The sequence below is a fragment of the Brevundimonas sp. M1A4_2e genome, from assembly GCF_053345555.1.
This window is the reverse complement of sequence record NZ_JBKFAI010000005.1, coordinates 1-55,327: the sequence shown is the minus strand read 5'-3', so window position 1 is coordinate 55,327 and position 55,327 is coordinate 1. Positions and strand designations below refer to the sequence as shown.

52 protein-coding genes and 2 riboswitches (1 of these 54 cut by a window edge) are annotated in these 55,327 nt (G+C 67.4%); of the genes, 24 read left to right on the top strand and 28 right to left on the bottom strand.

Annotated elements, in window-relative coordinates:
* A protein-coding gene (locus tag ACLBV5_RS11760; RefSeq protein ID WP_447605793.1) for an SDR family NAD(P)-dependent oxidoreductase crosses the window boundary here: on the bottom strand, positions 1 to 645 show its 5' portion. 126 nt of this gene lie to the left of the window's left edge; 645 of the gene's 771 nt are visible here — the first part of the coding sequence; its start codon is at positions 643 to 645; its stop codon lies beyond the left edge, outside the window.
* 109 nt (positions 646 to 754) lie between these two features.
* Between ACLBV5_RS11760 and tipF the strand changes: the two genes are divergently transcribed.
* Positions 755 to 2,023, top strand: a complete 1,269-nt coding sequence (tipF, locus tag ACLBV5_RS11755) for a flagella assembly cyclic-di-GMP phosphodiesterase TipF (protein WP_253119580.1) — start codon at positions 755 to 757, stop codon at positions 2,021 to 2,023.
* A 216-nt stretch (positions 2,024 to 2,239) separates the two neighbouring features.
* On the opposite strand, the gene ileS is transcribed toward tipF, so the two are convergent.
* Entirely contained in the window at positions 2,240 to 5,161 is a 2,922-nt protein-coding gene (gene ileS / locus ACLBV5_RS11750) for an isoleucine--tRNA ligase (RefSeq protein ID WP_447605792.1), read from the bottom strand.
* Positions 5,162 to 5,448: 287 nt separating this feature from the next.
* Between ileS and ACLBV5_RS11745 the strand changes: the two genes are divergently transcribed.
* Entirely contained in the window at positions 5,449 to 6,015 is a 567-nt protein-coding gene (locus ACLBV5_RS11745; protein WP_303705863.1) for a DUF3828 domain-containing protein, read from the top strand.
* 4 nt (positions 6,016 to 6,019) lie between these two features.
* On the opposite strand, the gene ACLBV5_RS11740 is transcribed toward ACLBV5_RS11745, so the two are convergent.
* The 4 genes from ACLBV5_RS11740 to ACLBV5_RS11725 form a co-directional block, all read right to left on the bottom strand.
* Entirely contained in the window at positions 6,020 to 6,514 is a 495-nt protein-coding gene (locus tag ACLBV5_RS11740) for a hypothetical protein (protein WP_447605791.1), read from the bottom strand.
* Between the two features lie 74 nt (positions 6,515 to 6,588).
* Positions 6,589 to 7,518, bottom strand: coding sequence for a bifunctional riboflavin kinase/FAD synthetase (locus ACLBV5_RS11735; RefSeq protein WP_303682764.1), 930 nt, complete (start codon positions 7,516 to 7,518; stop codon positions 6,589 to 6,591).
* 12 nt (positions 7,519 to 7,530) lie between these two features.
* A complete protein-coding gene (locus ACLBV5_RS11730) occupies positions 7,531 to 7,992 on the bottom strand; it encodes a MaoC family dehydratase (RefSeq protein WP_447605790.1) in 462 nt (153 codons plus the stop codon).
* A gap of 38 nt (positions 7,993 to 8,030) precedes the next feature.
* Positions 8,031 to 8,900, bottom strand: a complete 870-nt coding sequence (locus ACLBV5_RS11725) for a TIGR01459 family HAD-type hydrolase (protein WP_303682763.1) — start codon at positions 8,898 to 8,900, stop codon at positions 8,031 to 8,033.
* Between the two features lie 108 nt (positions 8,901 to 9,008).
* On the opposite strand from ACLBV5_RS11725, the gene lspA reads away from it, so the two are divergent.
* Positions 9,009 to 9,551, top strand: coding sequence for a signal peptidase II (gene lspA, locus ACLBV5_RS11720; protein ID WP_447605789.1), 543 nt, complete (start codon positions 9,009 to 9,011; stop codon positions 9,549 to 9,551).
* Positions 9,552 to 9,620: 69 nt separating this feature from the next.
* The gene (locus ACLBV5_RS11715) at positions 9,621 to 10,187 is read left to right on the top strand and encodes a DUF3035 domain-containing protein (RefSeq protein WP_025978369.1); all 567 of its coding nucleotides are present in this window, start codon (positions 9,621 to 9,623) and stop codon (positions 10,185 to 10,187) included.
* A gap of 68 nt (positions 10,188 to 10,255) precedes the next feature.
* Here the strand turns inward: ACLBV5_RS11715 and ispH are convergent, their stop codons facing one another.
* Positions 10,256 to 11,227, bottom strand: coding sequence for a 4-hydroxy-3-methylbut-2-enyl diphosphate reductase (gene ispH / locus ACLBV5_RS11710; protein WP_447605788.1), 972 nt, complete (start codon positions 11,225 to 11,227; stop codon positions 10,256 to 10,258).
* Positions 11,228 to 11,376: 149 nt separating this feature from the next.
* On the opposite strand from ispH, the gene ACLBV5_RS11705 reads away from it, so the two are divergent.
* The 3 genes from ACLBV5_RS11705 (at position 11,377) to ACLBV5_RS11695 (ending at position 15,020) form a co-directional block, all read left to right on the top strand.
* Positions 11,377 to 12,024 (top strand): hypothetical protein, encoded by a 648-nt coding sequence (locus ACLBV5_RS11705; RefSeq protein ID WP_025978371.1) that lies wholly within the window; start codon positions 11,377 to 11,379, stop codon positions 12,022 to 12,024.
* Between the two features lie 3 nt (positions 12,025 to 12,027).
* Positions 12,028 to 13,827, top strand: a complete 1,800-nt coding sequence (gene argS, locus ACLBV5_RS11700; RefSeq protein ID WP_447605787.1) for an arginine--tRNA ligase — start codon at positions 12,028 to 12,030, stop codon at positions 13,825 to 13,827.
* A gap of 179 nt (positions 13,828 to 14,006) precedes the next feature.
* Positions 14,007 to 15,020, top strand: a complete 1,014-nt coding sequence (locus ACLBV5_RS11695) for an adenosine deaminase (RefSeq protein ID WP_447605786.1) — start codon at positions 14,007 to 14,009, stop codon at positions 15,018 to 15,020.
* A 386-nt stretch (positions 15,021 to 15,406) separates the two neighbouring features.
* Here the strand turns inward: ACLBV5_RS11695 and pncA are convergent, their stop codons facing one another.
* Positions 15,407 to 16,039 carry a bifunctional nicotinamidase/pyrazinamidase gene (pncA, locus tag ACLBV5_RS11690; protein ID WP_447605785.1) on the bottom strand — a complete coding sequence of 211 codons (633 nt, stop codon included), beginning with the start codon at positions 16,037 to 16,039 and terminating at the stop codon, positions 15,407 to 15,409.
* A gap of 4 nt (positions 16,040 to 16,043) precedes the next feature.
* Entirely contained in the window at positions 16,044 to 17,012 is a 969-nt protein-coding gene (locus ACLBV5_RS11685; protein WP_447605784.1) for a class 1 fructose-bisphosphatase, read from the bottom strand.
* Positions 17,013 to 17,126: 114 nt separating this feature from the next.
* Positions 17,127 to 17,223: riboswitch (glycine riboswitch) on the top strand.
* A gap of 160 nt (positions 17,224 to 17,383) precedes the next feature.
* Here ACLBV5_RS11685 and gcvT point away from each other — a divergent pair.
* The 6 genes from gcvT (at position 17,384) to ACLBV5_RS11655 (ending at position 23,217) form a co-directional block, all read left to right on the top strand.
* Positions 17,384 to 18,493 (top strand): glycine cleavage system aminomethyltransferase GcvT, encoded by a 1,110-nt coding sequence (gene gcvT, locus ACLBV5_RS11680; protein WP_447605783.1) that lies wholly within the window; start codon positions 17,384 to 17,386, stop codon positions 18,491 to 18,493.
* Between the two features lie 137 nt (positions 18,494 to 18,630).
* Positions 18,631 to 18,996, top strand: a complete 366-nt coding sequence (gene gcvH, locus ACLBV5_RS11675) for a glycine cleavage system protein GcvH (RefSeq protein ID WP_024353391.1) — start codon at positions 18,631 to 18,633, stop codon at positions 18,994 to 18,996.
* Positions 18,997 to 19,115: 119 nt separating this feature from the next.
* Positions 19,116 to 20,462, top strand: coding sequence for an aminomethyl-transferring glycine dehydrogenase subunit GcvPA (gene gcvPA / locus ACLBV5_RS11670; RefSeq protein ID WP_134580012.1), 1,347 nt, complete (start codon positions 19,116 to 19,118; stop codon positions 20,460 to 20,462).
* 14 nt (positions 20,463 to 20,476) lie between these two features.
* The gene (gene gcvPB / locus ACLBV5_RS11665) at positions 20,477 to 22,054 is read left to right on the top strand and encodes an aminomethyl-transferring glycine dehydrogenase subunit GcvPB (protein WP_447605782.1); all 1,578 of its coding nucleotides are present in this window, start codon (positions 20,477 to 20,479) and stop codon (positions 22,052 to 22,054) included.
* Positions 22,055 to 22,225: 171 nt separating this feature from the next.
* Positions 22,226 to 22,627 carry a PGPGW domain-containing protein gene (locus ACLBV5_RS11660; RefSeq protein WP_447605781.1) on the top strand — a complete coding sequence of 134 codons (402 nt, stop codon included), beginning with the start codon at positions 22,226 to 22,228 and terminating at the stop codon, positions 22,625 to 22,627.
* 119 nt (positions 22,628 to 22,746) lie between these two features.
* Positions 22,747 to 23,217, top strand: coding sequence for a DUF6789 family protein (locus ACLBV5_RS11655; RefSeq protein ID WP_253119623.1), 471 nt, complete (start codon positions 22,747 to 22,749; stop codon positions 23,215 to 23,217).
* A 112-nt stretch (positions 23,218 to 23,329) separates the two neighbouring features.
* Here ACLBV5_RS11655 and ACLBV5_RS11650 read toward each other — a convergent pair whose 3' ends face one another.
* From ACLBV5_RS11650 to ACLBV5_RS11605, 10 genes are all read right to left on the bottom strand, one after another.
* A complete protein-coding gene (locus ACLBV5_RS11650) occupies positions 23,330 to 23,845 on the bottom strand; it encodes a F0F1 ATP synthase subunit B (protein WP_447605780.1) in 516 nt (171 codons plus the stop codon).
* Position 23,846: 1 nt separating this feature from the next.
* Positions 23,847 to 24,419, bottom strand: a complete 573-nt coding sequence (locus tag ACLBV5_RS11645; RefSeq protein ID WP_025978383.1) for a F0F1 ATP synthase subunit B family protein — start codon at positions 24,417 to 24,419, stop codon at positions 23,847 to 23,849.
* 80 nt (positions 24,420 to 24,499) lie between these two features.
* The gene (locus ACLBV5_RS11640) at positions 24,500 to 24,724 is read right to left on the bottom strand and encodes a F0F1 ATP synthase subunit C (RefSeq protein ID WP_003168985.1); all 225 of its coding nucleotides are present in this window, start codon (positions 24,722 to 24,724) and stop codon (positions 24,500 to 24,502) included.
* A gap of 58 nt (positions 24,725 to 24,782) precedes the next feature.
* Positions 24,783 to 25,571 (bottom strand): F0F1 ATP synthase subunit A, encoded by a 789-nt coding sequence (locus tag ACLBV5_RS11635; protein WP_025978384.1) that lies wholly within the window; start codon positions 25,569 to 25,571, stop codon positions 24,783 to 24,785.
* Between the two features lie 5 nt (positions 25,572 to 25,576).
* On the bottom strand, positions 25,577 to 25,948 hold the full coding sequence (locus ACLBV5_RS11630; protein WP_447605779.1) for an AtpZ/AtpI family protein: 372 nt from the start codon (positions 25,946 to 25,948) through the stop codon (positions 25,577 to 25,579).
* Between the two features lie 153 nt (positions 25,949 to 26,101).
* Positions 26,102 to 26,782: an SMC-Scp complex subunit ScpB gene (scpB, locus tag ACLBV5_RS11625; protein WP_313631969.1), complete on the bottom strand. Its 681-nt coding sequence runs from the start codon at positions 26,780 to 26,782 to the stop codon at positions 26,102 to 26,104.
* Positions 26,779 to 27,603, bottom strand: a complete 825-nt coding sequence (locus ACLBV5_RS11620) for a segregation and condensation protein A (protein WP_003163745.1) — start codon at positions 27,601 to 27,603, stop codon at positions 26,779 to 26,781. The genes scpB and ACLBV5_RS11620 overlap by 4 nt, the downstream gene beginning before the upstream one ends.
* A gap of 16 nt (positions 27,604 to 27,619) precedes the next feature.
* Complete coding sequence (gene nagZ, locus ACLBV5_RS11615; RefSeq protein ID WP_134580004.1) at positions 27,620 to 28,669, bottom strand: beta-N-acetylhexosaminidase; 1,050 nt, start codon at positions 28,667 to 28,669, stop codon at positions 27,620 to 27,622.
* 14 nt (positions 28,670 to 28,683) lie between these two features.
* Positions 28,684 to 29,487, bottom strand: a complete 804-nt coding sequence (locus ACLBV5_RS11610; protein WP_447605778.1) for an SPOR domain-containing protein — start codon at positions 29,485 to 29,487, stop codon at positions 28,684 to 28,686.
* 86 nt (positions 29,488 to 29,573) lie between these two features.
* On the bottom strand, positions 29,574 to 30,788 hold the full coding sequence (locus ACLBV5_RS11605; protein WP_447605863.1) for a deoxyguanosinetriphosphate triphosphohydrolase: 1,215 nt from the start codon (positions 30,786 to 30,788) through the stop codon (positions 29,574 to 29,576).
* An 87-nt stretch (positions 30,789 to 30,875) separates the two neighbouring features.
* On the opposite strand from ACLBV5_RS11605, the gene erpA reads away from it, so the two are divergent.
* A complete protein-coding gene (gene erpA / locus ACLBV5_RS11600) occupies positions 30,876 to 31,217 on the top strand; it encodes an iron-sulfur cluster insertion protein ErpA (protein ID WP_376787736.1) in 342 nt (113 codons plus the stop codon).
* 4 nt (positions 31,218 to 31,221) lie between these two features.
* Here erpA and ACLBV5_RS11595 read toward each other — a convergent pair whose 3' ends face one another.
* Positions 31,222 to 31,830, bottom strand: coding sequence for a type 1 glutamine amidotransferase domain-containing protein (locus tag ACLBV5_RS11595; RefSeq protein WP_312448621.1), 609 nt, complete (start codon positions 31,828 to 31,830; stop codon positions 31,222 to 31,224).
* Positions 31,831 to 31,946: 116 nt separating this feature from the next.
* Here ACLBV5_RS11595 and ACLBV5_RS11590 point away from each other — a divergent pair, with 116 nt between their 5' ends.
* Positions 31,947 to 32,342: a hypothetical protein gene (locus ACLBV5_RS11590; protein ID WP_025978392.1), complete on the top strand. Its 396-nt coding sequence runs from the start codon at positions 31,947 to 31,949 to the stop codon at positions 32,340 to 32,342.
* A 94-nt stretch (positions 32,343 to 32,436) separates the two neighbouring features.
* Complete coding sequence (ypfJ, locus tag ACLBV5_RS11585; protein ID WP_025978393.1) at positions 32,437 to 33,285, top strand: KPN_02809 family neutral zinc metallopeptidase; 849 nt, start codon at positions 32,437 to 32,439, stop codon at positions 33,283 to 33,285.
* A 10-nt stretch (positions 33,286 to 33,295) separates the two neighbouring features.
* Here the strand turns inward: ypfJ and ACLBV5_RS11580 are convergent, their stop codons facing one another.
* Positions 33,296 to 34,597 carry a DUF418 domain-containing protein gene (locus ACLBV5_RS11580; protein ID WP_447605777.1) on the bottom strand — a complete coding sequence of 434 codons (1,302 nt, stop codon included), beginning with the start codon at positions 34,595 to 34,597 and terminating at the stop codon, positions 33,296 to 33,298.
* Between the two features lie 65 nt (positions 34,598 to 34,662).
* Positions 34,663 to 35,607 carry an aspartyl protease family protein gene (locus ACLBV5_RS11575; RefSeq protein ID WP_447605776.1) on the bottom strand — a complete coding sequence of 315 codons (945 nt, stop codon included), beginning with the start codon at positions 35,605 to 35,607 and terminating at the stop codon, positions 34,663 to 34,665.
* A gap of 187 nt (positions 35,608 to 35,794) precedes the next feature.
* On the opposite strand from ACLBV5_RS11575, the gene thrC reads away from it, so the two are divergent.
* Together thrC and ACLBV5_RS11565 are read left to right on the top strand one after the other, a co-directional pair.
* Positions 35,795 to 37,183 (top strand): threonine synthase, encoded by a 1,389-nt coding sequence (gene thrC / locus ACLBV5_RS11570; protein WP_447605775.1) that lies wholly within the window; start codon positions 35,795 to 35,797, stop codon positions 37,181 to 37,183.
* Positions 37,184 to 37,448: 265 nt separating this feature from the next.
* Complete coding sequence (locus tag ACLBV5_RS11565; protein ID WP_447605774.1) at positions 37,449 to 38,522, top strand: IPTL-CTERM sorting domain-containing protein; 1,074 nt, start codon at positions 37,449 to 37,451, stop codon at positions 38,520 to 38,522.
* 134 nt (positions 38,523 to 38,656) lie between these two features.
* On the opposite strand, the gene ACLBV5_RS11560 is transcribed toward ACLBV5_RS11565, so the two are convergent.
* Together ACLBV5_RS11560 and ACLBV5_RS11555 are read right to left on the bottom strand one after the other, a co-directional pair.
* The gene (locus tag ACLBV5_RS11560; protein ID WP_447605773.1) at positions 38,657 to 39,619 is read right to left on the bottom strand and encodes a homoserine kinase; all 963 of its coding nucleotides are present in this window, start codon (positions 39,617 to 39,619) and stop codon (positions 38,657 to 38,659) included.
* 2 nt (positions 39,620 to 39,621) lie between these two features.
* Positions 39,622 to 41,370 carry an amino acid kinase family protein gene (locus ACLBV5_RS11555; protein ID WP_447605772.1) on the bottom strand — a complete coding sequence of 583 codons (1,749 nt, stop codon included), beginning with the start codon at positions 41,368 to 41,370 and terminating at the stop codon, positions 39,622 to 39,624.
* A 454-nt stretch (positions 41,371 to 41,824) separates the two neighbouring features.
* Positions 41,825 to 41,951: riboswitch (SAM riboswitch) on the top strand.
* An 82-nt stretch (positions 41,952 to 42,033) separates the two neighbouring features.
* On the opposite strand from ACLBV5_RS11555, the gene metX reads away from it, so the two are divergent.
* Entirely contained in the window at positions 42,034 to 43,101 is a 1,068-nt protein-coding gene (gene metX, locus ACLBV5_RS11550; RefSeq protein WP_253119649.1) for a homoserine O-succinyltransferase MetX, read from the top strand.
* The gene (gene metB, locus ACLBV5_RS11545) at positions 43,098 to 44,276 is read left to right on the top strand and encodes a cystathionine gamma-synthase (RefSeq protein WP_447605771.1); all 1,179 of its coding nucleotides are present in this window, start codon (positions 43,098 to 43,100) and stop codon (positions 44,274 to 44,276) included. Before metX ends, metB begins: the two co-directional genes overlap by 4 nt.
* A gap of 319 nt (positions 44,277 to 44,595) precedes the next feature.
* On the opposite strand, the gene ACLBV5_RS11540 is transcribed toward metB, so the two are convergent.
* The 3 genes from ACLBV5_RS11540 to dusA form a co-directional block, all read right to left on the bottom strand.
* Positions 44,596 to 46,419, bottom strand: a complete 1,824-nt coding sequence (locus tag ACLBV5_RS11540; protein WP_447605770.1) for a methyl-accepting chemotaxis protein — start codon at positions 46,417 to 46,419, stop codon at positions 44,596 to 44,598.
* Positions 46,420 to 46,518: 99 nt separating this feature from the next.
* Complete coding sequence (locus tag ACLBV5_RS11535) at positions 46,519 to 47,343, bottom strand: sulfite exporter TauE/SafE family protein (protein ID WP_278070558.1); 825 nt, start codon at positions 47,341 to 47,343, stop codon at positions 46,519 to 46,521.
* Between the two features lie 130 nt (positions 47,344 to 47,473).
* Positions 47,474 to 48,508 (bottom strand): tRNA dihydrouridine(20/20a) synthase DusA, encoded by a 1,035-nt coding sequence (dusA, locus tag ACLBV5_RS11530; RefSeq protein ID WP_447605769.1) that lies wholly within the window; start codon positions 48,506 to 48,508, stop codon positions 47,474 to 47,476.
* 325 nt (positions 48,509 to 48,833) lie between these two features.
* Here dusA and ACLBV5_RS11525 point away from each other — a divergent pair, with 325 nt between their 5' ends.
* The 4 genes from ACLBV5_RS11525 (at position 48,834) to ACLBV5_RS11510 (ending at position 54,452) form a co-directional block, all read left to right on the top strand.
* A complete protein-coding gene (locus tag ACLBV5_RS11525) occupies positions 48,834 to 49,682 on the top strand; it encodes a site-specific integrase (RefSeq protein WP_234288783.1) in 849 nt (282 codons plus the stop codon).
* A 138-nt stretch (positions 49,683 to 49,820) separates the two neighbouring features.
* Positions 49,821 to 50,906: an AAA family ATPase gene (locus ACLBV5_RS11520; RefSeq protein ID WP_200168047.1), complete on the top strand. Its 1,086-nt coding sequence runs from the start codon at positions 49,821 to 49,823 to the stop codon at positions 50,904 to 50,906.
* Positions 50,806 to 53,268, top strand: a complete 2,463-nt coding sequence (locus ACLBV5_RS11515) for a S8 family peptidase (RefSeq protein WP_200168046.1) — start codon at positions 50,806 to 50,808, stop codon at positions 53,266 to 53,268. The genes ACLBV5_RS11520 and ACLBV5_RS11515 overlap by 101 nt, the downstream gene beginning before the upstream one ends.
* Positions 53,269 to 53,408: 140 nt before the next feature.
* Entirely contained in the window at positions 53,409 to 54,452 is a 1,044-nt protein-coding gene (locus ACLBV5_RS11510; protein ID WP_200168045.1) for a hypothetical protein, read from the top strand.
* A 113-nt stretch (positions 54,453 to 54,565) separates the two neighbouring features.
* Here the strand turns inward: ACLBV5_RS11510 and ACLBV5_RS11505 are convergent, their stop codons facing one another.
* Positions 54,566 to 54,985, bottom strand: coding sequence for a hypothetical protein (locus ACLBV5_RS11505; RefSeq protein WP_447605768.1), 420 nt, complete (start codon positions 54,983 to 54,985; stop codon positions 54,566 to 54,568).
* Between the last annotated feature and the right edge of the window lie 342 nt (positions 54,986 to 55,327).

The window sequence follows — 55,327 nt, the reverse complement described above, 5'->3', positions numbered from 1 at the left end:
CGCGGGGTCGGTGACGGTTTTCAGCAGCTCGGGGTTCTCCCACAGGTAGCGGGCGAAATCGGTCTGGACCAGGCCCGGCGCGATGCAGTTCACCCGCACGTTCGACGGCCCGTATTCCACCGCCAGGTTGCGCGCCAACTGCATGTCCGCGGCCTTGGAGATGTTGTAGGCGCCGATCAGGCCGTTGCCGCGCAGGCCGCCGATCGAGGAGATGATCAGGATCGCCCCGTCCTTCCGCTCCAGCATCTCCGGCGCGACCATCTGGAACAGCCAGTGGTTGGAGATGACGTTGTTCTGAAGGATCTTTTCGAACTGCTCGTCGGCGATGCCGGCCATCGGCCCGGCGTAGGGATTGGTCGCGGCGTTGCAGACCAGGATGTCGATCCGTCCGAAGGCGGCGCGCGTGTCATCCACCAGCCTTTGCAGATCTTCCTTGGAGGCGATGTTGGCGGGAATGGCGATGGCGCGGCCCTCGCCATGCTTCTCATTGATGGCGACGGCGACCTCTTCGCACGGCCCGGCCTTGCGCGAGGAGATGACGACGCGCGCGCCGTGTTCGGCCAGACGCTCGGCGATAGCCTTGCCGATGCCCTTGGAAGAGCCGGTGATGATGGCGACCTTGCCGCTCAGATCGAACAATTCCATGCGTTAACCTCCTTTTACCGCCCGTTTATCCGCGCGGACCCTAGCCGTTAGGCTTCGTTAACGTGATACTTGATCGATTCTATATGGAAAGGCGGTTCTGACCGGCCCCATGCGAAAGATCACCGGCGGCTTCCTGTTCTTCGGCTACCTGTTCCTCGCCCTGACCATCGGGGCGATGATCTGGCGCGCCGGTCTGGGAGCGGGCGCCGGCGCGGCCGGGGTGCTGGGCGCGCTGGGGATACTGGCCGGCGCCCACGCCATCGTCACCGGCATCGCCGACCGCCGCGCCCTGCGCCTGGAGATCGGCAAGGTGCGCGAGGCCCACCGCCTGCTGGCCGATGCGATGGAGTCGACCCAGGGTGCCCTGACCGAGCTGGCGCAGGCCATCGAGACCGGCGCCCTATCGCGCACCGACGCCCTGACCGGCGAGGTGCGGATGCTGGAAGGCCTGGTCCAGCAGATGAGCGCCTCGATCGAGGAGCGGCTGGCCGCCTCCTCCCTGACCGCCGACACCTTCGAGGGCCGTCGTCAGGTCCAGTCGAACACCCTGCTGAAGACCGTCCACGACGCCCTCAGCGAGAACCGCGTCGACCTGTACTTGCAGCCCGTCGTGACCCTGCCCCAGCGGCGGACGGTCTTCTACGAAAGCTTCACCCGCCTGCGCGACCCGTCGAACCGGGTGATGATGCCGGCCGAATACCTGTCGGTGGCCGAGGGCGAAGGCCTGCTGCCAGCCATCGACAACCTGCTGCTGTTCCGCTGCGCCCAGATCGTGCGCCGCCTGGCCGCCCAGGACCGCAAGGTCGGCGTCTTCTGCAACATCTCGCTCGCCTCCCTGGGCGACGAGACCTTCTTCCCGCAGTTCCTCGACTTCCTGAACCAGAACCGCGACCTGAAGGACGCCCTGATCTTCGAGCTGGGTCAGGCCACCTTCGACGCGCGCGGCGCCATCGAGGCCCGCAACATGGCCAAGCTGGCCGACCTGGGCTTCCGCTTCTCCATCGACAAGGTGCAGACGCTGGACCTGGACTTCGCCGACCTGCAACGCTCGGACGTGCGCTTCATCAAGGTGGCGGCCGACCTGTTGATCGAACAGCTGCTGGATCTAGACGGCGCCGCCCCCCTGCCCAGCCAGCCCGATATCCGCGCCGGGGACTTCGCCCCTTTGACGCGCCGCCATGGGCTCGAACTGATCGCCGAAAAGGTCGAGAGCGAGAAGCAGGTCGTCGATATCCTCGAACTGGACGTCGCCATGGGCCAGGGTCACCTGTTCGGCGAGCCGCGCGCCATCAAGGAAGCCGTCCTGGCTGAAACCGACCCGCCCGCCGACTTCGTCCTCTCGACGCTGAAATCGGCCGAGCAGAGGGTGCGATTGTAAGCTGCTCCCTTCTCCCCCTGTGGGAGAAGGTGGGCGCCGGAGGCGCTCGGATGAGGGGTGTCGGCGGGCCTCCTGACTTTTTGAAATCCAACGCCGCAACAGCCCGTCAGACCGAACCGCTCACACCCCTCATCCGTCAGGCTCCGCCTGCCACCTTCTCCCACAAGGGGAGAAGGAAGAAAAAGGCCCCTCCGTCGAAACGAAGGGGCCTGTCCTTTAAGCCTTCTGCGCGTCCAGCCAGCGCACCGCGTCGGCGTCGCGGGCCGACAGGTCGGGGTAGTCCGGGTCCGAGCCGACGTCCGGCGCCCGGCGCCAGGAGCGAGCGCACTTGGGATAGTCCGCCGTCTTAACCTCGACGGTGACGGCGTCGCCGCCGACCACCAGTTCGGCGCCCGAGGTGCGGAACACCTCGGCGGGGTCCAGCCCTTCGAACGGGGCCAGCAGTTCGGCCGGAGCCGTGACCACCGGCCAAGCGTCCAGCGCCCCGCCGATGACCTTGTCGCGGCGCGCGGCTTCCAGGGCTTCGTTGACGACCTCCAGCACCGTCTCGACCTTGGTCCAGCGTTCGGCCTCGGCCGCGTTGCGCCACTGGCCTGGCGTCTCGGGGATCACCCGCGCGCAGTTGGTGCCCGCCTCGGGGAAGCGCGTGGTCCACGCCTCGTCCATCGTGAAGGGCGTCAGCGGGGCCAGCCAGGCGGTCAGGCGGCTAAACACCTCGTCCATCACCGTGCGGACCGCACGACGCTTGATGCTGTCGGGACGGTCGCAATAGAGGCTATCCTTGCGCACGTCGAAATACAGCGCCGACAGGTCGCCCGAACAGAACTCCAGCACCGGCCGCACCACGTCCTGGAAGCGATATTCCTCGTAGGCCTGGCGGACCTGGCCATCCAGTTCCCACAGGCGGTGCAGAATGAACTTCTCCAGCGGCGGGAACTGGTCGTAGTCGCTCAGGCGCTCGGCCTCGTCGAAGCCGTTCAGCGCGCCCAGCAGATAGCGGACGGTGTTGCGCAGCTTGCGATAGGCGTCGACCGTGGTCTGCAGGATCTGCTTGCCGATGCGCTGGTCGTCCGAATAGTCGACCAGGGCCACCCACAGGCGCAGGATGTCGGCGCCCGACTCCTTGATGATGGTCAGGGGGTCGGTGGTGTTGCCCCGCGACTTCGACATCTTCTCCCCGTTCTCGTCCAGGGTGAAGCCGTGGGTCAGGACGGCGTTGAACGGCGCCCGGCCGCGCGTGCCGCAGCCTTCCAGCAGCGACGACTGGAACCAGCCGCGGTGCTGGTCCGAGCCTTCCAGATAGAGGTCGGCGGGCCAGTGCGACGGGCGGTCGCCCGTGTAGCCGCTGTCGGCCGTGCGCGGGTCCAGGGTGAAGGCGTGGGTCGAGCCGCTGTCGAACCAGACGTCGAGGATGTCGGTGACCTTCTCGAAGCGCTCAGGATCATGCGCGCCCAGGAAGTCGGCGTCGGGCGCCGAGAACCAGACGTCAGCGCCGCCCTCGGCCACGGCCTTGACGATGCGGGCGTCGACCTCGGGGTCGTGCAGGGGCTGGCCGGTCTGCTTGTCGACGAACATGGCCAGCGGCGTGCCCCAGGCGCGCTGACGGCTGATCAGCCAGTCGGGGCGGCCCTCGACCATGGAGCGGATGCGGTTCTTGCCCGCCGCCGGGTGGAAGGCGGTGGCGTCGATGGCGTTCAGGGCGCGGTCGCGCAGGGTCGCGCCGTCCTCCAGCTCTTCATCCATGCGGATGAACCACTGCGGCGTGTTGCGGAAGATGATCGGCGCCTTGGAGCGCCAGCTGTGCGGATAGGAGTGCTCCATCCGGCCGCGCGCCAGCAGGTTGCCGGCCTCGATCAGCTTCTCCATCACCGCGCCGTTCGCGGGGCCGAACTTGCCGGTCTTCTTGCCCTCGGTCTCCAGCACCTTCAGGCCTGCGAACAGCGGCACGTGCTCATAATAGGCGCCGTCGGGATCGACCGTGTCCGGCACCTCGCGATGGCCGTGGGCCAGCCAGACGGCGAAGTCGTCCGCGCCGTGGCCCGGCGCCGTGTGGACGAAGCCGGTTCCTGCGTCGTCGGTGACGTGGTCGCCCGCCAGCAGCGGCACGGAGAAGCCGTAGCCGCTGTCCAGCGCGGCCAGCGGGTGGGCGCATTCCAGACCCGACGGGTCGATGTCGTAGACGCGCGTCCAGGCGGCGATCTTGGCGGCCTTGAACACCTCTTCGGCCAGTTTGTCGGCGAGGATGAAGCGGTCGCCCGGCTTGGCCCAGGGCTCATAGTCCAGCCCTTCCTCAAGGGCCGTGACCTCATACAGGCCGTAGTTGATGTCCGGTCCGTAAGAGATCGCCCGGTTGGCGGGGATGGTCCACGGCGTGGTGGTCCAGATCACCACGGACGGAGTCTGGTTGCGGAAGGCCAGCAGGTCGTCCGGGTGGCTGTCGGTCGCGCCGACCACAGGGAACTTGACCCAGATCGTGGGCGAGACGTGGTCGTGGTACTCGACCTCGGCGTCCGCCAGGGCCGTGCGCTCGACCGGCGACCACATCACCGGCTTGGAGCCGCGATACAGCTGGCCCGAGTTCTTGAACTTGTGGAACTCGGCGACGATGGCCGCCTCGGACGTGAAGTCCATGGTGGCGTAGCGGTTGGCGAAATCGCCGGTGATGCCCAGACGCAGGAACTGGTCGCGCTGAAGGTCGATGTATTTGCCGGCGTATTCGCGGCAGGCGGTGCGGAACTCTTCCTTGGACACCTCATCCTTGCGGCGGCCCTTGGCGCGGAACTGCTCCTCGATCTTCCACTCGATCGGCAGGCCGTGGCAGTCCCAGCCGGGGACGTAGTCGACATCATAGCCCAGCAGGAAGCGCGAGCGGACCACGAAGTCCTTCAGCGTCTTGTTCAGGGCGTGGCCGATGTGGATGTCGCCGTTGGCGTAAGGCGGGCCGTCGTGCAGCACATAAAGCGGCGCCTTCTGCGACTGACGCAGGGCGCGCAAGGTTCCGTACAGGTCGCCCCACTGGGCCAGGATTTCCGGCTCCTTCTTGGGCAGGCCGCCGCGCATCGGGAAGGGCGTCTCGGGCAGGAAGACGGTGTCGCGATAGTCGCGGCCGGAAGGGGTCTGGGTGTCGGCGTCGGCCATGAGATGTCTTTTCGTCTTTGCGCGCGCGGCCGCTCGAAAAGCGGCGTCAGGCGTCAGTCTAGCGTGAAGGCGCCGGACGGCCCATGCCCTGATGCTTCAAGGCGGCGTCGTCTCGGCGAAATGTTTCGAGAAAATCCCGACGTGCGCGGGGCTGTCAGCCCTGCAGCGCTACGCCGGGCGGCTAATCGAAATCGGACGGATCACGCGAACGGTCATGATGGGAAAGCTCTAGCAGACCCCGCGCCCCCTGCGCCATAGTCCAGAAGAACAGACGGGAGAGGGATCGGATGCGTATTCAAGCCTTGGCGACGGCGGCGGTGCTGGCCCTGACGGCGGCCGCCTGTTCGGAACAGAAGAGCGCCCCTGCGGCTGCGGAGACGCCCGCGCCCGTCCTGACCGGCCGCGCCGCCGTCTATGCGGCGGGCGAAAAGGACGCCGAGGCTTTCGTGCGCGCCCTCTACGCCCGCGTCAGCGAGCCGAAGGACACGCCCGACCCGGCCGAGGCGACCATCACCCCCGGGCGCGATCCGCTCTATTCTCGCACCATGAACGCCCTGATCGGCGTCGACGACCGCGAAGCCAAACGCAAGAAGACCGCGCCTCGCCTCGACTACGACCCCATCTGCGCCTGCCAGGATGCCGACGCCTTCGCCCTGAAGTCCGTGACGATGACGCCCGAAAGCCCTCAGGCCGCGACCGCCGAAGTCGTCTTCGCCAACGCCGGTCAGGACCACCGCCAGACGCTCAAACTGCTGAAGGAAGGCCCGATGTGGCGCATCGCCGACGTCATCGACGACAAGGGCAAGTCGCTGCACGACGACCTGATGGCCATCGCCGAAAAAGCGCCCGGTTAAGGCGTCAGGCGAAGGCCCAGACGCCCGCCGGTCCGTCGGCGTCGTTGGAGGGAGGCGGCGTACTCGGTCGGATGCGGCGCATCCGGATTCTGGGTTTCAATCGGCGCAGGGGCTGAAGGACCGCCGCAAGACGCCGCGCCATCACCGCCTTGATCGGCGCCAGTCGCGTCTGGGCGCCCATCAGACTGACGGCCGTCAGGACTTCAAGATAGGCCAGCACATCACCGGCGGCGAAAAGGGCCAATTCCAGGCCGACCGTCTGCCACAGCATCATCACGCCGATCATCACCAGAACCAATCGCAGCGAGGAGCCCGAAAAAGCCCACGACAGCTTGTCCCTCACCCAGCGTCGAACGCCTTGGCTCATGTTGCAGAGCAAGGCTCCGGCTCCGATCAAGGCGGGCATGGCGACGCCGGCGCCGCTGAAGACGGCCCAGATCGTCCAAATCACGCAAAAACAGGCGACAGCCAGCCAAGCCTGCGAGTTATCGTCCTTCATCCACCCCTCCCGCTCACATCATTCCATTAGCTGGGAACCGGGGGATGCGCGCGCAACCCGCGCAGACGGTGCGCTCAGCCCAGTACGGCCCTCGCGGCGGCGGCGTCGGCGTCGATCTGGACCTTGAGGGCTTCGAGGCCCTCGAACTTCATCTCGCCGCGCAGGAAGGCGACCAGCTCGGTCTCCAGCACCTGGCCGTAGAGGCTCTCATTGAAGTCCAACAGCCAGACTTCCAGCAGAGGCTGTTCGATTTCGAACATCGGACGGACGCCCAGATTGGCGACGCCGTTGATGATCCTGCCGTCCGGCAGGCGGGTGCGGGTCGCATAGACCCCATAGGCCGGACGCATATAGTCGCCCATGGCCATGTTGGCGGTTGGCACGCCGATGGTGCGCCCGCGCTTGTCGCCGTGGATCACCTCGCCCTGAATGGCGAAGGGGCGGCCCAGAATGGCGGCGGCGCGGTCCATGTCGCCGGCCTTCAGCGCCTCGCGCACGGCGCTGGACGACAGCTTGAGCCCGGAGGCGTCGTCGATGCGGTCGGTGACGGAGACGGTGAAGCCCAGCGTCTCGCCATAGGTTCGCAGCAAGGCGGGCGAGCCGGAGCGGCCCTTGCCGAAGGTGAAGTCGAAGCCGATGGCGGCGTGGACGATCCCGAGGCCTTCGGACAGGACGCGGCGGGCGAATTCCTCGTCCGACATGCCCGCCATTTCAGCATCGAACGGCAGCAGATACAGGCGGTCGACGCCCAGCGGCGCCAGGGCGCGCGCCATCTGGTCCGGCGTCATCAGGCGAAAGGGCGCGGCCTCGGGTTGGAACAGGCGGCGCGGATGGGGATCGAAGCTGACCACGGCCAGGGGAACGCCCAGCCGGTCCGCCGCCTCGCGCGCTGAGGCGATGACCGCCTGATGGCCGCGATGCACGCCGTCGAAGGCGCCGACAGCGACGGCCGCCCCCTTCTGCGCTGCGGTCAGACCGCGCCAGTCGCGAATGACTTCGACCACGTCAGGCGGCCTTCAGCGCGCCGAAGGCTTGCGGCGACGCGGCACGCGCACGACGGCCACGCCGTCCATGATCAGCTTGTCCTCGACAAAGCCCTCGCACTTCAGCTGGGCGCGGGCGCCTTCATGGTCCAGTTCGATGACGGTGATCTGAATGCGCACATCGTCGCCGATCCGCACCGGAAAATGGAACGACAGCGTCTGGGAGATGTAGATCGAGCCCGCGCCCGGCAGGATGGTGCCCACCACCGCAGAGCCGAAGGCCGCCGACAGCAGGCCGTGGGCGATACGGCCGCGATAGGCCGTCTTGGCGGCGAAGGCCTCATCCAGATGCACCGGATTGAAGTCGTCGGACGCCTCGGCGAACAGACGGATCCGCTCTTCAGTGACGTGAACCGTCTTCTCGGCGGCCATGCCGACATGAAGTTCGTCGAGGATGTAGCCGCCCGACGGGTGCGCTTGGACCAGATCAACCATATGCGGCCTTTAAGGCAGGTGCGACGAAATGGCGAGACTTACCAGGTCAGTTCCAGCGCGGCGTAGCGGGCGAAGGTCGTCTCGGCCCGGAGCAATTCCGCCGCGCGGGCCGGATCCAGGGTCCCGTCGGCCGCCTTGGCCGCGTCGCCGTGGATGCCCTGGGCGATGAACAGGCAGTCCAGCGCCTGCTCGGCGGCGCCGAGCACATCGGTCACCACCCCGTCGCCGATGCACAGCACCCGCGAGCGATCGACGGCGCGGCCCAGCAGGCCTTCCGCCTCTTTCAGCGCCAGGGCGTAGATCGGGGCAAACGGCTTGCCCGCCATGATCACCCGCCCGCCCATCGACTCGTACAGATCAGCAATGGCGCCGCCGCAATAGATGATCGCATCGCCGCGCTGGACCACGCGGTCGGGGTTGGCGCAGATCAGCTCCAGTCCGCGCTCAGCCGCCGGCGCCAGACGTTCGCGATAGTCCTCGGGCGTCTCGGTGGTGTCGTCATAAGGCCCGGTGACCGAGATGAAGGCGGCGTCTTCGGCGCCGTGGGCGCTGGTCAGGTCCAGGCCTTCATACAGGGCGAAGTCCCGTTCCGGGCCGATGATCCAGGCCGGGCCGGGCGCGCGGCGCGCCAGCTCCATCCGGGTGGCGTCGCCCGAGGTGACAAAGGCTTTCCAGGCGCTGCGCGGCACGCCCAGGCCGTCCAGCTGCGCCACCACGTCTGAAGACGGGCGCGGCGAGTTGGAGATCAGGACGACATGGCCGCCCTTCTCGTTGAACTTGGTCAGGGCGTCGCAGGCTGCGGCCCAGCTCTCGCGCCCGTTGTGGATCACGCCCCAGACGTCGCAGAGCAGGATATCGTAGTCATCGGCGACGGCGGACAGGCGGGGCAACGGATGAGGCTGGGTCATGCCCCGCTTATAGCGAGTGAAAGCGGGGGGGAAAGGCCAGGGCTGACGATCGATCCGTCTGCGCTTTCCCTCTTCGCCGCCGCACGTCTTCCTGCTAACCGGCTGGACATGAAGATTTCCCGTCTCGCGATTTCCCGTCTCGCGCTCGGCGCCTACGGCATCGCCCTGGCCGTCATCATTCTGGACCAGTTGACCAAGGCCTGGGTGCTGGGGGCCATCGACGCCGCCCATATCTCCCACATTCCCGACGGCTACCGGATCGCCGAGGTCGCGCCTCCGGTCTTCAACCTGACCTATGTGCTGAACACCGGCGTCAGCTTCGGCCTGTTCGGCGGCGGCGCCGGGCGCTGGATCCTGAGCGTCTTCTCGGTCGTGGTGGCGGGCCTGCTGGCCTGGTGGGCGACGCGGGCGAATCGCCGCCTGCTGGTCGCGGCCATCGGCCTGGTCATGGGCGGCGCCGTCGGCAACGTGATCGACCGCATCCGCTTCGGCGGCGTGGTGGATTTCCTCGATTTTTCGGGCACCGGCCTGTTCCCGTGGATCTTCAACGTGGCCGACAGCGGCATCACCGTCGGGGTCGTGCTGCTGATCCTGGACAGCTTCCTGTCCGAGCGTCGCACGACTGTTGGCGCGGCCCACGAAAAGTCGTAATCACACCCTCTTAACTTATCGACCCGAGCCAGCGCCCCGACGGGCGCGCCTCCCGGAGCCGAACGACCCATGCGTATCCGTCCCGTCCTGATCGCGACCCTGGCCGCCGGCGCGGCCCTCAGCCTGAGCGCCTGCGGATCGATGAAGCAGAGCATCGGCCTGTCCAAGGTCGTGCCGGACGAATTCGTCACCGTGGCCAGCGCCCCCCTGGTGGTGCCGCCCGAGTACGGCCTGACCCCGCCGACGCCGGGCGCCCCGCGTCCGCAGGAACTGGCCCCTGAAAGCGCCGCGCGTCAGATCCTTCTGGGCCAGCGTCAGGCCGTGACCCGCACCCCGGGCGAACAGGTCCTGGCCGCCGAGGCGGGCGCCGACCGCGCCGACCCGTTGGCCCGCTATGTCGTCGATGACGAGTTCGGCAACCTGGCGCACAAGGAAGAAAGCTGGGCCAATCGCCTGATGTTCTGGCGCAAGAACGATCCCGCCAGCCAGGCGGCGACCGTGACCCAGACGCCGGAGGGCGCCAAGACCATCGACGCCTCCAGCGAACACGCCCGTCTGGAAGCCCTGACCGGCGGCCGCGAGGGCATCACCATCGCCCCGCGTCGCGACACCCGTTTCAAGCTGCCGGGCCTGTAATCGGCCCCAGCCGTGCGAAAGTTTAGAGGCGCGTTCGTTTCGACGGACGCGCCTTTTTGCTGTTCCGATCAGGCCGTCAGGGCGCGCGGCAGTTTAAAGGTCACGGTCTCGCGGGCGCCGTCGTCCTCGGTCACGGTCACGTCGAAGCGGGTCCGCAGGGCGTCGATCACCCCCTGCACCAGCGGCTCGGGCGCCGAGGCCCCGGCGGTCAGGCCCACCGTCTCGACCCCGTCGAACCAGCTCCAGTCCAGATCGCCCGCATCATCGACCAGGCGCGCGTCCCCGGCCCCGGCCTTCAGCGCCACATCCACCAGTCGCGCCGAGTTGGAGGAGTTCTTGGAGCCCACCACCAGCACCAGGCCGCAGCCGTCGCCCAGACGTTTGACCGCCTCCTGACGGTTGGTGGTGGCGTAGCAGATGTCTTCCTTGTGCGGGTCGGGCAGTTCGGGGAAGCGACGCTTCAGCGCCGCCAGAATTTCGGCCGTATCGTCCACCGACAGCGTCGTCTGGGTGGCGTAGGCCAGCGGCTGTTCGCCGGGCCGCTGAAAGCCCTCCGCATCCTCAACCGTCTCGACCAGGCTGATGGCCCCGGCGGGCAGTTGGCCCATGGTGCCGACCACCTCGGGGTGGCCCGCGTGGCCGATCAGGATGACGTGGCGGCCCGCCGCAAAATTGCGCTCGGCCTCGACGTGGACCTTGGACACCAGCGGGCAGGTGGCGTCCAGAAACAGCATCTCGCGCGAACGGGCGGTGGCCGGCACCGACTTGGGCACGCCATGAGCCGAGAAGACCACCGGCCGGTCGTCCGGACACTCGTCCAGTTCCTTGACGAAGACGGCGCCCAGCCCTTTCAGCCGGTCGACGACGTGACGGTTGTGGACGATCTCGTGGCGCACATAGACAGGCGCGCCGTATTTCTCGATGGCGCGCTCGACGATCTGGATGGCCCGGTCCACCCCGGCGCAGAAGCCGCGCGGCGTCGCCATGCGGACGGACAGGGGGCGGCGTTGAAACTGCGAAGGGGGGACAGGCGCGTTCATGGGCGCGAACTTAGGACTTTGCGCGCCGGATCGCCACCGGAAGTCCGCGCGCCGTTTGCCGCGCCTCGCTTTAGCCGCTATCACCACCCAGCGTGGCCCGTTCGGGCGTCTGATCGGCCCGCCTTCATTCGACTGCCGGAAAGCTCCTGATGCGTCGCGTCCTGACCGCCCTCGCCGCCCTTTCTCTTACGGCCGCGCTGATCCCCCACGCCGCCGAGGCCCAGAGCGGGCGCCCACAAGGCGGCCAACAGGGCGGACAGAAGGCTGAAAAGGCGCCGTCGCGCCCGATGCGTTTCGCTCCGCTCAGCCGCCGCGCCAACGCCGGCCCCTGCCCCTATGTGAAGATTCTCTACGACGCGGCCCGCTACGTCGAGCTGGCGGACTATGAGCGCCCGTCGGCGAGCGGCGTCGGCTTCACCGGCGAGATCGAAGGCGTGACCTCGGACTGCGCCTATCGCGAAGACGATCCGATCCGCCTGGACATGAACCTGCTGTTCAGCCTGGGCAAGGGTCCGCAGGCGCAGGGCGACGCCCACACCTATCGCTACTGGATCGCCGTGACCGAGCGGAACTCCGCCGTCCTGGCCAAGGAATATTTCGACCTGCCCGTCACCTTCGGCGGCGCCGACCGCACCCAGGCCGAGGCCAGCCAGACCATCGTCATCCCGCGCGCCGAGGCCACCACCAGCGGCGGCCATTTCGAGGTCCTGATCGGCTTTGAGATCACGCCCGAAAACGCCGAGTTCAACCGATCCGGCAGCCGGTTCCGTCCGACTGCGGGCCAACAGAACGACTAAGACATGACCGACCTCAAGACCTCCCTCAGCGAAGCGGTCGGGGCCGCCTTCGCCGCCGAAGGCGTGGACAAGGCCCTGGCCCGCGTCACCGCCTCCGACCGTCCCGACCTGGCCGACTTCCAGTCGAACGGGGCCCTGGCCGCCGCCAAGGCGCTGAAGGCCAATCCGCGCGAACTGGCCGCCAAGGTGGCCGAACGCCTGAGCAACGATCCGCGCCTGTCGTCGGTCGAGGTGGCCGGTCCCGGCTTCATCAACATGAAGCTGTCGAACGCGGCCCTGGCCCAGCGCGCGGCCGAGGTCGCGGCGGACGTTGAACTGGCCGGCGCCTCGCGCGTCGAGCCGCGCAAGGTGGTCATCGACTACGGCGGCCCGAACGTGGCCAAGCCCATGCACGTCGGCCACCTGCGCAGCGCCATCATCGGCGAGAGCCTGAAGCGGCTGTTCCGCCTGCGCGGCGACGACGTGGTCGGCGACGCCCACTTCGGCGACTGGGGTTTCCAGATGGGCCTGCTGATCACCGCCTGCGGCGACGAGGGTCTGGCCGACGCCTTCATGGCCGAGGGCGACGGCCCCTTCCCGGCCGAAACCCCGGTCACCCTGGCCGACCTGGACCGCCTCTATCCGCTGGCGGCGGGCAAGGCCAAGGAAGACCCCGCCTTCCGCGACCGCGCCCGCAAGGCGACCGCCGAACTGCAGGGCGGCCGCCCCGGCTATCGCGCCCTGTGGCGCCACTTCGTCGCCGTCAGCCGCGAGGCGCTGAAGCGCGAGTATGACGACCTGTCGGTCGACTTCGACCTGTGGAACGGCGAGAGCGACGCCGATCCCCTGATGGACGAGATGATCGCCGACCTGAAGACCAAGGGTCTGTTGGTCGAGGACGACGGCGCCCAGGTGGTCCACGTCGCCCGCGATGGCGAGACGCGCAAGAAGAAGCTGGCCGACGGCTCGGTCATCGAGGCCCCGTCGCCCCCGCCCCTGCTGGTCATCAGTTCGGAAGGCTCGGCCATGTACGGCACGACCGACCTGGCCACCATTCTAGACCGCAAGAAGTCGATCGGCCCGGACCTGATCCTCTACGTCGTGGACGAGCGTCAGGCCGAGCATTTCGAACAGGTCTTCCGCGCCGCCTACCTGGCCGGATACGCGCCTGAGAAGTCGCTGGAACACCTCGGCTTCGGCACCATGAACGGCGCCGACGGCAAGCCGTTCAAGACCCGCGCCGGCGGCGTGCTGAAGCTGCGCGACCTGATCGATCAGGCGACGGAAAAGGCGCGCGAGCGTCTGCACGAGGCCAAGCTGGGCGACGACCTGCCCGCCGAGGAGTTCGAGGACATCGCCCATAAGGTGGCGGTCGCCGCGCTGAAATTCTCGGACCTGTCGAACAACCGCACCACCAGCTACGTCTTCGACCTCGATCGCTTCATGAGCTTCGAGGGCAAGACCGGCCCCTATCTGCTGTATCAGGCCGTGCGGGTGAAATCCCTGCTGCGCAAGGCGGCGGAACAGGGCGTGGCCCTGGCCCCCATCGTCATCGAGGAAGCCGCCGAGCGCGACCTGGCCCTGACGCTGGACGCTTTCGACGCGGCCACGGCGGACGCCTATGACAAGCGTTCGCCCAACCTGATCGCCGAACACGCCTATCGGCTGGCCCAGAGCTTCTCGAAATTCTACGCCGCCTGCCCGATCCTGGTGGCGCCGGACGCCACGACCAAGGGCTCGCGCCTGGCCCTGGCCGCCGCGACCCTGCACCAGTTGGAGACGGCGCTGCGCCTGCTGGGCATCGAGACGCCCGAGCGGATGTAGCATCGACTTTCTCCTCCCTATCGCAGAGCGATGGGGAGGTGGATCGACAGCGAAGCCGACGAGACGGAGGGGCCGCTTTGTTCCGCCCGGCTCAGCCCCTCCACCACTTCGTGGTCCCCCTCCCCATTGCATGGGGAGGAAAAATGCTAGGCTGGCCCCACGCTACGGAGTCTCCCCTCATGTCCGCCCTCGACGCCTTCATCGCCGGCCTGCCCAAGGCCGAACTGCACCTGCACATCGAAGGCTCGCTCGAGCCCGAACTGATGTTCGAACTGGCGCAGCGCAACGGCGTCGCCATCCCCTACGACAGCGTCGAGGCCGTGCGCGCGGCCTATGACTTTTCGAACCTGCAGGACTTCCTCGACATCTATTACGCGGGCGCCGCCGTGCTGCTGACGCGTCAGGACTTCGAGGACCTGGCCTTCGCCTATTTCCAACGCGCCGCCGCCGACAACGTCCGCCACGCCGAGATCTTCTTCGACCCCCAGACCCACACCGACCGGGGCGTGCCCTTCGCCGTCGTGGTCGAGGGCCTGATCGCGGGCATGGACCGGGCCAAGGCCGAGTTGGGCGTCACCAGCGGTCTGATCCTCAGCTTCCTGCGCCACCTGTCGGAGGACGAAGCCTTCGCCACGCTGGAAGCCGCCAAGCCCTACCTGCACCACTTCATCGGCGTCGGACTGGATTCGTCCGAGGTCGGCCACCCGCCGTCCAAGTTCCAGCGCGTCTTCGCCGCCGCCCGCGAACTGGGCCTGAAACTGTGCGCCCATGCCGGTGAGGAAGGCCCGCCCGAATACGTGCGCGAGGCGCTGGACCTGCTGCACATCGACCGCATGGACCACGGCAACCGCTCGATGGAGGACGAGGCCCTGATCGCCCGTCTGGCCGCCGAGCAGATGACGCTGACGGTCTGTCCCCTGTCGAACCTGAAGCTGTGCGTGGTCAAGGACCTGAAGGACCACCCCGTACCCGAGATGTTGCGCCGCGGCCTGCACGTCACCCTGAACTCAGACGACCCCTCCTATTTCGGCGGCTATGTGAACGCGAACTACAGCCAGTTGGCTGAAGCCGTCGGCCTGACCCGCGAACAGGTGGTGCAATTGGCGAAGAACAGCTTCGAAGGCAGCTTCCTGAACGACGCCGACAAGGCCGCGCGGATCGCCGAGGTCGAGGCCTACGCGGCGGCGAACTGAGCATGCTCACCAAAATAATCGGCCTGACCGCCTTCGTCCTATTGGCTGCAGCAAAGCTCTGCTGGTTCAACGTCACGGTGCGTTCAGCCCGCCTTCGTCATCGCGGCATAGGTCGTGGGCAGCGCGTGTGGGGCAAGGGATGGAGCCCTATGAACATCCCTGCTTTCGCTTTCGTCTATTCCGACGACCATCGCGCTTTCAACAGCCCCAGCATTACTGCGACTGTCTGGATGCTACGCCTTCTCATACCAGCAATCGCGATATGCTCTTCAGCTTTCGTGTGGCTTGTTTTCACCCATTCAAGCTGAACGGGCAACGATAAAGGGTGCACCTTACTCCCATAGCCCACCGGTCGCATGCCCGCAGAATATAGGGAGATGGGCGCTTTAGCCGAGAAGCAATCCGGCTTCGATCTCCGCCACGCCTAGCGCCGCGAACCCGGCCTTGGCCGCCGCCGCCGTGTCCGGGGCGATGGCGCGGCAGGCGTCCTCGATGACCACGGCCTCAAAGCCTTCGCGCACTGCGTCCTCGGCGGTGAAGCGCACGCAGTAGTCATAGGCCAGGCCGCACAGGAAGACGCGCTTCACGCCCCGATCGCGCAGCAGGCCCGCCAGCCCCGTCGCCGTTCTGCGGTCGTTCTCATAGAAGCCGGAATAGCTGTCGACCGCCGGATTATAGCCCTTGCGCACCACAGCCAGCGCCTTGGTCACGGCAGGCGCGGCGTCGGGGTGAAAGTCCGCCCCCGACGTCCCCTGCACGCAATGATCCGGCCACAGCATCTGGGGGCCGTAGGCCACCTCGATCTGCGTGAAGGGCGCGACGCCGGCATGGTTGGAGGCGAAGCTGATCTGGTCCGGCGTGTGCCAGTCCTGGGTGGCGATGACGGTGGCGAACCGCTCGGACAGCCGGTTGATCAGGGGCATGATCGCCGCCCCGCCCTGAACCGCCAGGGCGCCGCCCTCGCAGAAGTCGTTCTGGGCGTCGATGACCAGGAGCGCATCAGTGGCGGCGATCTGCATGGCGTCAGGCCGCCGCGATCTGGTCGACTTCGTTGGCCGAGCCGAGGACGACCGGCACCCGCTGGTGCAGTTCGGTGGGGGTCACGTCCATGATGGCCTGCTTGCCGTCGGTGGTGGACTTGCCGCCCGCCTGTTCGACCAGGAAGGACATGGGGTTGCCTTCGTACATCAGGCGCAGCTTGCCCGGCTTGTTCGGCTCGCGCTTGTCCCACGGATAGAGGAAGACGCCGCCGCGCATCAGGATGCGGTGCACGTCGGCCACCATGGCGGCGACCCAGCGCATGTTGAAGTTCTTGCCCCTCGGGCCGTCGGCGCCCTGCAGGCAGCCGTCGACGTAGCGCTGGACGCTCTCGGCCCAGTGGCGCTGGTTCGACATATTGATGGCGAACTCTTTCGTATCGGCCGGGATGCGCACGTCCTCATGCGTCATCAGCCAGCGGCCATCGGGCGCCAGGGTGAAGCCGGCCACCCCCTTGCCCGTCGTCAGCACCAGCATGGCCTGACCGGCATAGACGGCGTAGAGCGCCGCGACCTGATGGCGGCCCGATTGCAGGAAGTCGGCCTCGCTGGGCTGGGCCGATGGCGCCTTCAGCACCGAGACGATGGTGCCGACCGGCGCATTGATGTCGATGTTGGACGAGCCGTCCAGCGGGTCGAACAGCACCAGATATTCGCCCGCCGCATTGGCCGAGGGCTGCATCGTGTCCTTTTCCTCGGACGCCACGCCGGCCACGGCCGGGCAGGCCAGCAGGGCCTCGGTCAGCAGATCGTCGGCGATGACGTCCAGCTTCTTCTGCTCTTCGTCCTGAACGTTGACCGCGCCCGAGGCGCCCAGGGCGCCGACCAGGGCCCCGCCCGCGACCACGGCCTTGATGCCCACGCAGGCGGCGGCCGCCGTCGTCAGCGTCGCGACCAGTCCCTGCGGCAGGTCGAGGGAGGCGAGGTGGGCGGCGAGATCGGTGCGGGCGGTCATGACGTCCTTCAAATCCTGTGGGCGAAGCGCGGTTCCGCCCCTCATGGCCCCTAGGATCGACGGCGGCAAGTCCGGCGCCGCTTGACTCGGCGCTGGATTCGCGGCCTTAGGTCGAACGCTCTCGCGGGAGAGACCGGGGCCGTTCGCGGCGCCCGGAGCCGAAGGCGCAACCGCCCCGGAAACGCTCAGGCAAAAGGACCGCGAAAGCGCACGGACGCTGGAAAGTCGCCGAAGGACGGAGGGTCCCGACGCGCGCCGACGGAGCAAGGCCGAACCTTTTCGGGAACGGTCGGAATCTCTCAGGCTTCAGGACAGCGGGGGCGCAACGACGGCGAAGCTATCGCCGCAACCTGCGACCCGGAGGCGACGCCATGAGCGATCAGGCCCTTAAGACTACCCCCCTCAACGCCGCGCATCGCGCGCTGGGCGCCCGCATGGTCGGCTTCGGCGGCTATGACATGCCGGTCCAGTATGAAGGGGTGCTGGCCGAGCACCGCTGGACCCGCGAGCACGCCGGCCTGTTCGACGTCTCCCACATGGGCCAGGCCAAGATCACCGGCGCCGACGCGATTGCGCAGTTCGAACGCTTCGTGCCTGGCGATTATGAGATCGTGAAAGCCGGCAAGCAAAAATACACCCTGCTGCTGAACGAACAGGGCGGCGTCATGGACGACCTGATGGCGGGCAAGCCGTTCGAGGACGGCCTCTACATCGTCGTCAACGCCGGCAATAAGGATGCGGACTTCGCCTTCCTGAACGCCGAGCTGTCGGGCGACGCCAAGCTGGAGGTCCTGGACCGCGCCCTGCTGGCCATCCAGGGCCCGGAGGCGGCCGAGGTCATGGCCGCCCATTCGGCGGAGCTGGCGGACATGGGCTTCATGGATTGCCGCGCCATCCGTCTGTTTGACGAAGACTGCATCGTCTCGCGCTCGGGCTACACCGGCGAAGACGGCTATGAGATTTCGGTTCCGGCCGCCGCCGCAGAGCGCGTGTGGAACCTGCTGCTGTCGGACGCGCGGGTGAAGCCGGTCGGTCTGGGCGCGCGCGACTCCTTGCGTCTGGAAGCCGGTCTGCCGCTGCACGGCCACGACGTCGACGCTGAGACCACCCCGGTCGAGGCCGGCCTGACCTTCGCCCTGTCCAAGTCGCGCAAGGAGCGCGCCGACTTCGCCGGGGCCGACGTCATCCTGAAGCAACTGGCCGACGGCCCGGCGCGCGTCCGCGTCGGCCTGCACGTCAAGGAAGGCGCCCCCGCCCGCGAAGGCGCCGAGATCGCCGACATGGACGGAAACCTGATCGGCAAGATCACCTCGGGCGGCCCCTCGCCGTCGCAGGGGCGCAACATCGCCATGGGCTATGTGCCGCCCGCCTTCGCTGAAGTCGGCACGGAACTGAAGGTTCTGGTGCGCGGCCGTCCCGCCGCCGCCGAAGTCGTCGCCACCCCCTTCGTGCCGACCCGCTACTATCGGAAGCCGAAATAAGATCGTCGCCCTCGGGCTTGACCCGAGGGCCGGGCGGTCCGCCGCTCGACGCTGGAAGTTTTAGCCCAATCGCCCGCTCCAGGGCTCGATCCTCGGGTCCAGCCCGAGGATGACGAGACAAAAAAAGGAAGACCAGAATGAAGTTCACCAAGGATCACGAGTGGGTTCGCCTGGACGGCGACGTCGCCACGGTCGGCATCTCCAAGCACGCCGCTGACGCCCTGGGCGACGTGGTGTTCGTCGAGACGCCGGAAGCCGGCAAGACCGTCTCGGTCGGCGACAGCTTCGCCGTCGTGGAATCGGTCAAGGCCGCCTCGGACGTCTACGCGCCGATCGCCGGCGAAGTGATCGAAGGCAACGCCGTGCTGGCGACCGCCCCGGAAACCGTCAACGCCGACGCCGAGGGCGAAGGCTGGTTCGCCAAGATCAAGGTGTCCGACGCCTCGGTGCTGGACGGCCTGATGGACCGCGCCGCCTACGACGCCTATCTGACCACCCTCTAAGGTCTCCCCTCTCCGCTCATCCCCGCGGAAGCGGGGACCCAGTTCTTTGGGATCAAGCAGCGGTTGTTTGAAGCTTAAACCTGGGTCCCCGCTTCCGCGGGGATGAGCGGAATAAAGTAATGCGCTACCTCCCCCTGACGCCCGACGATCGCGAGGCCATGCTGGCCGCCATCGGCGCCAAATCCATCGACGACCTCTTCATCGACGTGCCGCAGGCCGCGCGCCGCGACGGCTTCGTCGACCTGCCCCGCGTGGCGGGCGAGCTGGAGGTCGAGCGCGCCCTCGGCGCCATGGCGGCCAAGAACGCCACGGCCTCGACCGTGCCCTTCTTCTGCGGCGCCGGGGCCTACAAGCACCACATCCCGGCCACCGTGGATCATGTGATCCAAAGGTCGGAATTCCTGACCAGCTACACCCCCTATCAGCCGGAAATCGCCCAAGGGACCCTGCAGTACCTGTATGAGTTCCAGACCCAGGTCGCGAACCTGACCGGCATGGAAGTCGCCAACGCCTCGCTCTATGACGGCTCGACCGCCATGGCCGAAGGCGTGCTGATGGCCACCCGCGTGACCCGCCGCAACAAGGCCGTCATCTCGGGCGGCGTGCACCCGCATTACGTCAAGGCGACCGAGACCGTCGTCCACGCCGTCGGCGTCGAGACCCAGGCGCTGAAGCCCGCGGTCGACGCCGAAGACGCCGTCATCGCCGCCATCGACAAGGACACGGCCTGCGTCGTCGTCCAGACCCCGAACGTCTTCGGCACCGCCACCGACGTCACCAAGATCGCCGAGGCCGCCCAGGCTGCAGGCGCCCTGCTGATCGTCGTCGTCACCGAAGCCGTGTCGATGGGCCTGCTGAAGTCGCCCGGCGAAATGGGCGCCGACATCGTCGCGGCCGAGGGCCAGTCGATCGGCAACGCCCTGAACTTCGGCGGCCCCTACATCGGCCTGTTCGCCACCCGCGAGAAGCTGCTGCGCCAGACGCCCGGCCGCTATTGCGGCGAGACCGTGGACGCGGAAGGGCGGCGCGGCTTCGTCCTGACCTTGTCGACGCGCGAGCAGCACATCCGCCGCGACAAGGCGACCTCGAACATCTGCACCAACTCAGGGCTCTGCTGCCTGGCGTTCAGCATCCATATGAGCCTGCTGGGCGAGACGGGTCTGCGCCAACTGGCCCTGCTGAACCACGAGAAGGCGCTCGCCACGCGCGATGCGCTCGCCGCCATCCCGGGCGTCGAAATCTTGACCCCGCGCTTCTTCAACGAGTTCGCGGTCAAGCTGCCGAAAAACGCCGCTGACGTGGTGCAGACCATGGCCGACAACGGCGTCCTGTGCGGCGTGCCCTACAGCCGCCTGAACCCGGATGCGGGCCTCGACGACGTGCTGCTGGTCGCCGCCACCGAGACGACGCTGGACGCCGACATCAAGATCCTGGCGGGTGCGCTCGCCAAGGTTCTGGCCGCCTGAGGGAGATTGGAATCATGAGCACGATGAACACTGTCGGCCGTCCGACCGCCCCGAACGAAGGCCTGGACGCCAACTACAAACCCGCCACCCTGACCGGCGGGCGCGGCCTGCTGCAGGACGAGCCGCTGATCTTTGAAGGCGAAGGCTGGGGCAAGACCGGCGTTGACCTGCCCAAGCCCGCAACGGACGGCTCGGACCTGGGCGACCTGGTCCGCAAGGATCCGATCGGCCTGCCCGGCCTGTCGGAGCCCGAGGCCATGCGCCACTATGTGCGCCTGAGCCAGAAGAACCACGCCATCGACCTGGCCATCTATCCGCTGGGGTCGTGCACGATGAAGCACAACCCGCGCCTGAACGAGAAGATGGCGCGCCTGCCGGGCTTCTCGGACATCCACCCGCTCCAGCCGCAATCGACGGTGCAGGGCGCGCTGGAGCTGATGGACCAGTTGGCCCACTGGCTGACGACGCTGACGGGCATGCCTGCGGTGGCGTTGTCGCCCAAGGCCGGGGCCCACGGCGAGCTGTGCGGCCTGATGGCCATCCGCGCCGCCCACGAGGCCAAGGGCGAGCATGAGCAGCGCCGCAAGGTGCTGGTCCCGACCTCGGCCCACGGCACCAACCCGGCCACCGCCGCCTTCGTCGGCTATTCGGTGGTCGAGGTCGCCCAGACCGACGACGGCCGCGTGGACGTGGCCGATCTGGCGTCCAAGCTGGGTCCGGACGTGGCGGCCATCATGGTCACCAACCCGAACACCTGCGGCCTGTTCGAGCGCGACATCCTGGAGATTAGCCGCCTGACGCACGAAGCGGGCGCCTACTTCTACTGCGACGGCGCCAACTTCAACGCCATCGTCGGCCGGGTGCGCCCCGGCGACCTGGGCGTCGACGCCATGCACATCAACCTGCACAAGACCTTTTCGACGCCGCACGGCGGCGGCGGTCCGGGCGCCGGTCCGGTGGTGCTGTCGGAAGCCCTGGCCCCGTTCGCACCCGCTCCGTGGGTCGTGAACACGGGCGACGGCTACAAGTTGGTCGAGCGCGAGGAAGACGAGGCCGAACAGGCCTTCGGCCGTCTGTGCGCCTTCCAGGGGCAGATGGGCATGTATGTGCGCGCCCTCAGCTACATGATGAGCCACGGCTCGGACGGCCTGCGTCAGGTCGCTGAGGATGCGGTGCTGAACGCCAACTACGTCAAGGCCCGCCTCGAGGACCTGATGAGCCCGGCCTTCCCCGAAGGCCCGTGCATGCACGAGGCCCTGTTCGACGACGAATGGCTGAAGGGCACGGACATCACCACGCTCGACTTCGCCAAGGCGATGATTGACGAGGGCTTCCACCCGATGACCATGTATTTCCCCCTGGTCGTCCACGGCGCCATGCTGATCGAGCCGACCGAGACGGAGTCCAAGGCCGAACTGGATCGCTTCATCGAGGCCATGCGCCTGCTGGCCGGCGCCGCCAAGGCTGGCGACGTCGAACGCTTCAAGGGCGCGCCCTTCCATGCGCCCCTGCGGCGTCTGGACGAGACCCGCGCCGCGCGCTCGCCGCGTCTGCGCTGGGCCGCCCCGGAAGGCTCGAACCGCGCGGGCTGATCGCTCCCGCAAGCCTGGGTTCAGGGAACGCCGTGTCTTTCAGGACACGGCGTTCTGCATTTCTGAGCCGACTTACGAAAGCGTCATGGCGACGCCGCCTTTCGGCCTTGTCTCGTGCGTTTACTGATTGTCGGCCCTCCCTGGCCGCAATCTTGATTGAGCCGCCGCCTCGTGACCCTGGTCCTGCCCTCTCTGAACCCGCCGCCGCCCCGTCTGGGGCTGGCGCGGCGCGTGCGCCGTCTGGCGCTGATGGGCGTGGGCTTCTTCGTCATCCTGCTGGGCATATTGATCGCGCCCCTGCCCGGCCCCGGCGGCGTGCCCGTCATCGCCCTGGGTCTGGTGATCGTGCTGCGCAACTCCTGGTGGGCCAAGCGACAGTTCATCCGCGCCCAGCGCGCCCGGCCCAACTGGGTGTACCCCTTCCGCCGCCTGATGCGGAAAAAGCCCGAGATCGCCCCCGTCTTCTGGCAGCAGACCCTGCGCGCCGAAAAGATGGTGCTGCGCCGCCGTCGCCGCCCGCTGGCGCGCTTTCGTCGCCGCCTGCGCCGGGGCTGGCGCGCCTTCCGGCAATAAAGGCCAAGCTAAGGCGAACACAGGAATGTGAACCGGGTTCACCCCCGAGCGCCCCTGAACGGCGTATGCTCCCCCTTGCGTAGTCACGAGGTTGATAGGCGTTGGGAGGCGCTGTTCACATGATGTCACGCGTAAAAAAGGGAATTATCGCCGGTTTCATCGCTACCGTCGTGGTTTCCGTGCTTGAGCTCGCCAATCTGTTCCTCAACCACCTGTTCGATCCCTTCCCTGGGGTCGTAGCCCGCATGTTCGGCATGCCGGGCAATATGGCGGCGGGATGGGTCATCCACCTGGTCATGGGCACCTTTGTGCTGGGGTCGCTGTTCGGCGTCCTCTATCCGCGACTACCGACGGCCACGCCCATCACCAAGGGCATCGTCTTCGCCGTCGCCGCCTGGGTGGCGATGATGCTGGTCATCACTATGAGCGGCGATAACCGGACCTTCACCGGCTCGTCCGGCTTCGGCACAATCGGCTGGATGCTGGCGCTGCACATGGTCTTCGGCGGCGTCCTGGGCAATGCCTACGCCCGGCTGGTCGAACGTGAGAAGCGCGGCGCCGCGCCGATCGGAGCCGCTCCGGCCCATTAACCGACAGTCTGAACCGTCCTTGATCCCGACAACCGGATCTTGAACAGCAAAAGGCCCCGCCGTCGCCGGCGGGGCCTGATGTTTTTCGGGTCTGACTAAACGCGCTCGGCGATCAGTTCAGCTTGCCGCCGATCTGGCCGATGGCCTGGTCGAGCAGCGGGTCCGTCTTGGCGTCGGCGATGCGGGCGGCCAGGATCTGTTGAGCGGCCTTGGCGGCCAGGTCGGCGGCCGCTGCCTTGACCTCTTGCGTGGCCTCGGCCTCGGCCTGGGCGATCCGGCGCTCGGCCAGAGCCTGACGGCGAGCGGTCGATTCCTCGATACGGGCCTTGGCTTCGGCTTCCAGACGCTTGGCGTCGGCTTCAGCCGTGGCCAGCAGGTCGGCGGCCTGAGCTTCAGCCTCGGCCTTTTCCTGACGGATCTGGGCCAGCATGGCTTCGGCTTCGGCGCGAAGGCGGGCGGCCTCGTCCAGGTCGCCCTGGATCTTGGCGGCCTTGGCGTCCAGGCTGGTCGCGACCAGCTTGGGCACGCCCGCCATCACCACGATGGCGATGAAGATCAGCAGGCCGATGGCGACCCACAGCTCAGGGTTAGCGACATCATAGAAATGGCCGGTCAGGAAGGCGGGCATATCAGGCGGCTCCCTTGATGGCGGCGGCCAGTTCGGCGTCGGTCGCGGCCTTGCCGGTCAGACGCTCGAGCATGGCGCCCGCCGCGTCCGAGGCGATGGTCGAGACGTTCGCCATGGCGGCGTCGCGGGTCTTGGCGATGGCGCCTTCGGCTTCGGCGATGCGCGCGTTGACCACGGCTTCATCGGCGGCCAGGCGTGCATTGAATTCTTCGGTGACGCGCTGCTTGGCGGCGACAGCGGTCGCGCGGGCGTCGGCCCGGGCCTTGTCCACCTCGGCGCGGGCGGCCTCGGCTTGAGCGGCCGCTTCGGTCTGGACCGAGCGGGCGGCGGCGATCGCGGTGTCGATCGTGTCGGCGCGTTCGTCCATCACCTTGCGCAGGCGCGGGGCGAAGACCTTGGCGACCAGGACGTACAGAAGGACGAACAGGATCAGCAGATAGCCGATCTGGCCCGCCCAGTGCTGGAATTCGAACTGGGGCAGACCGCCCGAGGCATGCTCGGCCGTCGCCTGCGTCTCCGCATGGAGGTCGCCCGGCGCCGGGGTCTGAACGTCAAGTGTGGGTGTGCTGGCCATGAACCGTCTTCGCTAGATCAGGACAGCGGCGCGCAGGTCAGGCCCGCGCGCCGCCGATTCTGAGAGATCGTGGGCTGGGATCAGCCGAAGATCATCAGGACGCCCAGCACGAAGGCCAGGATGCCCAGGGCTTCGGCCAGAGCCGCGCCGACGAACAGGTTGCCGACTTGCGAGGCGGCAGCAGCCGGGTTGCGCAGAGCGCCGGCCAGGAAGTTGCCGAAGATGTTGCCGACGGCCAGGGCCGAGCCGATCATGCCGAGGGTGGCCAGACCAGCGCCGATGTACTTAGCGGCTTCAGCGTCCATGATGATTTCCTAATTTCTTGGAGCGTTGGAGGGTAGGGTTACGAACTGAACTCAAGCCTTAGTGGCCATCGCCCAGGTTGACCACATCGTTGAGGTAGATGCAGGTCAGAACGGTGAAAACGAAGGCCTGAAGGAAGGCCACCAGGAACTCGAGCGCCGTCATCGCCACGACCATGCCCAGCGACAGGGCCGCCACCGGGATGAAGGCGTAGGCCAGGCCGCCGGTGACGATGGCCACCGCGCCCAGCTGAACGACGAACTGGGCGAAGATCTTCAGCGCCACGTGGCCGCCCAGCATGTTGCCGAACAGACGAAGAGCCAGGGTGGCCGGGCGCAGCAGGAAGGAGACGAACTCGATCAGGCCGACGACGGGGCGCAGCAGCAGCGGCGCGCCTGCGGGCCAGAACAGCTTCAGGAAGCCGACGCCGTTCTTGACCAGACCGACCACGACAACCGTCAGGAAGGAGATCAGGCCCAGGGTGACGGTCACGGCCAGTTGCGAGGTGGCGGTGAAGGTCAGGAACATGCCCAGCAGGTTCATCGACAGCACCATCAGGAACATGGTGAAGGCGAAGGGGAAGTACTTGCGGCCTTCGTGCCCGATGATGGAGTTGGCCAGGTTGTCGACCATGCCGAACAGGCTCTCGCCAGCCGCCTGCATCCGACCCGGCACCACCTTGGCGCCCGAGGTCGCCAGAGCCAGGAAGCCCACCACGCCGGCGAAGGCGATGGTCATGGCCACGTGCGAATTGGTGATCGCGATCACCTGCTCGCCCAGGACGGGAACATTGACCGTGCCGAACTCTACGAGCGGCTTGACCTCAAATTGTTCAATCGGACCGGCCATTAAGCCTATCGTTCCCTGTTTTCTTCGTCAGCCTCGACGATAGGTTCGCCCTGTTGGGGCAAACCCGCCGCCTTGGCCTGCGCCATCAGCCGGTTGGCTGTGCGGCGCGCCATATAAACCGATAAGGCGAAGCCCAGAAGGACCCCGCCCACAACGCCTATCGGCGTCGTCCCGAACAGCCGGTCGACGCCAAAACCAAGTCCAAGACCGATCAGCACCCCGCCCAGCAGTTCGGCGATGATGCGATAGGCCTGGCCGACCACCTTCTGCGCAGCGACCTCGACGGACTTGTCCGCCTGAACCTTCGCCTCCAGCGCGGATGCGCTTTGGTGGAGGCGTTTGATCGCCTCTTCGCGCGATTCCTTCGTCGGGGACATGGGCCTGTTTGGTCAGCGCCCGGCCGGGGCCGGATCGGGTCTGAATTTCGGCGCGGAACCTATAGGCGGGAGGCCTTCAGGTCAAGGCGGCCTCCTTGGGACTTAAGTCCATGAGTTTTCGCGGTTTCTTGTGAGCGCGACGATCCGTCCCGGCTAAGGTTGCGACTCTTCGTCCTCGCTGATGAAATCCTGGGCGAATTCGGGGGTCCCGCCGTCCAACCCGGTCAGCAGATCCTCGCCCTCGTCGTCGCCGGCGCGCGAGGGGTCCGGCACCTCGAAACCGACCGGCATCGACAGGTCCAGCAGGCCCGCCGCCTTCATCTCCTGCACGCCCGGCAGGTCATAGAGGCTCGCCAGGCTGAAATGCTCCAGGAAGCGGTCGGTCGTGGCGTAGGTCACCGGCCGTCCGGGCGTACGGCGCCGCCCGCGCAGGCGCACGAAGTCCATCTCCAGCAGCAGGTCCAGCGTGCCCTTGGACAGGGAGACGCCGCGCACGCTCTCGATCTCGGCGCGGGTGCAGGGCTGGTGATAAGCGATGATGGCCAGGGTCTCGAGCGCGGCCTTGGACAGTCGACGCGGCTCCTCGCGCTCCTCGGTCATCAGGAAGCCGAGATCAGGGGCTGTGCGGAACCGCCAGCGCTCGGCCACGCAGTCCAGCTCGACCCCGCGCCCCTGATAGCGTTCCTGAAGGGCAGTCAGCGCCCCGCCGACGTCGGCGCCTTCGGGAAGGCGGCGCGCGATCTCGGCCAGCGACAGCGGAGCGGCGGCGGCGAACAGCAGGGCCTCGACCCGGCGTTCGATCTCGAGGTGGTCGGGGGTGAAGTCGAGAGTCACGGCGTCAGCTCCAGCGGCTGCCCCAGCCCTCTGCGCTTCAGCCAGACCGCGTCGAATGGCCGCTCCTGCCGGATGTCCATGCCGCCCTCCTTCACCAGCTCCAGACTGGCCGACAGGGTGGAGGCGGTATAGCTGGCCTGGCTGGGGCCTTCCTGCCCCTCGGGCTTCTGCGGCGCGACGCGCTCCAGCGGCGTCCATTCGGCCAGACGCGGCATGATCTCGCGCAGCCAGTCGCGCGCAGCCTCCAGCTGGAAGGCTTCGACCCGCTGGCCGGGAGCGTATTTGCGGCGCTCCTCGCGGCGGCGTTGGGCGACATAGGCGCTCATCAGTTCATAGAGGCTGGCGTCCACCCGGTCTGACGGGATGATGACCGTCGCCTGAGGGTCGCCGCGCGTGAAAACGTCGCGCTTCAACTGCGGGCGGCCGGTGATGGCCTCGACCGCTGTGCGCATGGCCTCCAGCTTCTGCAGACGGAAGGCCAGGGCGGCGGCGATCTCTTCGGCGGGCGGCTCCTCCGGCTTGTCCTTCTCGTTTCGCGGGATCAGCAGGCGCGACTTCAGATAGGCCAGCCACGACGCCATCACGAGGTAGTCGGCCGCCAGCGCGAAATTCCTCCGCCGCGCCTCATGCACGAAGGCTAGATACTGTTCCGCCAGACGGGTGATGGACAGCTTCAGCAGGTCCACCTTCTGCGTCCGCGCCAGGGCCAGAAGGACGTGCAGCGGACCTTCATAGCCCTCCAGGTCGACGACGAAGGCCTCCTGCGCCTCGACCTGTTCGACGGCGGTGAAGTCGAGATTCGGCTGGAAGGCCTCGCTCATGCGCCCTCCCCGGCGATCACCCTTGCGCCTCGCCCACGTCCGGCCCCTTGGCGGCGTCGAAGCGGCCGGTCAGGGCCGCCTCCAGCCGGGCGCGGCCCTCGGCGACGTCCAGAGGCTCGGGCGCGCGAACGATGCGGTTCAGCGCAGCCTCGGCGCGGCGTTTGGCCTCGCCCTTCAGTTTCTTCGTTCCGTCGGCGACGGCGGCCATCTGCTTCAGGTCGCCGTTGCAGTGAAGCACCACGTCGCAGCCCGCCTTCAGCGACTGCTCGGCGCGCTCGGTCAGCGTGCCCGACAGGGCCTGCATCGACAGGTCGTCGGACATGATGAGCCCCGAGAAGCCCAGCCGCTCGCGCATCAGGCGGATCGCCTTCTTCGAGGTGGTGGCCGGGCGCTTGGCGTCGACGGCGGTGAAGACCACGTGCGCCGTCATCGCCATCGGCATGTCCGATAGCGCCTTGAACGGGGCGAAGTCCCAGGCGTCCAGGTCCTCGATCGCCGTCTCGACCACCGGCAGGTCGTGGTGGCTGTCCGAGAAGGCGCGGCCGTGGCCGGGAATATGCTTGATGATCGGCAGGACGCCGCCCGCCAGCAGCCCTTCCGCCGCCGCGCGGCCCAGTTGGGTCACGGTCGCCGGATCCTGAGCGTAGGCGCGGTCGCCGATGATGTCGTGGGCGCCCGGCACCGGCACGTCCAGCACCGGGACGCAGTCGACCGTTATGCCCAGTTCGCGCAGGTCATGGGCGATCAGCCGCGCGCCCAGCCGCACCAGTTCGCGCGCCGCCGCCGGATCGTTGGTCGCCTTCAGATAGGCGGCGCCCGGCGGATATTTGGGCCAGTGCGGCGGGCCGAGGCGCTGGACCCGGCCGCCCTCCTGATCGATCAGCACCGGGGCGTCGTCGCGCCCCACGCTGTCGCGCAGCTCGGAAACCAGCGCCTTGACCTGTTCGGGGCTGTCCACATTGCGGCGGAACAGGATGAAGCCCCACGGCTTGGCCTCGGCGTAGAAGGCGCGCTCCTCCGCCGTCAGCCGGTGGCCGGAACAGCCGTAGATGGCGGCGGAGGTCATGTTGCGCTCGCCCCTTAGCGGACGATGCAGTCGCGGCCCGCAGCCTTCAGCGCATTGCAGAAGGCGACCGCGCGTTCACGGCTCATGCCGGTGAAGGTGGTGCGGTAGACGGTCGAACCGTTGGAGGCGGTGACTTCCTGAACGCGCTTCTCGGCGCCCGAGGCGTACTGGCCGAAGCGGGCGGCGACGGCGGCGTATTCGCGGTCGGCGATGGCGGTCGAGGAGAAGGCGCCGATCTGCACGCCGGACGATCCGCCCGTCGCAGCCGGAGCGGGTGCGGGCGCCGGAGCCTTCGTCGCCGGAGCAGGCGTTACGGGCGCAGGCGCGGCCGGGGCCTTGGCCGCCGGTGCGGGCGCGGCGGGCGGCGGGGTCGAGGACTCGACCGGCGCGGCCGGGGTCGTCGGCGCGGGGCGCGGCAGCACCTCTTCCGGACCGGGGGTGAAGGTCGGCGCGGCGTCGCTCGGCTCGCCGCCGTCGCGATAGACCCGGATGTCGGCCTCCGGGTCGATCGGCTGCGCGTCCAGCGGCGCCTCGACCTTCATGCTTTCGACCGGGGTTCCGACGGCCGGCGGCGCGTCCGTCGAGGAACGCACGCCCGAGCGGTAGAAGACCACCACGGCCACGATCAGCAGAAGCAGGACGATGGCGCTGATGATCAGGGTGATCGGCGGCGACTTGGCGGCCGGCGCCCGACGCGGGTCATAGCCGCCGCGCGTGAAGGGCAGATCGTCGTCGGTCGGCGGCGTGTAAGCGCCTCGGTCCCGGCCCCCATTCGGCCCAGCGTTGGGGTTGCCTCGGTGATCATCGTGGTAGGACATGGGTCGCGCCTTGGTGGTCGTGGGACACGCGCGCGAATCGGCGCGCCTCGGCGCTCAGTCTAACGCGCCGTGAAGCCCTTCTCGAATCACAGATCGAGGGCGAGGTCGAGACTGAACAGCTTCCTGTGGACCTCGATGGCGTAACGATCCGTCATCCCGGCGATGTAGTCGCACACGGCCCGCGCCCGCGCGTTCGGATCGTCGGTGAGGGCCGAGGCCTGCCACTCAGGCGGCATCACCTCCGGCTCGGCCATGAACAGCTGGAACAGCTGGGCCAGCACCCGGCGCGCCTGACTGCGGGTGCGGTTGACGCGGTAATGGCGATACATCCGCTCGAACAGGAAACGGCGCAGGACGGCCAGCTCCGCCATCATGTCGGCCGAGAACTGCACCAGGGTCTCGGGGGCGTTGCGGACATCCTCCACCGTCTCGATGCGGTGTTTGGCCAGACGGGCTTCGGTCTCTGCCAGAACGTCGTCGACCATGACGCCGATCATCCGGCGCACGGCTTCCAGCCGCAGCATCCGCTCGTCAATGTCGGGCCAGTCGGCGCGCGCGCTGGCGATGCAGCGTCCGATCAGCGGCACGTCGGCCAGGTCGGCCAGGCTGAACAGCCCTGCCTGCACCCCGTCGTCCACGTCGTGGTTGTTGTAGGCGATGTCGTCGGCGATGGCCGCGCACTGGGCCTCCAGCGAGGCGAAGGTCCCCAGACGCAGGTCCCACTCGGCCGCCCCGCCCGGCGCATAGGCGGCGACCGCCTTCCACGCCGGGTCCGCCAGCAGGTGCGCCACCGGGCCGTTGTGCTTGACCACGCCCTCGACCGTCTCCCAGCTCAGGTTCAGGCCGGGGAAGCCAGGATAGCGCGTCTCCAGCTCCGTCACGACGCGGAAGCTCTGGACGTTGTGATCGAAGCCGCCGAAGGCCTTCATCTGTTCGTGCAGTTCGTCCTCGCCCGCGTGGCTGAACGGCGGGTGGCCCAGGTCGTGGGCCAGAGCCACCGTCTCGGCCAGGTCGTCGTCCAGCCGCAGGGCGTGGGCCAGAGACCGGGCGATCTGCGCCACCTCAAGGCTGTGCGTCAGCCGGGTGCGGTAGTGGTCGCCCTCGTGCGCCACGAAGACCTGCGTCTTCTCCTTCAGCCTGCGGAAGGCGGTGGCGTGGATGATGCGGTCCCGGTCGCGGGCGAAGGCGGTGCGGGTGCGGCTGGCGGGCTCGAAAACATGGCGCCCGCGGCTCGCGGCGGGGTTTTCGGCGTAGGAAACGCGGGACAGGCTCAAGGCGGCGGCACTTCGTGATGGCGACAGGCCTTTGCGAACGCCTGTCAGACCCTCATATAGAGGGCTGTGAGCACCGTCCAACCTACAGAATCAGCCCGCGACCTGTCGCTGTCGATCGCGACCCGGTCGCCCGAAGGCATCACGCTGGCCGAAAGCGGAGCGCGCCGCCTGTCCAAACTGTCCGAAGCCGAGGGCAAGCCGGTGCTGCTGCGCGTCGCCGTCGACGGCGGCGGCTGCTCAGGCTTCCAGTACCGCTTTGAGCTGGTCGACGGTCCGCAGGCCGATGATCTGGTGGTGCGCCGCGACGGCCAGGCCGTCGTGATCGACCCGGTGTCCGTGCCCTTCCTGAAGGATTCCGAGATCGCCTTCGTCGACGAACTGGCGGGGGCGCAGTTCGTGATCCGCAATCCCAACGCCGCCTCCAGCTGCGGCTGCGGCGTCAGCTTCTCGATCTGACGGCCTAGTGGGCTGACGGCCGCGCTTCGTCCGACTTCGCCTCGCGTCGACCTGCGCGAGGCGCCTCGGCGAAGGCCTGGATCATGGCCGCGTTGAAGGCGGGCAGATCGTCGGGGCAGCGGCTGGTGACCAGGCCGTCATCGACCACCACCTCCTTGTCCACCACCTCTGCGCCGGCGTTCCGCAGATCGGTGCGGATGGACTTGTAGGCCGTCAGGGTGCGCCCCTCGGCCACGCCCGCCTCGATCAGAATCCATGGTGCGTGACAGATGGCGGCCACCGGCTTGCCCGCGTCGAAGAAGGCGCGGACGAACTTAAGCGCCGCCTGCTCCGTCCGGAGCTGATCCGGATTTGCGACTCCGCCCGGCAGAACCAGGCCGTCGTAGCGAGAGGCGTCCGTCGTCTTCAGCGTCTTGTCGACTGCGATCCTCTCGTCGGGCGTCAGGTGATCGAAGCCCTGAATCCAGCCGGGCTCCAGAGAGATCACCTCGACCGTCGCGCCCTCTGCGCGCAGCGCCTTCACCGGCTCCTGAAGCTCGATCTGCTCGACCCCGTCGGTCGCCAGGACAGCAATGGTTTTTCCAGCCAGGGTCTTCTTGGAAGTTTCGGCCATGTGAGAGGCTCCTTGGGTTGCGAGGATAAGGATCGGGGGTCCGCTTAGAACCGCTCTTCCGGCCAGAGGTTGCGGCCCCGCTTGGCGCGAAGTGACGCGATGCCCATCTTCTTTCCATGCGCCCCCTTCCGGTTATCCTGTCGCTGTTCGTCGCCCATCTGGGCCTAGCGGGTTCGGCCCAGGCGCAAACCTGGCCTGGATGGCCCGGCCCGCCGCCTGCTGGCTACAGCCCTCAGACGGCGGCCGCTGAACAGCACCGCCAAGCGATCGAGCAACTGCGCCTGCAAGCGGACCAGCGCGAGGCCGACGCCGCCCGGCTGCGGTTTCAGACAGAGCTCGCCCTACGTCAGTTGGAGGCGGCGCGGATCCCTGTCCCCGTTGCTCCGCCTCTGACGGCGTATGAGCCCTATTCAGCCCCCCTGCCCCCGCCACAGCGTCTATCGCCGCCCGTGGATCAAGACGCGGCGGGCGTCCCCGAGATCGACGCCTGGCTGAACCGACCCCCGCACTGATTTCTTAGGATCGGAGAGGTTGCCTTTGCATCTCTTCACCTGCGCCTGCGTTTCAGCCTAGCTTCAGAACAGACGACACAGCGGAGAGCGATAGATGCGTTGGCAGGGCGGACGGCGCGGCGGGGGGATCGAGGATCGGCGCGGCATGGGCGGCGGCGCGGTCGCAGGCGGCGGCATCGGCGTGCTGGTGCTGGCGGCCATCGGCTATTTCGTCTTCGGCATCGACCCCAACACCACCCAGCAGGTCGCCAGCCAGTTCGGCGGCGTGGGTCAGGCCGAGCAGCAGGGCCAAATCGGCACGCCCGAGGACCAGGCCGGTCAGTTCGTCGACGTCGTCGGCACCAACATCAACGACGTTTGGACGGCCAAGCTGAACGGCTACACAGCCCCGACCACGGTCCTTTACGAACAGGGCACGTCGACGGGCTGCGGCTATGGCCAGTCGGCGATGGGGCCTTTCTATTGCCCGACCGATCACAAGGTCTATCTGGACCTGAGCTTTTGGCGCGAGATGGAGAAGCTGGGCGGGTCCAGCGCCGACTTCGCCAAGGCCTATGTCCTGGCTCATGAGTACGGCCATCACGTCCAGACCCTGACCGGCGCCAGCCAGCAGGTGCAGCGCGCCCAGCAGCAGGCGGGCAGCAAGGCCGAGGGCAATCGCTATTCCGTCGCCCTGGAGCTGCAGGCCGACTGCTACGCCGGGGTCTGGGCGCGCAACGCTCCGGCAGCCTCGGGCGGCCAGGTGGCGCTGGAGCCGGGCGACCTGGAGGCGGGCATGAAGACAGCTCAGGCGATCGGCGACGACGCCCTGCAACGGCGCGGCGGCGGGCGCGTCTCGCCCGAGAGCTTCACCCACGGCTCCTCGGCCCAGCGGGTCGAGTGGCTGCAACGCGGCTATCAGACCGGCGATCCGGCCGCTTGCGACACCTTCTCCCAGCTTTGAACTGAGCGGATCAGGCGGCCTTCGCGCGTTTCAGCGGCGAGGGCCGCCCATAGGCGAACCAGCGCAGCGCCCATTCCAGCGGTCCCATGTTGAACGCGCGCAGCCACAGGGCGCTGAACGTCATCTGAACCACCCAGATGCACGCCGCGACGCCCCACAGGCCCCACCAGTCCAGCTTGCCCCACAGGCTCAGCCCATAGAACAACAGGGCCCCGATCGCCGACTGTCCCAGATAGTTGGTCAGGGCCATCCGTCCCAGGTTGCGCAACGCCCGTCCGACGAACCCCAGAGCGTTCATCTTCCACAGAGAGAGCAACAGGCCGACGTGTCCCAGGGTCATGGCGCAGCGGCCCAGTTCATAGCTGCTCTGCGTCGCCCAGGCCTGGGACGAGAACTGGCTCAGCCACAGCACCACCGCCTGCCCGCCGTTGACCGCCAGCCCCACGCCATAACCACAGGCCGTCAGAACCAGATAAAACCCCAGCGACCGGGCGCCGCCCAGCACGCCCAGCTTGAACAGCGCCATGCCCAACAGCATGAAGGCGACCGTTTCAATGACCAGGGTGATGGTGTAGCTGGACGCCGCATAGTCCAGCCAGGTCCGCACGCTCCACTTCAGCAGGCCAGCGACGCCGCCGGTGCGCACGGCGACCTCTTCAGCGACAGCCTCCGGCGACAGGCTCTGCGCCTGCTGGGCGCGGCTGTGCGCCTGCAGGGCCTCGGCGTCTTCGGCCGACAGTGACGCGCCCGCCTCGACCTGCAACGCCAGTTCAGACCCGCGACGCGCCTCAATCGTCTGATAGGCGCCCACCACGGCCGACTCGGCCGTCAACAGCAGCAGAAAGGCGGCCGACAGGGCGATCAGGGTACGCGGCCGCGCCATGCGGAAAACAAACAGCAGAAAGCCTGACAGTCCGTAGACGTAAAGAATATCGCCCGGAAACAGCAGGGCCGTGGCGTTGAACACGCCCAGCGCCAGTAGCGCGATGCAACGTCGAAAGTACACGTCCGCCGCCTGGATCGTCCCGCGTCCGTCTTCGCCGCGCAGGGTGATCAGCAGCATGCCGGCGCCGAACAGCAGGGTGAACAACCCCCGCATCGACCCCTGCACGAACAGATGCTGAATAATCCACGCCGACCAGTCCGGATTGGCCAGCGTCGGCGGCAGGTCCGGATGATACTGGTCCCAGGCGCCGCCCATCATCATGATGTTGACCAGCAGAATGCCGCACAGGGCGAAGCCGCGCAGCAGGTCCAGGCTCTCCAGCCTTTGACCCGGCGATACGGACATCATGGACGGCGAGGCGCTCATGCGGGCCGCTTATCCCCCTTCAGGCCGCGGATGAAACGGATTCTCCGCACTGACAGTCTGCAAAGCTAAACAATCGTCACATCCATCAACGGCGCCACGTGCAACTCTCCGTCGCCAAGGTTGAGAATAATATCGCGTCCGGCGAACGCCTCCATGCCCAGCAGGGCGTCGGGGTAGTTGGGCAGCGCCCGGTCGGCGTAGACGGCGATCGTCGCATCGCGCCAGGTTTCCGGCCCCAGAGCCACGCTCTTGGCCTTAATCAGACGCGCCCTGGCCACCCCGCCCAGGACGATGCTTGACCCTTCTCGTTCGGGGCGGCCGTCCAGCAGGCCCGCCGACTGCGCGACGCCTTCGCTCAGCGCCAGAAGGGCGGAGGAGCCGGTGTCGAGCACGGCCTCAACCCTGAAGCCCTCCACCACCGTATCGGCGATCAGGGAGGTGCCGGCCCGCCGCACGGGCATGGCGCGATAGGCCGGCGACAGCTCCGTCTGCGCCTTGCGGAACAGCCGCAACCGCCGTCGCCGCAGGTCCATTTCCAGCCCGGCCTGCATCAGCAGATCCTGCCCCAGGATCAGCGGCGCCCCCAGCCCCTCTTCTTCCGACAGAGGCCCAAGGTCGAGAATTCCGGCGCGCAGGCGCTCGATGCGCGCCTCGCCAAACGCCAGGTCCAGCGTCACGCCTCGCCCCATCTGGGCGCGCCCGTCCACGCCATAGGCGATCAGCGGCATGTCGAAGAAACGATCCAGCGCCAGCTCGCCCACCAGTCGCCGGTCGATCACCGAATATTGGGCGCCGCTGTCGACCAGCGCCGTCAGCTCGCGCCCCGCCAGCCGCACCGGCACGGTCGGCAACAGGGTCCGGGGCGCGACGAACTCCAGCCAACCGCTGCCCCCGTCTGCGCCGAAGGTCACGCCGGGGCGTCGCCACAGCACATGATCCTTGAGCCACAATCCGCCGCCGACGGCGGCGGCGGCGGCTCCGGCGCGAATGAAAAGAGAGCGGCGGTTCATCGGCCTGACATGAACCGGGCGGGGCTCCGACGCCAGCCCTTTTCCCTCGAGATAGCGGTCGCGACGGGGCGAGGCGCGCTGATCGCCCAGTCGCAACCAGGTTGTTGCGTCATCTGGCGAACTTTCCCTTCGCATACGCAAAATAATCATGACGAAGCGGCCAACGACGGCTAGAAACAACCTCGATATGACGAATTCAGCTAATCGCTACCTCTCGACGCGCGGCGACGCCGCTCCGACCCGTTTCTCGGACGCCCTGCTGCGCGGAATCGCGCCGGACGGCGGCCTCTACATGCCCCAGGCCTGGCCCGCCCTGCCGGTCGACGCCACCCGGCCGGGACGCAGCTACGCCGAGATCGCCAAGGCGGCCATGGCGCCCTTCATCGGCGGCGCCCTGCCTGCGGGGGCGCTGGATCGCGCCCTGGACCGCCTGACCCAGGGCTTCGACCATCCGCTGGTGACCCCCCTCGTCGAGCTGGAGCCCGGCCTGTTCGTGCTGGAGCTGTTCCACGGCCCGACGGCGGCGTTCAAGGATCTGGCCATGCAGCTGGTCGCCGCCCTGTCGGACGAGGCCCTGGCCGCGACGGGCGAGACCCTGACCCTGCTGACCGCCACCAGCGGCGACACCGGCGCCGCCGCCGTGCGCGCCTTCGCCGGCGCCGAGCGCATCAAGCTGATCGTCCTGCATCCGCTGGACCGCGTCTCGCCGGTGCAGCGCAAGCAGATGACGACGGTCGAGGCCGACAACGTCCTGAACCTGGCCGTGCGCGGCGACTTCGACGACTGTCAGCGTTTGGTGAAGGGGCTGCTGGCCGAGGAGTCCTTGCGCGAACAGGGCCGTTTGTCCTCGGTCAACTCGATCAACTGGGGCCGTCTGGCGGGCCAGATTCCCTATTACGTCTCGGCCACGGCCCAGCTGGGCCAGGCGGCGACCTTCGTGGTGCCGACCGGCAATTTCGGCGACGCCTTCGCCGGGATCGCCGCCAAGAAGATGGGCCTGCCCGCCGCCGGTTTCGTCGCCGCCGTCAACCAGAACGACGCCCTGGCCCGCGCCATCAACGACGGCGTCTATGCCCGCCGCCCGGCGGTCGAGAGCGGCAGCGTCTCCATGGACGTGCAGGCCCCGTCGAACTTCGAACGGCTGGTCTATGAAGCCTCCGGCCGCGACGCCGACGCGACCCGCGCCGTCTTCGAGACCTTTGCGCGCGAAGGCTCCGTCACCCTGCCCGCCGACCTGCTGGCCGCCTTGCGCGCCGAAGTCTCTGCCGTCTCGGTCGACGAGGCGACGACCAAGGCAGAGATCGCCCACGCCCACGCCGCCTGGGGCCGCATCGTCTGCCCGCACACGGCTGTCGCCCTGGCTGCCGCGCGCCGCCTGGACCGCAACGGCGCGCCGATCGTCGCCCTGTCCACCGCCCACCCGTCCAAGTTCGGCGCCTTCGTCTCAGACGTGCTCGGGTTCGAGCCGGAACCGGCCCCCGTCATCGGAGCCCTGGGCGACCGTCCCGAGCGACTGACGGTGATCGAGAACACGCCCGAGGCCGCCCTGGCGGCGGTGAAGGGGTTCGCCGGGTAAGGCTCGCCGCCGTCGCTGACGCGGATGACGAGGATTCCAGCGATGAAGTCGAACTCCATCTCGAAGTCCACGGCGCCGTGCGGAATGAGCCCCGTCGACAGCACCCGCGCCGAGATCGTTGCGTGGGAAGGACCGACCTATGGAAGCAGGCGCGCGAGCACCGCAGATCGCGGCCAAATAAAGCTTGACCATAAACTAAAAACAGAGATTTTCCAGCGATCTTATAAGGAGCAGGGGTCTCCTGGAGATCGCTTCGGAGAAAGCAATGATCGAAAATTTCAGCAAGTTTCTTGCTGCGACATTCCTCGGCCTGATGGTCATTGCGGGCGCGGGGACCGCCTCTGCACAGAGGGCCTATATCGCCAACGAAACCGACAACACCGTCTCGGTCATCGATGTCGCCACAGACACCGTGATCGCCACTATACCCGTGGGCCAGGCGCCCGAAGGGGTGGCCGTGAGTCCCGACGGGGCTCGCGTCTACGTCTCCAATTCCGGCTCCAACACTGTCTCGGTGATTGACGCGTCGTCAAAGGTTGTCACCGCGACTGTGTCGGTGGCGGCTAGCCCCCGAGCCATGAGCATCGCCCCGAATGGGTCCCGCCTCTACGTTAACCTGGTCAACGGTGAGGTTTCGGTCATCGACACCGCCTCCAACACCGTGGTCGCCAATGTCCCGGTTGGAGGGCTTCTTGAAGGCAGTGCGATAAGCCCTAACGGCGCCCGCCTCTATGTCGGAGACTGGATCTCCGGCGACATTTCGGTCATCAACACCAGCACCAATACCGTAAGCGCCACCATCACCGGCATGGTTTCGCCTCGTGATATCGCGGTTTCTCCCGACGGCGCGCGAGTCTATGTCACTAGCTATCAGACAACCAAACTGTATGTGATCGACACCGGCTCCAACGCTGTGACGACGACCGTGGCGATCATGGGTCAGCCCACTAGCGTCGCCGTAACGCCGGACGGCGCATATGTTTACGCCACAAACAGGGATGACGTCATCGTTGTCGACACGGCGACCAACGCCATCGTCGACACCATCGTCGGGCTACCTAACCCCGCCGAAATCGGCCTGACGCCGACCGGCCATCGCGCCTATGTGACGAACCCTGGCTCGACCATCGTCACAGTGATCGATACCGCCGCCAACGCCGTGGTCGGCGCTGTATCCGTGGGGCAAGGCCCTCAAGCAGCCGGGCCGTTCATCGGGCCGACGCCTTCGTCGCCTCCGGCCGCTGTCCCGACCATGAGCGAGTGGGCGATGATTTTGCTGGGCGTCCTGCTGGCTGCCGGCGCGGCCCTGACTGTCCAGAGACGGCGTATGCCGGCCTAGGCGCCTTCCATCGCTTAATGAAGAAACGGCGGCTCCGACGAGCCGCCGTTTTGCTGAGGATTCAAGCGTCGGAGCATGAACCCCTCGGACCGCCGCCTGGGATCAAAGCGGCCTCTCGCATGGGCCAAGCCCCCTCACACCGCCTCCGCCGCCTTCCAGTAGTCCAGCCGCCGGAAGAAGGGCGCCGGGTCCTTGGGCGTGACCAGGTTGGCCGGGTCGTGGAACAGCTGGTCGTGCAGGCGCGTCAGGGTGAAGCGCACCGCCGCCGCCGCGCCGAGTTCCGGCAGGGCCTGACGCTCGGCGTCCGACAGAGGACGCACGGATTCATAGCCCTTCTGGAAGGCGCGCAGGGCCGACGGCATGGGTCGCCCCTCGGCGTCGAAGCCCCAGGCGCTGAGCGCGATGGCCAGGTCATAGGCCAGCACGTCGATGCAGGCGAAGTAGAAGTCGATCACCCCGCCCACGTCCGTCGCCCCATGCTCGTTCACCGCGAACAGGACGTTGTCGGGGAAGTAGTCGGCGTGGATCGGTCCGCGCGGCAAGGTCGGGTCGCTCCACGGTCGGGCCAGATCGGGCAGCAGGCGCTGCATCTGCTCCAGCATCCTGCGATCCTCGCCCGCAGCGACCGTATCGCAGCGCGCGGCCAGATCCGCCCAGGCGCGCGGCCCGACGGGGTTCTCGCGCACGCCCTCATAGTCGACCGCATCCAGATGAAGCAGGGCCAGCACCTGACCGGCGCGATACTGGTCTTTGTCCGTCGGCTGACGCTTCCAGGCGCCCGGCGTCCATTCAACGATGGCGGCGGCGCGATTATTCAGGCGACCGATCACCTGGCCCTCGCGATCCGCCACAGGCGCGGGCGTGGGGAACCCTTGCGCCGCCAAACGCCCGGTCAACCCCAGGCAGAACGGCAGGGCCGACGGGTCGGTCCGCCCCTCGAACAGGGTCAGGACATAGGCGCCCCGATCCGTCACCAGGCGATAGTTGGTGTTCTCGACCCCCTCGGCGATGGGGGTCAGTTCGACCAGCCCGCCGAGGGGGTAGCGCATGAGATAGTCGTCGGCCTGTTGCGGCGTGACGGGCGTGAAGACGGCCATAACTAGACAAGCTCCGCAGCGGCGCGCCGGGCGCGCATGACGTCGGCGACATCGGCCAGAACGCTCTCGGTGGTGGCCCAGCGCCCTGCGCCGCGCCCCTTGCACGTCCACACCCGTCCGTCCTGACCATAGACCTTCAAGGCGTTGCGCTCTCCGTTCAGCGACAGGAAGAGCGCGTCCTCAAGCGCGCCGTCAAGACGGACATAGGCGTCCAGTTCGCCGTCGCGGTCGAAACAAGCGCCGATCTGGCGCACCGGCGCCTCGCCCAACGGCGTTTCGGCGGCCAGGACATCGCGCGGCAGGGCGTCGGGCGAGCGGCCGAAGGCCTCGAACGCCAACAGTTTGACTTTGGCCTCGGCGTCGAAGCCTTCCAGGTCCGACGACGGGTCCTCCTCGGCGAAACCTGCGGCGCGGGCGTCGGCCAGGGCGTCGGAGAAGGTCGCCCCCTCACCCAGACGCTGCAGCATGAAGTTGACCGTGCCGTTCAGCACCGCCTCGAAACCGACCACCGGACCGGCGGCGCGGGCGGCGCGCAGGGTCTCGATCATCGGCGAGCCGCCGCCGACCGAGGCCGACCAGGCGACGCGACAGCCGTGGGCGTCGGCCAGGGCCTGCAGCCCCGCCGGATCGCGGGCCACGGCCTGCTTGTTGGCGCTGACCACGTCGCAGCCCGCCTCCAAGGCGCGACGGATCAGGGCGTGTCCGGCCTCGCCCTCGGACAGGGCCTCCAGCAGCAGGTCCGGCTTCTTGGCCAGCAGGGCGTCCACGTCATTGGTGAACAGGTCGGCCGGCGCGGCGACGTCGCGCGGTTTCTTCGGATTACGGACCAGGACGCCGACGACTTCGAAGCGGCTGTCGGGCAGAAGGCGGCTGAGCAGGCCGCCGCCGACGACCCCGCACCCGGCCACGGCCACCTTCAGCGGCGCCGCGGCCTGCACCGGGCCGGGAGGGGCGCCGCGATCGCCGACCACCGTGCCCTCGGCGCGGCCCAGGGCGGCCACTTCGATCTCGACCGCGCGGGCCTGCGCCAGGTCGATGGCGTCATGCTGGACCAGCGCCCCGCCCACCTGGCGCGCCGTGTCCCAGTTGGCGCGGCGATAGCGCAGGGGCGTCCCGGCGCTGACAGCCGGATCGCGGTCGTAGAGGCCGTCGACATCCTTGACCAGACGCACGCGGTCCAGCCCCAGCTCAGCCGCCAGAACCACCGCCGTCAGGTCGGATCCGCCCCGGCCCAGCAGGGCGACGCGGCCGTTGGGCCGCACGGCGCCGAAGCCCGGAACGACCACCACCTCATGCGCCTCCAGAGCCCGCTGGAGATGATCGCCTTTCAGGCACACCGGGCGGGCGTGCTGGCTCGGCCCCTCGGCGACGATGCCCAGTTCCCGCACCGACAGGCCGATGGCGTCCAGCCCGACCCGATCGCAGGCGACGGCGACCAGGGCGGCGGCCTTCTCTTCGCCCAGCACGACATAGGCGGGCAGCAGTTCGTTCTCGTGGTCCAGGCCCAGGCTGCGCGCCTCCGACAGCAGCTTGTCGGTCTGGCCCGCCAGGGCGGAGACGACGGCGACCACCTTACGGCCGGCGCGGACGTGGCTGTAGATTTCGCTGGCGACGGCGGGGGCCTGAGAGGCGTCTCGCAAGACGGAGGAGCCGAACTTGAGCACCACCACTTCGGCGGCGGGGACGGCGGCGGGAGCGAGCTGTTCGACCAGTTTGGGCTGATCGGCGACGAGGGCGAGCGAGGCGGACATTGGGCGTTTCCTGGAGGCTGGGTCGGGGGGAGGATTTCGAGGGAGCTGGGGCGGTCTGGAGTGGATCTGAGGCAATAAAAAACCCGCCCGGGGGTCCGGGCGGGTGATCGGTTTTCTGCGTTTCTCGCCTAGACGGCGCGCATCATCCGGTCCCCGCCCGCAAGGGCATGGTGGTGGTACCGGTGGTGGTAATGGCGGACGCGAAGAGACCCGTCGCCGAGGCGGCGATCATGGTCGTCTTCATGCTGGCGAGGCGGTAAGGCACAGGCGGCGTCCGGTTGAAAATCGTGCCTTAGGGTGAGCCAGGGCGCCGCGCCGCGTCAACCCCGCGCCGGAATAATTTTTCGCGACGAAGCCCGCGACCGCCGTTTTGACCGCTCAAGTCGAGCGCCGCCGCCAGATAGGGGTGAAATTTTTCGCTTGACCGGCGCTGTTCGCAACCGCACCGTAAGCTCACTCATCAAGACCGGCTGAGGGATTAGGCCCTTTGACGCCGGGGCAACCATCGGGTTCCGCCCGAAACGGTGCCAACTCCTGCGGGGTTCTTCGGGCTTGCCTGAATGGACCGCGAGAGATGGGTGGAGCGTCGACGAGGCGACGCGCCACAGGTCTGTCACTGCATGGGTTCCTTGGCGAGCCGTATCTGCTGAGTGACCGAGACCCATGACCCTGGCCCTGATCGACCCCGCGTCCCCCGCCGAAGAGCCCGCCTGTCGGTCGGCTTCCGCGCGCCGCCCGTCCAAACTGCTGCAACGCGAGGGCGCCCATGACGTCGTGGTTCCGATCCCGGACGGCTTCGAGTTGGATTTCGGCGGAACCCTGACCCAGAAGCGGGTCGTCGGCCGCCTGCACGGCAAGCCGGGCGCCCCCCTGATCGTGGTCGCGGGCGGGATTTCCGCCGACCGTTACGTCCATCGCACCGAAACGAAAGGCCTGGGCTGGTGGTCCGGCGCCGTGGGCGTGCGCGCGCCGATCGACCTGACCCGTTTCCGTGTCCTGGCCTTTGATTTCGCGCCGGAATTCGGCGAGGGCGTGACGGAGCCCAAAGCCCCTCTGACCATCACCACCCAGGATCAGGCGCGGTTGCTGGCCCACCTTCTGGACCATCTGGGCGTGGACAAGGTCGCCGCCTTCATCGGCTGTTCCTATGGCGGCATGATCGCCCTGGCCTTCGGCGAGCTCTTCCCGGACTGGGCCGAGCAGTTGGTGGTCGTGTCCGCCGCTCACCGCCCTCACCCGCTGGCCACCGCCTGGCGCGGCATTCAGCGTCGCATCCTGCAACTGGGCCTTGAAACGGGTCGCATCGATCAGGCCGTGGGTCTGGCGCGCGAACTGGCCATGACCACCTATCGCACCCAGGAAGAGTTCGGCGACCGCTTCGATTCCGAGGCTCCCAGCCACGCCGGCCAGGCCTATCCGGTGTGCGACTACCTGACCTCGCGCGGCCGGGCCTATCGCGACCGCACCACCCCTTCGCGCTGGCTGACCCTTTCGGATTCCATCGACCGCCACCGCGTCGAGCCGGAGGCCATCAGCGCGCCCGTTACCCTGGTCGGCTTCACCACCGATCGCCTGTGCCCCATCGACGACATGCGAGAGCTGGCCGATCGCCTGCCCAACCTCTGGCGCTTCGAACAACACGCTTCCGTCTACGGCCACGACGCCTTCCTGAAGGAAGACAGACTGGTCGGCGACATCCTGACCTCCGTACTGAAGGACATCGACCAATGAGCCGCGCCCGTCCTGCCGATCCCCGCACCATCGCCGCCCGCTCGGGCGTCGATACGGACACGGCCCACGGCGCGGTCATGCCGGCCCTGTATCTGTCGTCGAACTATTCCTTCGCCGCCTTCGCCCAGCCGCGCAAATACGACTATTCGCGCTCGGGCAATCCGACCCGCGACGTGCTGGCCGAGACGCTGGCCGAGCTGGAAGGCGGCGCCGGGGCCGTCATCACCGCCACCGGCATGGCGGCGGTGGACCTGCCGCTCAGCCTGCTGGAGCCCGGCGACCTGCTGATCGCTCCGCACGACTGCTACGGCGGCACCCACCGCCTGCTGACCGCCCGCGCGAAGAAGGGGCATTTCCGCGTCGCCTTCGTCGATCAGAACGACAGCGCCGCGCTGGACGCCGCCCTGGCCGACCGCTGCAGGCTGGTGCTGGTCGAGACGCCGTCCAACCCCCTGCTGCGCGTCACCGACATCGCCGAGGTCTGTCGCCGCGCCCACGCCGTGGGGGCCAAGGTGGTCGCCGACAACACCTTCCTGTCGCCGGCCTTGCAACGGCCGCTGGAGCTGGGCGCCGACATCGTGGTCCACTCGACCACCAAATACATCAACGGCCATTCCGACGTGGTCGGCGGCGCGGTGATCGCGGCCGATCCAGCCGATCATGAACAGCTGGCCTGGTGGGCCAACTGCCTGGGCGTCACCGGCTCGCCGTTCGACGCCTATCAGACCCTGCGCGGCCTGCGGACCCTGTTCACCCGCATCGAGCGCCAGCAGGCGACGGCAGCCTTGGTCGCGGCGGCGCTGGAGCAGCATCCGGCGGTCAAGGCCATCCACTATCCGGGCCTGCCCAGCCACCCCGGCCATGCGCTCGCGTCGCGCCAGCAATCGGGGCCGGGCGCCATGCTCAGCTTCGAACTGACCGGCGGGACCGAGGCGGTCTGCGCGGTCATCGAGGGGCTGGAGGTCTTCACCCTGGCCGAATCCCTGGGCGGCGTTGAAAGTCTGATCGCCCACCCGGCCACCATGACCCACGCCGCCATGACGCCCGAGGCGCGCGTGACCGCTGGCATCACCGACGGCCTGCTGCGCCTGTCGGTCGGACTGGAGCATCAGGACGACATCCTGGCTGACCTGGCCCGGGCGCTGGATACGGTGACGCTGAAGGCGGCGGCGTAATCCAAACGCGCGCCTCTCCCTCCCCGTCCCGGGGAGGGTGGCTGAGCCTGCAAGGCGAAGCCGGGTGGGGACGGCAGGGCGATGGGTGCGCGTCTTCTATCTGGCCGTCATTCTCGGGCTTGACCCGAGAGTCCAGCAAACACGACGGCGACCACATCAGCCCTCACGACGGTTCAGGCGTTGCGGGGCTGGATTCTCGGGTCAAGCCCGAGAATGACGGCGGGTGGGTGGTGTGGGGGCGCTCAGGATCACCTCGCCCTCCCCACCCGGTCGCTTCGCGACCACCCTCACCGGGACGGGGAGGGAGAGGGTCGGCGCCCTACGCCACCGCCCGCGCCAGGGCCTCCATCCGCCCGCGCGCGTCCAGATCACGCACGTCGTCCAACGCGAACTGCCCCATCATCCGATCCAGCTCGACCGCGTCCGAAGCCAGAGCATGGCTGGCGGCGGTCGACTGCTCGACCATGGCCGCGTTCTGCTGCGTAACCTGATCCATCTGGGTCACGGCGATATTGACCTGCTGCAGGCCGCTGGACTGCTCCTGCGAAGACGCGGCGATTTCTTCGGCGATGGTCGTCAGGCGTTCGATCTGACCGGCGATCCGCTCCAGCGCCTGGCCGGTGTCGCCCACAAGCGCCACCCCCGCTCCGACCTGACGGCCGGATTCCGAAATCAGCGCCTTGATCTCCTTGGCCGCAGAGGCCGAGCGCTGGGCCAGGGCCCGCACCTCGGACGCCACCACGGCGAAGCCGCGCCCGGCGTCGCCCGCCCGCGCCGCCTCTACCCCTGCGTTCAGGGCCAGCAGATTGGTCTGGAAGGCGATCTCGTCGATCACGCCGATGATGGCGCCGATCTGGTTCGAGGATTGTTGGATCGCGCTCATGGCGGCGATGGCGCGGCCGACCACGGCCTGCCCCTCGACCGCTTCGGACCGGGCGCCGCGCACCACGCCGCCCGCCTCTATCGCGCCCTCGGCCGAACGGGCCACGGTGGCGGTGATCTGCTCAAGAGCGGCCGCCGTCTCTTCCAGGCTGGCGGCCTGCTGTTCGGTGCGGCGCGACAGGTCGTCGGAGGCGTGGCTGATCTCGCGGGCGCTGGCGCCGATGGCGGCGGCGCGTTCGACGATGACCCGCATCACGCCCTGCAGCCGATCCATCGCCGCGTTGAAGTCGGTGCGCAGGCCTTCATATTCCGGCGCGAACGGGTCGTTCAGACGGAAGGCCAACTGGCCGCCCGACAGGCGCTCCAGCCCCCTGGCCACGCCCTGGACCACCTGGGCCTGCTGGCGGGCGGCCTCGGCGTCGCGGGCGGCCTGCGCCTGCTGTTCGGCTTCGGCGACCAGGCGCGCGGCCTCGGCCTCGGCCTCCAGACGCGCCTTCTCTTCGGCGTTCTGTTTGAAGGTCAGGACGGCGTCGGCCATGCGCCCGATCTCGTCGCGGCGGCCCATCGCCGGAATGGCCACGTTCAGATCGCCGCCGGCCAGACGGCCCATGGCGCGGGTCATGGCCTCCACCGGGCGGCTGAGGGCGCCGATCAGCCACAGGGCGGCGGCCACGGCGATGGCCAGAGCCAGCACCCCGCCGATGGCGAAGGAGACATAGGCCTGAACAAAGGCGGCGGATTTGGCCTCGGCGCGCGCCTGGGCCTGAGCCGCCTCCCTGGTCTGGATGGCGCCGACCGCCTGGCGAATGTCTGTCAGGCGGGCGCCGGCGGCCGCCTGCGACTGCGCCGCACCATCGGCTGCGGGATCGCGGGCCAGAGCCATGATCTCTGCAGCGCTCTTCTCGAATGCAGCGGCGGCGGCGATCAGGGCCGTCTGTTCGGCGACATAGGCGCCCTCGACATCCGACGCCGCCAGGTCCGCCATGCGCGCCTTCACGTCGGCGCCGCTCGTGTCGAACACCTCGATGAAGGCCGGGTCGCGATTGGCGACATAGCCGCGCATGGCGTTCTGCTGCTCGACGGCGGCGGCCAGCAGGCGGTCGGACGCCTTCATCACCTCGCGCGACGTCAGGTCCGCCGCGTCGGCGCGCTGCAGCGAGACCACGCACCACAGGACGATCAGGGTCGCCGCCCCGCAGGCCCCGATCACCGCCATAAAGGACAGGATCAGCTTCTTGGGCACGGACAGGTTCTGCAGCATGGCTCACGGCTCAGACAGAGGGAGGTTCAGCCTCGCTCCTACCCCGCCGTTGTTCGACAAAGTGTTAGCGCCCGCCTGCGGGCATCTACTTAGTCGCGCTCACAGCGCCTTCAGCACCACCGACAGGGCCGTCAGCAACAGATAGGCCGCAAACGCCCGGCGCAGGATCTTGCGGTCCAGCCGGTGCGCCAGCCGCGCGCCATAGGGCGCCGTCAGCGCCGTCAGCAGCCCCATGATCACCGCCGCCGGCACATTGACATAACCCAGCGACAGCGGCGGCCGCCCCGGCGCATCCCAGCCGAAAAAGGCGAAACCCAACGCAGCCGCCGCCCCGATCGCCAGGCCGAAGCCCGAGGCGGTGGCGACCGCCTGATGGATCGGCCGTCCGCACAGGGTCATCATCATGCCGCCGAAGCTGCCGCCCCCCACGCCCATCATGGCGGACAGCAGGCCGATGCCTGTCCCCGCCCCGCGACGGCCCCAGCCCGTCGGCAGGTCTTTTCTCAGGGTGAACCGCTCGGGCATCACCCCCATCTGCGCCGCGACCAACAGCAGACAGGCGCCATAGACGACCGCCAGACCCTCCATCGAGGTGAAGCCCGCAATCGCCGCCCCGACCAGACCGCCGAACGCCACCCACGGCGTCCAGGTCTTCAGCACCGTCTCATCCACCGCCCCATGCGCCCGGTGCGTGGCCAGCGACCTTAGCGAGGTGGCGACGATCGTCAGCAGCGAGGTGCCGATGGCGACGTGCAAATTGCTCTCGCCGCCCACGCCCAGCACCGAGAAGGCGTAGAACAGCGCCGGCACCAGCACCGTCCCGCCGCCGACGCCGAACAGGCCGCCGATCACTCCGGCGATCGCCCCGGCGCCGACAAGGGCGGCGAGCATCAGGACGAGTTCGGATAGGGGAAGGGCGCTCATGGCCGATGGCTTAGCCGCACAGCCCGGCAGCGTCATCCCGGAAAGGGTGCAAGGCGGGTCCCTTTCGCCATCCTCCGGCGAGCATAACAAGACCGCGGGATGACGAGAGAAATAGGTGACGTCTAAGGAATCAGGCCGCTTCTTCGCTCTCGCCCAGACGGGCCTGCCGCGCTTCGGCCTCACGCACGGCCGAGACCGCGCGATCCACCACCTCCAGCCCCGCGCCGGGCTTCACGCCCTCCACGGTCAGGATGCGACGAAAGGCCCGCGCCCCCGCCCGGCCGTGCATCAGCCCCAGCATGTGCCGAGTCATGCTCGCCAGATTGGCGCCCTGGTCCAGCCGCGCCGCCATATAGGGGCGGTAACGCTCCAGCGCCTCGAAGACGTCCACGTCTTCAACAGCCTCGCCGAAGATGCGGCGGTCCACCTGCCCCATCAGCGCCGGCTCGTGATAGGCCGCGCGCCCCAGCATGACGCCGTCCAACTGCACCCCGTCCGAGGCGTCCAGATGCGCCTCGGCCTGGTCCAGGTCGCCGATGCCGCCGTTGATGCAGATGGTCAGATGCGGCCGCTCGCGCTTCAGTCGCCGCACCAGATCATAATCCAGCGGCGGCACGTCGCGATTCTCCTTGGGCGACAGGCCCTTCAGCCAGGCCTTGCGCGCGTGGACGACAAAGTGGGTGATCCCCACCGCCGCCGAGGCGTCGACCGTGGCGAACAGGCTCTCCTGCGGGTCCTGATCATCGACGCCGATGCGGCATTTGACGGTGGCGGGCACGGCGACCGCCTCCTTGATCGCCGCCATGCAGTCGGCCACCAGCTCCGGCTCGCGCATCAGACAAGCGCCGAAACGGCCCGATTGCACGCGATCTGAAGGGCAGCCGACATTCAGGTTGATCTCGTCATAGCCATACGACTCGCCGATCTTCGCGGCCTCGGCCAGCTGGGCCGGGTCCGAGCCGCCGAGTTGCAGCGCCACCGGATGCTCGACCGCGTCAAAGCCCAGCAGGCGGTCCCGATCGCCGTGAATCACCGCCGGCGCCGTCACCATCTCCGTATACAGCAGGGCGCGCGCGCTCAACGCACGATGAAACGCCCGACAGTTTCGGTCGGTCCAGTCCATCATCGGCGCCACGGACAGTCTATGAGCTTGATTTATAGACATTTTTTCAGTAAGATCAAAAAGTTGGAAGGTGGCGCAGGCGCTCAAATTTACGACGCGTTGCGACGTTTTTTCCGAGTTTTCGACACCTCAGTGCACACAGAGCGCACACGAAATGGCGACGTACTCGAAACTCCCGTCAGGAACGTGGCGGGTCCAGGTGAGACGGAAGGGTCGCTATATAAGCGAGACCTTCCTCAAACGCGACGATGCACGGCGATGGGCCACCGAAGCCGAAGGTCGGATTGATCGCGGCGAGACGCCTACCCCCTCTCGGTCAGCGCGGCTTCGTACGTTCGGCGAGTTGATTGACCTACATATTGAGGACATGAAGTCCGTCGGGAAGGCGCCCAGGCGGTCGAAAGCGGCGACGCTCAAGATGCTGAAGGCGCGCCTGGGCGGGAAGAAGATCGCCCAATTGGATCGGCAGTTGTTCATCGACTTCGGTCGGGAGCGCGCCACCGAAGGCGCCGGGCCCATGACGTTGAGCATCGATATCGGTGCGATCAAGCTCATCCTCTCCCATGCCGCGGCGGTTCACGGCCTGACGGTTTCGGTTGAAGCCATTGATATGGCCCGTCTCGCCCTCAAACGTCTTGGCCTGATTGGCAAGGGTGTCGAGCGGGATCGCCGGCCCAGCGACGAAGAACTGGAGCTTTTGATCAGCCACTTCGAAGATATGCCCCGCCAAACTATACCCATGGGAGCCGTCATTCGCTTCGCGATAGCCACGGCGATGCGCCAGGAAGAGATCTTCAACGTCGTCTGGGATGACTACGCAGCCCGGACCAAGATGCTAACCATTCGCGACCGAAAAGACCCTCGCGCGAAGACGGGAAACGACCAGCGAATCCCACTTCTATCCGTCTCCGGTTTCGACCCAGTCGCGCTGATAGAATGCCAGCGCCCTGCCCGCTCGAATGCGGACCTGCGAATCTTCCCCTTCAATCATCGATCAGCCGGCGCGGCGTTCACAAGGGCCTGCAAAAGCCTCGGAATCGCGGACCTGCATTTTCATGACCTTCGTCATGAAGGGACCAGCAGACTGTTCGAGGCAGGCTTTCAGATCCAGCAGGTCGCGCTCGTTACCGGTCACAAGGATTGGAAAATGCTCCGACGCTATACCCACCTGCGCCCAGAATCTCTCCACCTGATTGCTGCAGGCCTCGCAGCCTGAGCGACACTGGACAGTGGCAGGCCAGGATGAGTCTGAACTCTCCCAGCGCCAGCATCCGCTATCGCCGCACCTTCGCCCCGCGTAGGGTGCAATATCCGGAATCAACTTCTTGGCAATCACCGCGTATTAACCTTAGCCATGGCTTCAGCTCAGCAGCTCATCGGACTCATCAAGAGTCACGCAGAGGGAGACGAGACACGCTTCTTCGATCTCGCCATGCAGCTTGCTGCGGCGGAGGATCAGAAGGGCCATGTCCGGCTCGCGGAGCAACTGCGCGCTTGGGCAGACGCGGGGAAAACGCCGCGTCGCTCCGCCTCTTCCGGACCAGCCCTGCTGGCCACGCCACGCGGAGAGCTCGGCGAGCTCGTTGGTGCGAGCTATCCGTCCACTAGGCTCTCAAGCCTGATCCTGCCCGGATCGATCCAGGACGAGCTCCAGCATCTAGTGGCAGAGACCCGCCAGCGTGATCGCCTCGAGGCTCACGGATTGCCGCCGCGACGGAAGGTGCTGCTTTCCGGGCCTCCCGGCACTGGCAAGACCATGACGGCCGCAGCTCTGGCCGGCGAACTCAAATTCCCGATGTTCAACGTGCTGCTGCACGGCCTCATCACCAAATACTTCGGCGAGACGGCCTCCAAACTCCGCACAGTCTTCGATGCGGTGCGCACGACCCGCGGCGTCTATCTCTTCGACGAGATCGACGCACTGGCTGGATCGAGGACACGCGGCGACGACGTCGGCGAGGCGCGCCGTGTCCTGAACTCCTTCCTTCAGTTCTTGGAGGAGGATCCCGGTCCGTCGATCATCGTCGCCACGACCAATGTTCCTGAACTTCTGGACTCCGCCATCCTGCGGCGCTTCGATGTCGTCCTGAGATATGAACTTCCCGACGCCAAAGCCATCGAACAAACTGTGCGGCGGCGGTTGAGCGGCTTCCAGACCGGCCGTATCGCCTGGAAGCAGGTATCCGAGACCGCCGCCGGACTGTCGACTGCGGATCTGATCCGCGGGACCGAGGACGCCGCGCGCCGCGCGCTGCTCTCAGGGCTCGAAAACATTTCCACCCCCGTGCTCCTCGACGCCCTCGAACGGCGACGCAACTTGCAGCTCATCGGCGATACGAATGGCTCCGCGCGACAAACCCCACATCCTGGTTCCGATCGCGGGCCTGGCCCAGAACTTCCGCCCACCCGCGGCCGGCGGCGGAAGTCGCCGACCGAGTAACGTCGCTGACCGCGCTGGTCACGCACAGGCCATTCTGCAGGCCCTTGAAGACCTGCGGCCTGCGGAGGATCGCGCAGGTGCCTATATCGCCCTAACCGGGCGGGCCGGCGAACCCATCGATACCGAGAAGTTCGACAAGTCCGGCCTGACCTTGCTGAAATCCAGGAAGGCCGGCCCCGCCCCTGACGACCGGGGCGAACTGGTTTTCTTCGCTCCTGCCAAGGCTGTGAGCCAGCTCGAGAAGAAGGTCGCGGCCTTCCGCGATGAAGATCTGCCAAGCGGGCGCCGAAAGAACGCCGACCTCGTCCAAAGCATCGGAACGCTCCAGCAGGCCACCCTTCGCACGCTGTGGCGAGGCCCGGAAGAGGCCTTCCCGGCCAACGCCGTCGACGTTGTCGACTGGGAGGTCTGGGTCACCCCCGGCCAGGTGCAAACCCTCGTCGACGCCGCCGCCGCGGCGAACCTCCACGTAGCGGCAGACCGCCTGCACTTCCCGGAACAGACGATCATCCGGGTCACTGCCAGCCGAACCGCCCTGACGGCACTCATCCGTGACACAGCCGCTATGGTCTCTGCGCTGGCGAAGCCGGCCACCACGGCGGACTTCTTCGACGGCCTGCCTGTCGAGGAGCAACCCGAGTGGTCGGATGAACTTCTGGACCGCACGACCTTCGCGGACGAGCAGACCAATCCCGTACGGGTGACCCTGCTCGATACAGGCGTCACCTTGGGCCATCCCCTTCTCGCTCCCGCCCTGTCTGCGGCGGACCGGTTCGCGGCTGATCCCGCCTGGGGCCTGGACGATATCCACGACCACGGATCCAGAATGGCCGGCCTCGCCCTCTATGGCGACCTGACGACTACGCTCGAGACCCTTTCTCCCATCGAGATCTCTCACAGGCTGGAATCGGTCAAGCTGATCCCCGACGCCGGAATCAATCCTCATTACCTGCTCGGCGCCGTCACCCGCCGGGGCGTAAACGCCGCCGAGGCGGAAGCTGATCGCGACAGAGTCTTCGTCCTGGCCTTAAGCACGCCTGACGACCACCCCCACGATGGCGCGCCCACCTCCTGGTCTACGGAACTCGACCAACTCGCGGCCGGCGTCTCCGGCAACAAGACGCACCGCCGCCTGATTGTTACCAGCGCGGGCAATGTACCAACGGATTTGCACCAGACCGACGCCTACCATGCCGTCTGCGACCATGGGGACCAGGAGATCGAGGCCCCGGCTCAGGCTTGGAACGCCCTTACCGTTGGGGCCTTCACCGACAAGTCCGTGCTCGTAGATCCCGGCGTGGGCCAACCGTTGGCGACGGGTGGAGATCTGTCGCCTCACAGCAAGACTGCCTCATGGGCCGGCGTCTGGCCGCTAAAGCCGGACATCGTGCTGGAAGGCGGCAATCTGTTGATGACAAACTTCCCCCCGGCCTTTGCCCATAGGGACCTTTGCCTTCTGACCACTTCAGGCACGCCGGCTAACCAACAGTTCGCAACCATTGAGGCGACAAGCGCTGCTACGGCCCTCGCCGGCCGCCTCGCCGCGCAGACCTGGACCCATCACCCCGACCGGTGGCCGGAAACCATTCGCGCCCTCATGGTCGCGTCCGCCCGATGGACGACGCCGATGCTCGCCCATCTGCCCGAGCACCCCAACAAGGGTCACTACGAGCCCCTGTTCCAGAGGTACGGCTACGGCGTCCCTGACCTGTCTCGAGCGATCCGATCCGCCGACGACATGGTCACCCTGATCGTGGAGGACGCGATCACCCCCTATGCACCTGGCGCCAACGGCGGCCCCGCCGTCCATAACCATATCAAACTGCACGCCCTGCCTTGGCCGATCGAACGGCTCCGCGCGCTCGGAGCGCGGGAGGTCACCCTTAGGGTGACCCTTTCCACCTTCATCGAGCCAAACCCGGCCGAGGCGGCACGCGGTCGGAAGCTGCAATACGGGTCTCACGGTCTTCGGTTCAAGCTGAAGCGCGCCGATGAATCCGCGGCCAAGTTCGAACAGAGGATCAATGCGGCGGCGCAAGCCGATGAAGCCGGCCTGGACCTCACTCAGGCCGGCGGCGATCAGGATGGCTGGCGCTTCGGCGCACGCCGCCGTGACGTCGGCTCGGTGCAGCGCGACGAAATTACCTGCGCCGCGAGCGACTTGGCGCGCCGATCTGTCCTCGCCGTCCACCCCGTAGGTGGCTGGTGGAAATCCCAACTCCGCCGTGGCGAACAACCACGCGAGGCCCGTTATTCTCTCGTGGTCGAGATCGACGCAGGCGGCGCCGAGGTCGATCTCTACACCGACGTCCAGGTCGCCTTGGCGGCGCTGGTCGCCGCCGCAGTCCCGGTGGCCGTTTAGTATCTCTGCCCACCATAGTCAGAGCGGGTGCGAGTTTTAGCGCCTCGCCAAGGACGAAATATCTTCGTTGCGAAGAATCACAGCAAGAGCGCTCTCTTACTGGCCGTTCACGCCTTTTCCATTTTGAATAGACGAGAAGCATGCGCCAGCTCGCCTCCTCCCGTGCAGCCTCGCCGGATGTCCAGTTGTTCGATCCGGATCACCTTCAACTCGGCGATGTGGTCCTGGAACGTGGCGGTGGCCTCAACAGCGCCTTTGTCGCAGCCGTAACCGGTGGACGCTTTAGCCACGCCATGATCTGGGTCGGCGAGGACTTCATTGAGGCCATGCCTGACGGCGTGCGCAGCCTGTCCTTCGCCCGGGTGCCCGTGGTTCAGCCGAAACGCTGGGCCCTGTTGCGGGTCGCGCCCGAGAACGCCGGCCACGCAGCTCGGGCCGCGATTGAGGCGCGAAATCTCGCCTTCAACACCTATGACGCCTTGGGGGCCGTACTCACCACGATGAAGCCCCGGCGCGCCGCCAAGGTCTCGTCTCGCTTCTGCTCCCAACTGGTGGCCGAGGCCTATCTGAACGCGGGTCTCACCCTGTTCCCGAACCGCCTCCCGCCCGCCGTCACGCCCAACATGCTGCGCCGTAGTCCGCGCCTTCTGCCCGTCTGTCTGCCCCTGGTCCCTAGCTCAGCCCTCTTCGCAGCCCCTTATCCTGCAGAGTTTCTCGACCGCAACGCCGCCTTCCGCAATTCGCCGATGGCGGTGGAGGGGGCGCTCGCCCGCACCCTGTTCGCGACTGTTCGCAAGGATGTTCGCCGGTTCATCCTGCCCGAGGCGCGCCCAACGCCGCCCGGGAATCTCAACGACCTTCTAAGCCTGCTTCCGCTCATAGATCCCGCCCAAGCAGCTCCCGTGGCCGATCGACTGCTCGCGGAGATGACACAGAGCGGCTATTTCCACCTTCTGACGGCGGACCTGGCGGCCTTTCTGCAAGACGCGGAGCCGACGGGCGAATGGCGGCGGCAAGCCCCGGCATGGCGTACGTCGCGCGACCGGCACCGCCAGAACGCCCAGGCCTACCTCGGCCACCAGCGCGCCATGCCCCATCGGCTCTGGCGGCGGCTGCACGCCATGCACACGGACTACGGCCGGACCTTCGAGGCCCTCATCAGAAAGGTCGACGAAACGCCCTGACCTCGTCCCTCACGCGCCGTATCCGCTGGACGCCGCGCCGCCGTTCTTTCGACCGAGTTGACGGCTGAGATTCGCGCTGCGAACTACACTTGGGCATCCTACAACGCGGCGCATCAATGCTTGTAGTGCGCCACCACAGCGGCGATGCGACTCAACAATGGAGCGAACCCGGTCCAGTCGATCGTCGCAGCCCGGGGCGCCACTATTTTTTTGGCGAAGGGCGATTTGCCAATATGCCGAGTTGGGTCGAATCCCTTTCCATCAGCATGGAAGGTTTTGCCGTCGAGAGGGAGCTTGCGCGTCGCCGTATCGAAAAAGTCCTCGATACAGGACACGCCTGACGCCCCCAGCTCCGGCGTCTTTACCAGATAGAGGTTGTCTGTCAGATGGTAAAACGACGCGGGAGTGAGTAGATCAACTTTGACACCGTAGTTTCGATCAAGTGCCGCCCTTAGCTCCTTGGTCAGGGCCGTGTCGTTGTCGATCAATACGATTACAGGGGCTGCCAAGGGGCGGTGACCATAGCGCTTCAATCGCGCCCCATAGTGAATCATGAAGGTGGACAAAGGACCGATACCACCCGTTATTCGCAATCGTTGGTGTGTCTGGTTCTCGTAGTTAAAGATCCTCACTCCGAAACTGAAACCCTCTGGAGTGATATGGCCAAGCGCAGGGTGAAACGCGGGCAAATTCCGGATGGCGTTGCGAAGATAGACGCCGTCGGTCTTTCCCTCGGTGACGATCAGGGGCTGGGTGAGGGCGATGAAAGTGGCATATGACGTGACCCCCGTTTCTCATCCAGCCATAACAAGAGTCCGAGGTTGATCTGGGTAGAGATTGGTTGGGTTGGCAATAGGGCGGCCTGCGCAGCCGTC

Coding starts and splice junctions, on each gene's coding strand:
- tipF (WP_253119580.1), top strand. CDS start 755: ATGCGAAAGATCACCGGCGGCTTCCTGTTCTTCGGCTACCTGTTCCTC.
- ileS (WP_447605792.1), bottom strand. CDS start 5,161: ATGGCCGACGCCGACACCCAGACCCCTTCCGGCCGCGACTATCGCGAC.
- ACLBV5_RS11745 (WP_303705863.1), top strand. CDS start 5,449: ATGCGTATTCAAGCCTTGGCGACGGCGGCGGTGCTGGCCCTGACGGCG.
- ACLBV5_RS11740 (WP_447605791.1), bottom strand. CDS start 6,514: ATGAAGGACGATAACTCGCAGGCTTGGCTGGCTGTCGCCTGTTTTTGC.
- ACLBV5_RS11730 (WP_447605790.1), bottom strand. CDS start 7,992: ATGGTTGATCTGGTCCAAGCGCACCCGTCGGGCGGCTACATCCTCGAC.
- ACLBV5_RS11725 (WP_303682763.1), bottom strand. CDS start 8,900: ATGACCCAGCCTCATCCGTTGCCCCGCCTGTCCGCCGTCGCCGATGAC.
- lspA (WP_447605789.1), top strand. CDS start 9,009: ATGAAGATTTCCCGTCTCGCGATTTCCCGTCTCGCGCTCGGCGCCTAC.
- ACLBV5_RS11715 (WP_025978369.1), top strand. CDS start 9,621: ATGCGTATCCGTCCCGTCCTGATCGCGACCCTGGCCGCCGGCGCGGCC.
- ispH (WP_447605788.1), bottom strand. CDS start 11,227: ATGAACGCGCCTGTCCCCCCTTCGCAGTTTCAACGCCGCCCCCTGTCC.
- ACLBV5_RS11705 (WP_025978371.1), top strand. CDS start 11,377: ATGCGTCGCGTCCTGACCGCCCTCGCCGCCCTTTCTCTTACGGCCGCG.
- argS (WP_447605787.1), top strand. CDS start 12,028: ATGACCGACCTCAAGACCTCCCTCAGCGAAGCGGTCGGGGCCGCCTTC.
- ACLBV5_RS11695 (WP_447605786.1), top strand. CDS start 14,007: ATGTCCGCCCTCGACGCCTTCATCGCCGGCCTGCCCAAGGCCGAACTG.
- pncA (WP_447605785.1), bottom strand. CDS start 16,039: ATGCAGATCGCCGCCACTGATGCGCTCCTGGTCATCGACGCCCAGAAC.
- ACLBV5_RS11685 (WP_447605784.1), bottom strand. CDS start 17,012: ATGACCGCCCGCACCGATCTCGCCGCCCACCTCGCCTCCCTCGACCTG.
- gcvT (WP_447605783.1), top strand. CDS start 17,384: ATGAGCGATCAGGCCCTTAAGACTACCCCCCTCAACGCCGCGCATCGC.
- gcvH (WP_024353391.1), top strand. CDS start 18,631: ATGAAGTTCACCAAGGATCACGAGTGGGTTCGCCTGGACGGCGACGTC.
- gcvPA (WP_134580012.1), top strand. CDS start 19,116: ATGCGCTACCTCCCCCTGACGCCCGACGATCGCGAGGCCATGCTGGCC.
- gcvPB (WP_447605782.1), top strand. CDS start 20,477: ATGAGCACGATGAACACTGTCGGCCGTCCGACCGCCCCGAACGAAGGC.
- ACLBV5_RS11655 (WP_253119623.1), top strand. CDS start 22,747: ATGATGTCACGCGTAAAAAAGGGAATTATCGCCGGTTTCATCGCTACC.
- ACLBV5_RS11650 (WP_447605780.1), bottom strand. CDS start 23,845: ATGCCCGCCTTCCTGACCGGCCATTTCTATGATGTCGCTAACCCTGAG.
- ACLBV5_RS11645 (WP_025978383.1), bottom strand. CDS start 24,419: ATGGCCAGCACACCCACACTTGACGTTCAGACCCCGGCGCCGGGCGAC.
- ACLBV5_RS11640 (WP_003168985.1), bottom strand. CDS start 24,724: ATGGACGCTGAAGCCGCTAAGTACATCGGCGCTGGTCTGGCCACCCTC.
- ACLBV5_RS11635 (WP_025978384.1), bottom strand. CDS start 25,571: ATGGCCGGTCCGATTGAACAATTTGAGGTCAAGCCGCTCGTAGAGTTC.
- ACLBV5_RS11630 (WP_447605779.1), bottom strand. CDS start 25,948: ATGTCCCCGACGAAGGAATCGCGCGAAGAGGCGATCAAACGCCTCCAC.
- ACLBV5_RS11620 (WP_003163745.1), bottom strand. CDS start 27,603: ATGAGCGAGGCCTTCCAGCCGAATCTCGACTTCACCGCCGTCGAACAG.
- nagZ (WP_134580004.1), bottom strand. CDS start 28,669: ATGACCTCCGCCGCCATCTACGGCTGTTCCGGCCACCGGCTGACGGCG.
- ACLBV5_RS11610 (WP_447605778.1), bottom strand. CDS start 29,487: ATGTCCTACCACGATGATCACCGAGGCAACCCCAACGCTGGGCCGAAT.
- ACLBV5_RS11595 (WP_312448621.1), bottom strand. CDS start 31,830: ATGGCCGAAACTTCCAAGAAGACCCTGGCTGGAAAAACCATTGCTGTC.
- ACLBV5_RS11590 (WP_025978392.1), top strand. CDS start 31,947: ATGCGCCCCCTTCCGGTTATCCTGTCGCTGTTCGTCGCCCATCTGGGC.
- ypfJ (WP_025978393.1), top strand. CDS start 32,437: ATGCGTTGGCAGGGCGGACGGCGCGGCGGGGGGATCGAGGATCGGCGC.
- ACLBV5_RS11580 (WP_447605777.1), bottom strand. CDS start 34,597: ATGAGCGCCTCGCCGTCCATGATGTCCGTATCGCCGGGTCAAAGGCTG.
- ACLBV5_RS11575 (WP_447605776.1), bottom strand. CDS start 35,607: ATGAACCGCCGCTCTCTTTTCATTCGCGCCGGAGCCGCCGCCGCCGCC.
- thrC (WP_447605775.1), top strand. CDS start 35,795: ATGACGAATTCAGCTAATCGCTACCTCTCGACGCGCGGCGACGCCGCT.
- ACLBV5_RS11565 (WP_447605774.1), top strand. CDS start 37,449: ATGATCGAAAATTTCAGCAAGTTTCTTGCTGCGACATTCCTCGGCCTG.
- ACLBV5_RS11560 (WP_447605773.1), bottom strand. CDS start 39,619: ATGGCCGTCTTCACGCCCGTCACGCCGCAACAGGCCGACGACTATCTC.
- ACLBV5_RS11555 (WP_447605772.1), bottom strand. CDS start 41,370: ATGTCCGCCTCGCTCGCCCTCGTCGCCGATCAGCCCAAACTGGTCGAA.
- metX (WP_253119649.1), top strand. CDS start 42,034: ATGACCCTGGCCCTGATCGACCCCGCGTCCCCCGCCGAAGAGCCCGCC.
- metB (WP_447605771.1), top strand. CDS start 43,098: ATGAGCCGCGCCCGTCCTGCCGATCCCCGCACCATCGCCGCCCGCTCG.
- ACLBV5_RS11540 (WP_447605770.1), bottom strand. CDS start 46,419: ATGCTGCAGAACCTGTCCGTGCCCAAGAAGCTGATCCTGTCCTTTATG.
- ACLBV5_RS11535 (WP_278070558.1), bottom strand. CDS start 47,343: ATGAGCGCCCTTCCCCTATCCGAACTCGTCCTGATGCTCGCCGCCCTT.
- dusA (WP_447605769.1), bottom strand. CDS start 48,508: ATGTCTATAAATCAAGCTCATAGACTGTCCGTGGCGCCGATGATGGAC.
- ACLBV5_RS11525 (WP_234288783.1), top strand. CDS start 48,834: ATGAAGTCCGTCGGGAAGGCGCCCAGGCGGTCGAAAGCGGCGACGCTC.
- ACLBV5_RS11520 (WP_200168047.1), top strand. CDS start 49,821: ATGGCTTCAGCTCAGCAGCTCATCGGACTCATCAAGAGTCACGCAGAG.
- ACLBV5_RS11515 (WP_200168046.1), top strand. CDS start 50,806: ATGGCTCCGCGCGACAAACCCCACATCCTGGTTCCGATCGCGGGCCTG.
- ACLBV5_RS11510 (WP_200168045.1), top strand. CDS start 53,409: ATGCGCCAGCTCGCCTCCTCCCGTGCAGCCTCGCCGGATGTCCAGTTG.